The organism is Pseudomonas sp. IPO3774 (assembly GCF_013386835.1).
Classification (GTDB): Bacteria; Pseudomonadota; Gammaproteobacteria; order Pseudomonadales; family Pseudomonadaceae; genus Aquipseudomonas.
The window spans coordinates 1-54,529 of the sequence record NZ_JACAQY010000013.1 but is presented as its reverse complement, the minus strand read 5'-3'; the positions used below and the strand labels follow the sequence as shown (position 1 = coordinate 54,529).

General features: G+C 62.1%; 58 protein-coding genes (1 of these 58 cut by a window edge). 24 read left to right on the top strand and 34 right to left on the bottom strand.

The genetic code is table 11. From position 1 onward, the window contains the following. The 4 genes from HYE77_RS06225 to HYE77_RS06210 all read left to right on the top strand — a co-directional run. Positions 1–135 carry the final stretch of a putative 2-aminoethylphosphonate ABC transporter permease subunit gene (locus tag HYE77_RS06225; protein ID WP_003213812.1) on the top strand. It extends 1,590 nt beyond the left edge of the window, so only the last 135 of its 1,725 coding nucleotides appear in the window; its start codon lies beyond the left edge, outside the window; it ends in the stop codon at positions 133–135. 23 nt (positions 136–158) lie between these two features. Then, positions 159–1,175 carry a putative 2-aminoethylphosphonate ABC transporter substrate-binding protein gene (locus tag HYE77_RS06220; RefSeq protein ID WP_177068568.1) on the top strand — a complete coding sequence of 339 codons (1,017 nt, stop codon included), beginning with the start codon at positions 159–161 and terminating at the stop codon, positions 1,173–1,175. A gap of 125 nt (positions 1,176–1,300) precedes the next feature. Next, positions 1,301–2,425, top strand: coding sequence for a TIGR03364 family FAD-dependent oxidoreductase (locus HYE77_RS06215; RefSeq protein WP_177068567.1), 1,125 nt, complete (start codon positions 1,301–1,303; stop codon positions 2,423–2,425). After that, on the top strand, positions 2,425–2,979 hold the full coding sequence (locus HYE77_RS06210) for a phosphonate degradation HD-domain oxygenase (protein ID WP_177068566.1): 555 nt from the start codon (positions 2,425–2,427) through the stop codon (positions 2,977–2,979). The genes HYE77_RS06215 and HYE77_RS06210 overlap by 1 nt, the downstream gene beginning before the upstream one ends. Here HYE77_RS06210 and HYE77_RS06205 read toward each other — a convergent pair. After that, complete coding sequence (locus HYE77_RS06205; RefSeq protein ID WP_003213808.1) at positions 2,976–4,349, bottom strand: DUF3482 domain-containing protein; 1,374 nt, start codon at positions 4,347–4,349, stop codon at positions 2,976–2,978. The two genes, HYE77_RS06210 and HYE77_RS06205, sit on opposite strands and share 4 nt — an antisense overlap. Beyond that, positions 4,342–5,721, bottom strand: a complete 1,380-nt coding sequence (locus HYE77_RS06200) for a DUF2868 domain-containing protein (protein ID WP_177068565.1) — start codon at positions 5,719–5,721, stop codon at positions 4,342–4,344. Before HYE77_RS06200 ends, HYE77_RS06205 begins: the two co-directional genes overlap by 8 nt. A 90-nt stretch (positions 5,722–5,811) precedes the next feature. Here HYE77_RS06200 and HYE77_RS06195 point away from each other — a divergent pair, with 90 nt between their 5' ends. Continuing rightward, positions 5,812–6,324, top strand: a complete 513-nt coding sequence (locus HYE77_RS06195) for a dihydrofolate reductase (RefSeq protein ID WP_177054915.1) — start codon at positions 5,812–5,814, stop codon at positions 6,322–6,324. Positions 6,325–6,418: 94 nt separating this feature from the next. Here the strand turns inward: HYE77_RS06195 and HYE77_RS06190 are convergent, their stop codons facing one another. Continuing rightward, positions 6,419–7,810 carry an L-cystine transporter gene (locus HYE77_RS06190; protein ID WP_003213804.1) on the bottom strand — a complete coding sequence of 464 codons (1,392 nt, stop codon included), beginning with the start codon at positions 7,808–7,810 and terminating at the stop codon, positions 6,419–6,421. Between the two features lie 241 nt (positions 7,811–8,051). Between HYE77_RS06190 and HYE77_RS06185 the strand changes: the two genes are divergently transcribed. Then, positions 8,052–9,110: a phosphorylcholine phosphatase gene (locus HYE77_RS06185; protein ID WP_003213803.1), complete on the top strand. Its 1,059-nt coding sequence runs from the start codon at positions 8,052–8,054 to the stop codon at positions 9,108–9,110. A gap of 193 nt (positions 9,111–9,303) precedes the next feature. On the opposite strand, the gene ilvD is transcribed toward HYE77_RS06185, so the two are convergent. From ilvD to HYE77_RS06165, 4 genes are all read right to left on the bottom strand, one after another. Next, positions 9,304–11,145 carry a dihydroxy-acid dehydratase gene (ilvD, locus tag HYE77_RS06180; protein ID WP_003213802.1) on the bottom strand — a complete coding sequence of 614 codons (1,842 nt, stop codon included), beginning with the start codon at positions 11,143–11,145 and terminating at the stop codon, positions 9,304–9,306. Positions 11,146–11,475: 330 nt separating this feature from the next. Further along, positions 11,476–11,934, bottom strand: coding sequence for a transposase (locus tag HYE77_RS06175; protein ID WP_177068564.1), 459 nt, complete (start codon positions 11,932–11,934; stop codon positions 11,476–11,478). A gap of 212 nt (positions 11,935–12,146) precedes the next feature. Beyond that, on the bottom strand, positions 12,147–13,343 hold the full coding sequence (locus HYE77_RS06170) for an MFS transporter (RefSeq protein WP_003213800.1): 1,197 nt from the start codon (positions 13,341–13,343) through the stop codon (positions 12,147–12,149). A 232-nt stretch (positions 13,344–13,575) separates the two neighbouring features. After that, entirely contained in the window at positions 13,576–14,772 is a 1,197-nt protein-coding gene (locus tag HYE77_RS06165) for a class I SAM-dependent rRNA methyltransferase (RefSeq protein ID WP_003213799.1), read from the bottom strand. A 299-nt stretch (positions 14,773–15,071) separates the two neighbouring features. Between HYE77_RS06165 and HYE77_RS06160 the strand changes: the two genes are divergently transcribed. Continuing rightward, positions 15,072–15,884: an HDOD domain-containing protein gene (locus tag HYE77_RS06160; RefSeq protein WP_174717803.1), complete on the top strand. Its 813-nt coding sequence runs from the start codon at positions 15,072–15,074 to the stop codon at positions 15,882–15,884. Positions 15,885–15,905: 21 nt separating this feature from the next. Further along, positions 15,906–16,718 carry a bifunctional DNA-formamidopyrimidine glycosylase/DNA-(apurinic or apyrimidinic site) lyase gene (mutM, locus tag HYE77_RS06155; protein WP_008438968.1) on the top strand — a complete coding sequence of 271 codons (813 nt, stop codon included), beginning with the start codon at positions 15,906–15,908 and terminating at the stop codon, positions 16,716–16,718. A gap of 133 nt (positions 16,719–16,851) precedes the next feature. Here mutM and HYE77_RS06150 read toward each other — a convergent pair whose 3' ends face one another. From HYE77_RS06150 to HYE77_RS06130, 5 genes are all read right to left on the bottom strand, one after another. Next, the gene (locus HYE77_RS06150) at positions 16,852–17,103 is read right to left on the bottom strand and encodes a YfhL family 4Fe-4S dicluster ferredoxin (protein ID WP_003213796.1); all 252 of its coding nucleotides are present in this window, start codon (positions 17,101–17,103) and stop codon (positions 16,852–16,854) included. Positions 17,104–17,347: 244 nt separating this feature from the next. Next, positions 17,348–17,827, bottom strand: coding sequence for a pantetheine-phosphate adenylyltransferase (gene coaD / locus HYE77_RS06145; RefSeq protein WP_003176711.1), 480 nt, complete (start codon positions 17,825–17,827; stop codon positions 17,348–17,350). A 114-nt stretch (positions 17,828–17,941) separates the two neighbouring features. Beyond that, positions 17,942–19,537 (bottom strand): GMC family oxidoreductase, encoded by a 1,596-nt coding sequence (locus tag HYE77_RS06140; RefSeq protein WP_134327474.1) that lies wholly within the window; start codon positions 19,535–19,537, stop codon positions 17,942–17,944. Positions 19,538–19,570: 33 nt separating this feature from the next. After that, complete coding sequence (locus HYE77_RS06135) at positions 19,571–20,116, bottom strand: twin-arginine translocation pathway signal protein (protein WP_177009092.1); 546 nt, start codon at positions 20,114–20,116, stop codon at positions 19,571–19,573. A 28-nt stretch (positions 20,117–20,144) separates the two neighbouring features. After that, positions 20,145–21,572 (bottom strand): coniferyl aldehyde dehydrogenase, encoded by a 1,428-nt coding sequence (locus HYE77_RS06130; protein WP_134327473.1) that lies wholly within the window; start codon positions 21,570–21,572, stop codon positions 20,145–20,147. Between the two features lie 146 nt (positions 21,573–21,718). Between HYE77_RS06130 and HYE77_RS06125 the strand changes: the two genes are divergently transcribed. Both HYE77_RS06125 and HYE77_RS06120 read left to right on the top strand, forming a co-directional pair. After that, positions 21,719–22,390: a TetR/AcrR family transcriptional regulator gene (locus HYE77_RS06125; protein ID WP_003213791.1), complete on the top strand. Its 672-nt coding sequence runs from the start codon at positions 21,719–21,721 to the stop codon at positions 22,388–22,390. Positions 22,391–22,429: 39 nt separating this feature from the next. Beyond that, entirely contained in the window at positions 22,430–23,284 is an 855-nt protein-coding gene (locus HYE77_RS06120) for a sulfurtransferase (protein WP_087693253.1), read from the top strand. A gap of 47 nt (positions 23,285–23,331) precedes the next feature. Here HYE77_RS06120 and HYE77_RS06115 read toward each other — a convergent pair whose 3' ends face one another. The 4 genes from HYE77_RS06115 to HYE77_RS06100 all read right to left on the bottom strand — a co-directional run bounded on the left by HYE77_RS06115 (position 23,332) and on the right by HYE77_RS06100 (position 27,901). Then, entirely contained in the window at positions 23,332–24,327 is a 996-nt protein-coding gene (locus HYE77_RS06115) for a hydrolase (RefSeq protein ID WP_177068563.1), read from the bottom strand. A 130-nt stretch (positions 24,328–24,457) separates the two neighbouring features. Next, on the bottom strand, positions 24,458–25,063 hold the full coding sequence (gene rsmD / locus HYE77_RS06110; RefSeq protein ID WP_003213788.1) for a 16S rRNA (guanine(966)-N(2))-methyltransferase RsmD: 606 nt from the start codon (positions 25,061–25,063) through the stop codon (positions 24,458–24,460). After that, a complete protein-coding gene (locus HYE77_RS06105; RefSeq protein WP_003213787.1) occupies positions 25,063–26,553 on the bottom strand; it encodes a pitrilysin family protein in 1,491 nt (496 codons plus the stop codon). The genes rsmD and HYE77_RS06105 overlap by 1 nt, the downstream gene beginning before the upstream one ends. Further along, the gene (locus HYE77_RS06100; protein WP_003213786.1) at positions 26,546–27,901 is read right to left on the bottom strand and encodes a pitrilysin family protein; all 1,356 of its coding nucleotides are present in this window, start codon (positions 27,899–27,901) and stop codon (positions 26,546–26,548) included. Before HYE77_RS06100 ends, HYE77_RS06105 begins: the two co-directional genes overlap by 8 nt. Before the next feature lie 232 nt (positions 27,902–28,133). Here HYE77_RS06100 and ftsY point away from each other — a divergent pair, with 232 nt between their 5' ends. The 4 genes from ftsY to rpoH all read left to right on the top strand — a co-directional run bounded on the left by ftsY (position 28,134) and on the right by rpoH (position 32,214). After that, entirely contained in the window at positions 28,134–29,543 is a 1,410-nt protein-coding gene (ftsY, locus tag HYE77_RS06095; protein ID WP_003213785.1) for a signal recognition particle-docking protein FtsY, read from the top strand. Continuing rightward, a complete protein-coding gene (gene ftsE / locus HYE77_RS06090) occupies positions 29,540–30,211 on the top strand; it encodes a cell division ATP-binding protein FtsE (RefSeq protein ID WP_003213784.1) in 672 nt (223 codons plus the stop codon). The genes ftsY and ftsE overlap by 4 nt, the downstream gene beginning before the upstream one ends. Continuing rightward, a complete protein-coding gene (ftsX, locus tag HYE77_RS06085; protein WP_003213783.1) occupies positions 30,208–31,230 on the top strand; it encodes a permease-like cell division protein FtsX in 1,023 nt (340 codons plus the stop codon). The genes ftsE and ftsX overlap by 4 nt, the downstream gene beginning before the upstream one ends. Positions 31,231–31,359: 129 nt before the next feature. Further along, a complete protein-coding gene (gene rpoH, locus HYE77_RS06080) occupies positions 31,360–32,214 on the top strand; it encodes an RNA polymerase sigma factor RpoH (protein WP_003176698.1) in 855 nt (284 codons plus the stop codon). 135 nt (positions 32,215–32,349) lie between these two features. Here the strand turns inward: rpoH and mtgA are convergent, their stop codons facing one another. Then, a complete protein-coding gene (gene mtgA / locus HYE77_RS06075) occupies positions 32,350–33,072 on the bottom strand; it encodes a monofunctional biosynthetic peptidoglycan transglycosylase (RefSeq protein WP_102370102.1) in 723 nt (240 codons plus the stop codon). 74 nt (positions 33,073–33,146) lie between these two features. Between mtgA and HYE77_RS06070 the strand changes: the two genes are divergently transcribed. The 4 genes from HYE77_RS06070 (at position 33,147) to trmB (ending at position 35,391) form a co-directional block, all read left to right on the top strand. Then, positions 33,147–33,524 carry a DUF423 domain-containing protein gene (locus HYE77_RS06070; protein ID WP_003213781.1) on the top strand — a complete coding sequence of 126 codons (378 nt, stop codon included), beginning with the start codon at positions 33,147–33,149 and terminating at the stop codon, positions 33,522–33,524. Between the two features lie 71 nt (positions 33,525–33,595). Beyond that, complete coding sequence (gene thiS / locus HYE77_RS06065; RefSeq protein WP_177022332.1) at positions 33,596–33,796, top strand: sulfur carrier protein ThiS; 201 nt, start codon at positions 33,596–33,598, stop codon at positions 33,794–33,796. Between the two features lie 65 nt (positions 33,797–33,861). Continuing rightward, positions 33,862–34,656, top strand: a complete 795-nt coding sequence (locus HYE77_RS06060; protein WP_003213779.1) for a thiazole synthase — start codon at positions 33,862–33,864, stop codon at positions 34,654–34,656. Between the two features lie 9 nt (positions 34,657–34,665). Next, on the top strand, positions 34,666–35,391 hold the full coding sequence (gene trmB, locus HYE77_RS06055; RefSeq protein WP_003213778.1) for a tRNA (guanosine(46)-N7)-methyltransferase TrmB: 726 nt from the start codon (positions 34,666–34,668) through the stop codon (positions 35,389–35,391). A gap of 143 nt (positions 35,392–35,534) precedes the next feature. Here trmB and HYE77_RS06050 read toward each other — a convergent pair whose 3' ends face one another. The 9 genes from HYE77_RS06050 to HYE77_RS06010 all read right to left on the bottom strand — a co-directional run bounded on the left by HYE77_RS06050 (position 35,535) and on the right by HYE77_RS06010 (position 42,274). Beyond that, the gene (locus HYE77_RS06050) at positions 35,535–35,858 is read right to left on the bottom strand and encodes a DUF3392 domain-containing protein (RefSeq protein WP_003213776.1); all 324 of its coding nucleotides are present in this window, start codon (positions 35,856–35,858) and stop codon (positions 35,535–35,537) included. Between the two features lie 19 nt (positions 35,859–35,877). Further along, a complete protein-coding gene (gene hemW, locus HYE77_RS06045) occupies positions 35,878–37,080 on the bottom strand; it encodes a radical SAM family heme chaperone HemW (protein WP_256347123.1) in 1,203 nt (400 codons plus the stop codon). Next, positions 37,077–37,673, bottom strand: a complete 597-nt coding sequence (gene rdgB / locus HYE77_RS06040) for an RdgB/HAM1 family non-canonical purine NTP pyrophosphatase (RefSeq protein WP_008434161.1) — start codon at positions 37,671–37,673, stop codon at positions 37,077–37,079. The genes hemW and rdgB overlap by 4 nt, the downstream gene beginning before the upstream one ends. Next, the gene (locus HYE77_RS06035; RefSeq protein ID WP_003213770.1) at positions 37,670–38,104 is read right to left on the bottom strand and encodes a DUF4426 domain-containing protein; all 435 of its coding nucleotides are present in this window, start codon (positions 38,102–38,104) and stop codon (positions 37,670–37,672) included. The genes rdgB and HYE77_RS06035 overlap by 4 nt, the downstream gene beginning before the upstream one ends. Positions 38,105–38,125: 21 nt before the next feature. Next, the gene (metW, locus tag HYE77_RS06030; RefSeq protein ID WP_003213768.1) at positions 38,126–38,746 is read right to left on the bottom strand and encodes a methionine biosynthesis protein MetW; all 621 of its coding nucleotides are present in this window, start codon (positions 38,744–38,746) and stop codon (positions 38,126–38,128) included. Between the two features lie 7 nt (positions 38,747–38,753). Next, positions 38,754–39,893 (bottom strand): homoserine O-acetyltransferase, encoded by a 1,140-nt coding sequence (locus tag HYE77_RS06025; protein ID WP_008434158.1) that lies wholly within the window; start codon positions 39,891–39,893, stop codon positions 38,754–38,756. A gap of 230 nt (positions 39,894–40,123) precedes the next feature. Further along, positions 40,124–40,711 (bottom strand): YggT family protein, encoded by a 588-nt coding sequence (locus HYE77_RS06020; protein WP_003213764.1) that lies wholly within the window; start codon positions 40,709–40,711, stop codon positions 40,124–40,126. Positions 40,712–40,735: 24 nt separating this feature from the next. After that, a complete protein-coding gene (gene proC, locus HYE77_RS06015) occupies positions 40,736–41,554 on the bottom strand; it encodes a pyrroline-5-carboxylate reductase (protein WP_008434156.1) in 819 nt (272 codons plus the stop codon). 33 nt (positions 41,555–41,587) lie between these two features. Next, positions 41,588–42,274, bottom strand: coding sequence for a YggS family pyridoxal phosphate-dependent enzyme (locus HYE77_RS06010; protein ID WP_008434154.1), 687 nt, complete (start codon positions 42,272–42,274; stop codon positions 41,588–41,590). A 57-nt stretch (positions 42,275–42,331) separates the two neighbouring features. On the opposite strand from HYE77_RS06010, the gene HYE77_RS06005 reads away from it, so the two are divergent. Then, complete coding sequence (locus HYE77_RS06005; RefSeq protein WP_008434153.1) at positions 42,332–43,366, top strand: type IV pilus twitching motility protein PilT; 1,035 nt, start codon at positions 42,332–42,334, stop codon at positions 43,364–43,366. 141 nt (positions 43,367–43,507) lie between these two features. Here the strand turns inward: HYE77_RS06005 and HYE77_RS06000 are convergent, their stop codons facing one another. Next, the gene (locus tag HYE77_RS06000; RefSeq protein WP_023659314.1) at positions 43,508–44,143 is read right to left on the bottom strand and encodes a C40 family peptidase; all 636 of its coding nucleotides are present in this window, start codon (positions 44,141–44,143) and stop codon (positions 43,508–43,510) included. A gap of 250 nt (positions 44,144–44,393) precedes the next feature. Between HYE77_RS06000 and HYE77_RS05995 the strand changes: the two genes are divergently transcribed. Then, positions 44,394–44,822 (top strand): TM2 domain-containing protein, encoded by a 429-nt coding sequence (locus HYE77_RS05995; RefSeq protein WP_003213752.1) that lies wholly within the window; start codon positions 44,394–44,396, stop codon positions 44,820–44,822. Between the two features lie 134 nt (positions 44,823–44,956). Here the strand turns inward: HYE77_RS05995 and HYE77_RS05990 are convergent, their stop codons facing one another. The 7 genes from HYE77_RS05990 to gshB form a co-directional block, all read right to left on the bottom strand. After that, positions 44,957–46,228: a dihydroorotase gene (locus tag HYE77_RS05990; RefSeq protein WP_003213750.1), complete on the bottom strand. Its 1,272-nt coding sequence runs from the start codon at positions 46,226–46,228 to the stop codon at positions 44,957–44,959. Then, a complete protein-coding gene (locus HYE77_RS05985) occupies positions 46,225–47,229 on the bottom strand; it encodes an aspartate carbamoyltransferase catalytic subunit (RefSeq protein ID WP_003213748.1) in 1,005 nt (334 codons plus the stop codon). The genes HYE77_RS05990 and HYE77_RS05985 overlap by 4 nt, the downstream gene beginning before the upstream one ends. 24 nt (positions 47,230–47,253) lie before the next feature. Further along, the gene (gene pyrR / locus HYE77_RS05980) at positions 47,254–47,760 is read right to left on the bottom strand and encodes a bifunctional pyr operon transcriptional regulator/uracil phosphoribosyltransferase PyrR (RefSeq protein WP_003213746.1); all 507 of its coding nucleotides are present in this window, start codon (positions 47,758–47,760) and stop codon (positions 47,254–47,256) included. 72 nt (positions 47,761–47,832) lie between these two features. Beyond that, positions 47,833–48,270, bottom strand: coding sequence for a Holliday junction resolvase RuvX (ruvX, locus tag HYE77_RS05975; RefSeq protein WP_003213744.1), 438 nt, complete (start codon positions 48,268–48,270; stop codon positions 47,833–47,835). Next, entirely contained in the window at positions 48,270–48,839 is a 570-nt protein-coding gene (locus HYE77_RS05970; protein ID WP_003213742.1) for a YqgE/AlgH family protein, read from the bottom strand. The genes ruvX and HYE77_RS05970 overlap by 1 nt, the downstream gene beginning before the upstream one ends. Before the next feature lie 67 nt (positions 48,840–48,906). Next, positions 48,907–49,806 carry an energy transducer TonB gene (locus tag HYE77_RS05965; protein WP_177068562.1) on the bottom strand — a complete coding sequence of 300 codons (900 nt, stop codon included), beginning with the start codon at positions 49,804–49,806 and terminating at the stop codon, positions 48,907–48,909. 77 nt (positions 49,807–49,883) lie between these two features. Further along, a complete protein-coding gene (gene gshB / locus HYE77_RS05960; RefSeq protein ID WP_003213738.1) occupies positions 49,884–50,837 on the bottom strand; it encodes a glutathione synthase in 954 nt (317 codons plus the stop codon). Positions 50,838–51,076: 239 nt separating this feature from the next. Here gshB and pilG point away from each other — a divergent pair, with 239 nt between their 5' ends. From pilG to HYE77_RS05940, 4 genes are read left to right on the top strand one after another with little or no spacing between them, the layout of a single operon-like run. Beyond that, positions 51,077–51,484 carry a twitching motility response regulator PilG gene (gene pilG / locus HYE77_RS05955; RefSeq protein WP_003213736.1) on the top strand — a complete coding sequence of 136 codons (408 nt, stop codon included), beginning with the start codon at positions 51,077–51,079 and terminating at the stop codon, positions 51,482–51,484. A 47-nt stretch (positions 51,485–51,531) separates the two neighbouring features. Next, positions 51,532–51,897 (top strand): twitching motility response regulator PilH, encoded by a 366-nt coding sequence (gene pilH / locus HYE77_RS05950; RefSeq protein WP_003213734.1) that lies wholly within the window; start codon positions 51,532–51,534, stop codon positions 51,895–51,897. A 12-nt stretch (positions 51,898–51,909) separates the two neighbouring features. Beyond that, positions 51,910–52,434, top strand: a complete 525-nt coding sequence (locus tag HYE77_RS05945; protein ID WP_003213731.1) for a chemotaxis protein CheW — start codon at positions 51,910–51,912, stop codon at positions 52,432–52,434. Next, positions 52,431–54,482, top strand: a complete 2,052-nt coding sequence (locus tag HYE77_RS05940; RefSeq protein WP_008434142.1) for a methyl-accepting chemotaxis protein — start codon at positions 52,431–52,433, stop codon at positions 54,480–54,482. The genes HYE77_RS05945 and HYE77_RS05940 overlap by 4 nt, the downstream gene beginning before the upstream one ends. The last annotated feature ends 47 nt before the right edge of the window (positions 54,483–54,529 follow it).

Below are 54,529 nucleotides of genomic sequence, written 5' to 3'. Positions count from 1 at the left end.
AACGTCGGCGGTGCGGCGGCCATGTCGACCCTGATCCTGTTCACCTCGGCGGGCGTGTCCTTGCTGCTGGCGTGGGCCTCACGCGGCTTGTTGCGCCGCTCCCAGGCCTGGCGCCAAACCGCGCCCGGCCAATAATTCACCCATAAAGGAACTGCACCATGTTCAAGCCCCTGGCGTTAGCCGCTGCTGTGCTCACTGCGTTCAGCCTGAATGCCTTTGCCGCCAAGACCGAGTTGACCGTGTACACGGCCCTCGAAGCCGAGCAATTGAAGACCTACAAACAGGCCTTTGAAAAGGTTAACCCGGACATCGAGATCAAATGGGTGCGCGATTCCACCGGCATCATCACCGCCAAGCTGCTGGCCGAAAAAGCCCGCCCGCAGGCTGATGTGGTCTGGGGCCTGGCCGCTTCCAGCCTGGCGATTCTCGATCAGCAGGGCATGCTGCAAAACTACGCACCGGCAGATTTGAGCAAGATCGGTACGAACTACCGCGACGCCGCCAATCCGCCGGCCTGGGTCGGCATGGACGTGTGGGCTGCGACCATCTGCTTCAACACCGTCGAAGCCGAAAAGCAGGGCCTGAGCAAGCCGGTGAGCTGGCAGGACCTGACCAAGCCTGAGTACAAGGGCAAGATCGTGATGCCCAACCCGGCCTCGTCCGGCACGGGCTTCCTGGATGTGAGTGCCTGGTTGCAGACCTTCGGCGAGAAGCAGGGCTGGCAGTACATGGACGACCTGCACCAGAACATCGGCCAGTACGTTCACTCCGGTTCCAAGCCGTGCAAGCTGGCGGCCTCGGGTGAATTCCCGATCGGCATTTCCTTCGAATACCCGGCCGTTCAGCTGAAGCGCCAGGGCGCACCGCTGGACATCATCCTGCCGAAAGAAGGCCTGGGCTGGGATATCGAAGCCACTGCCGTGATCAAGGGCACTGCCCACGCAGACGCGGCACAGAAACTCGCCGACTTCTCCGCCAGCCCCGCGGCGATGGAGCTGTACAAGGAAAACTTCGCGGTACTGGCCCAGCCGGGCATCGCCAAGCCGCAGACCGAGTTGCCGGCGGACTACGAGCAGCGGTTGATCAAGAATGACTTTGCCTGGGCGTCGAAAAACCGCGACAGCATCCTGACCGAATGGCGCAAGCGCTATGACGGCAAGTCGGAAAAACAATAACCACCGATCGTTCCCACGCTCTGCGTGGGAACGCTGCTCTGGACGCTCTGCGTCCGCTTTTGTAGTCGTGACGCGGAGCGTCACAGGATGCATTCCCACGCGGAGCGTGGGAACGAGAGGTCTTCATGACACAACTGCTGATCATCGGCGCCGGCATCCTCGGCCTGTCCCATGCCTATGCCGCTGCCAAACGCGGCCTCAAGGTCAAGGTCTTCGAGCGCAGCGCCACCCCGCTGGGTGCTTCCGTGCGCAACTTCGGCCAGGCACTGGTCACCGGCCAGCCGCCCGGGCCGATGCTCGACCTGGCGCGGGAAAGCCGCGAGATCTGGGGCCAGTGGGCGCAACTCGCCGGCATCCAGCTCAAGCGCAACGGCTCTTATTTGTTCGCCCGCACCGAAGCCGAAGAGCACTTGCTTGAAGCCTTCTGCGCCGGTCGCGCGCAAGAACACGGTTATCGCGTCAAGTTGCTGCAAGGCGCCGCCCTGCACGAGCTGTACGGTGGCCAGTTCGCCCATCACCGCGCTGCGCTTCACGGCCTGGATGATCAACAACTGTATTCCCGCGAAGCCATCCCGGCGCTGATCAACTACCTGAGCCGCGAACTGAACGTGGAGTTTCATTTCTCTACCCTGGTCCGCGACATCGAGCCCGGCCAGGTACACACCACGGCCGGCTCCTTTCGCGGCGAGCAGATCATTGTCTGCTCCGGTCACGACTACCAGACGCTGCTGGCCGAGCAGATTGCCGAACTCAACCCGCAAATCTGCCGCCTGCAAATGCTGCGCGCCCGGCCAGTGGTGGAGTTGAACCTGCAACACGCGCTGCTGACCGGCCTCAGCTGCGTGCACTACGGCGCCTTCGCCGACTTGGCGGAAGCCGCGCCGGTACAGGCCGAAATTCTGCGGGATGTACCGCACCTGCATGAAAACGGTATTCACCTGCTGATTAGCCCGACACCCTATGGTGAACTGATCATCGGGGATTCCCACCATTACGGCAGCGATCCTTCACCGTTCAACGCCGAACAGGTGGACAACTGGATGATCGAACTGGCCGAACATACCCTGGGCTGCAAGATCCAGGTCGTGGAGCGCTGGCAGGGCGTCTATGGTTCCCGTGGGCCGGGGCCGTTCTCGTTCACGCGGGCGGCGCCGGGGGTGAGCGCGGCGTTGATGCACACCGGCGTGGGCATGAGCGTCGGGCCGGCGATGGCCGAGCGCAATATCACTGAGCTGTGGGGGAGTGCGTGATGAAAGCAGAGCAGGCAATCGCCGAGGTCTTCGGCCTGTACGAACAACACGGCACCGCCGATTACATCGGCGAGCCGGTCTCGCAGATCGAACACATGTCCCAGGCCGCGCAGTTGGCCATGGCTGAAGGCTTCGATGATGAAGTGGTGCTGGCGGCGTTCTTCCACGATATCGGGCATATCTGCGGCCAAGGTGGTGAGAATATGGGCGGCTATGGTGTGGTCAGCCATGAACGGCTGGGCGCCGATTATCTGCGCCGCGCAGGCTTCAGCGAGCGGATGGCAAAACTGGTGGAATACCACGTGCAGGCCAAGCGTTACCTGACCTTCAGCCAGCCGGATTATTACGCACGCTTGAGCGAGGCCAGCCGCCGCACCCTGGGTTACCAGGGCGGCGCGATGACCGCCGAGGAAGCCCGGGCGTTTGAGCAGGACCCGTTGTGTGCCGTCAGCCTGCGCATGCGTCACTGGGATGAACAAGCCAAGGAAATGCACGTGCCGGTGCTGGACCTTGAAGTGCTGAAGTCCAAGGCCCGGCAACTGTTGGCGGCTTAGGTCTCGTCCAGGCGCTGGGCCAGGGCTTCGATCTGTTCCTGGCGTTCGGCCTGGCTCAACCTGGGGTGCGGGTTGAGGGACGACCATTGCGGATGGGCGCGGGCCTTGTTCAGGGCTTCGGGCAATTTGCCTTCGCGCCAGGTCTTGTCCTGTGGCGTGTCGACCTTGATGCTGTGGATCGCCGCATGGCCCCGCAGGTTCAGGGCCTTGAGCAGTTGCCGCTGGCGCAGGGCCAACAGGCGCAGCACGCTGTCGTCGACGGTCAGCTCGCGCTGGCCCTTGATCTTGCCCAGCAGGCGGCTGCCATAGCTGCGAGCCGTTTGCAGGGCGCCACCGGCGATGGCACCGGCGAGTGCGGCGGCGCCGAGGGTCAGGCCGCCTACGAGTAGATCCACACCTGCGCCGGCCGCCGCGCCGGCTGCGATTCCGCCACCGACCCGCACGCCCAGTTGCTTGAGGGTCTCGGGGTTGAACAGGTCATCGCCCCAGCGCCCGTCCAGCAGCGGTAGATCGCTGGCGGCGGCGTCCTGCGGGCGGAAGCCGAACAACTTGAGCAAGGCCTCCACGCAACGCTGTTCGCGCTGGCGCACGGCTTTGCGCAGTTCGCTGATGGCTTGCTGTTCTACCTCGGCTTCGCTGACCACGCTGCGGCGGCAGGCGGCGCAGTCGATCAGCAGTTCGGCGATCAGCCGCGCGGCACTTTGCTGGCGGGCCTGGCGCTGGGCTTCCTGATCAAGGATCAGCCGTTCCAGTTGCCCACGGGAGTTTTCCAGCAGCAGGGCGAGGCTTTCATAGAGCCGGCGCTCGCCGTCTTCCGGCGGCGCCACGCTGTCGAAACGCACCAGCGCGTGCAGGCCGAGGCGGGCGAGGGCTTCGCGCCAGTCCGGCTCGCGGTGGTCGGCGCTGCTGACAAAATTGAGCACCGGCAGCAACGGCTTGCCACAGCTGGCCAGCACTTGCAGCTCATCGCGGTACTTGGCCAGCACCGGCTCCCGGGCGTCTATCACATACAGCCCGGCGTCGGAGGCGAGCAGTTGGCGCAGCACCTTGGCTTCCTGTTCGAAGCGTTGCCGGGCCTCGCTGCCTTCCAGAAAACGCGCCAGCCGTGCCGGGCCGTCGAGGCGTTCGCCGGGGCGGTCCAGGCGTTCGAGGTAATCGAGCAGGGCGATGGCATCTTCCAGGCCCGGCGTGTCGTACAGCTCCAGCAAGGCTTCGCCGTCCACCGACAAGCGCGCACCTTCGACATGCCGGGTGGTGCTGGGACGATGGGAGACTTCACCAAAGCCGACGTCTCGCGTGAGCGTGCGCAGCAACGAGGTCTTGCCGACGTTGGTGTGGCCGACCACCGCAAGTTTCAGGGGCTTAGTCATGACCGGTCTCCAGCCAGGTGAGCGGCGCGCAATCGGCGAACGGTATCTCCAGTTGTTGCAAGGCCGTGTGCCAATCACCCAGGCGCTCAGCATCCAGGGCTTGGCCGGCGGGCGCTTGCAGCAGCCAGACCCGAGTGGCGGTGGCGCTGCGGGCCAGTTCGGCAATCAGCGCAAGGCTGCCGCGATCCGGCGAGCGGCGTGGGTCGCAGGCGATGGCCAGGCGCGCGGGCGGGAAGCGGGTGAGTTGCTCCAGCAGCTTGTTGCGGGATTCACGGCTGTCGAGGATGCCGGCGTCCTTGACACTGGCCGGGAGCTTCGGCGGCCATGGGCGCTGGTCGTCCAGCTCGATGGCCAGCAGCAGGGCGCCGTTGCTTTCCAGTTCACTGACGCCGCCGGTCACGTGGTGCAATTGTTCGGGCGCCGCATCATTGACCCCAAGCCGTTCGCTGCTGGGCATCAGCCGTTCACGCAGTTGGCTGTAGCCGGGCAGGTTGAGGTCGAGGCTCAAGGCGGCGCGCCCACGTTTCCAACGCCACAGGCACAGCAACGCAAGGATCAGCCGCGGCAGGATGCCGTACACCAGCAGCACGCCCACCAGCCAGGCGGCCCAGGCCTGGCGGGCGCTTTCGATATTCAAGGCGGCATCGCCGCTGGCGCGGATCATCTCGACAGTGGGCACGTTGAAGCCGAGCAAGGCGGGCAGGGCGCCGAGGGTTTGGGTCACGGCGACAAAGGTGTCGGCGCGCAGGATGGTGGTTTCCCACACAAAGCCGTAGCGCCGGGTGGCCAACAGCGTCAGCAGGATCACCAGGGCGCTGAGCAGGGCCAGCAGCCACAGGCTGTTGACCAGCACACCGACGGCCCAGCGATTGAGCTTGCGCCGTTGCAGCAACAGCAGCAGGGCGGGCGCCAGTTGCGCGGCCTTGGCGTCGCGGGCGAGTTTTTCGCTGAGCCATAACCACAGGCGGCCAAGACTGGCGCCGTGTTCGCCGGCAAACAGCAGGCCCAGGGCCCAGCTCAACAACAGGATCAGGTTCAAACCCAGCAGGCTGCCCAGGGCCCAGAACACATTGACCGGCGCCAACCCGTTGCCCAGCGCGGCAAACGCCAGGCCGGCGCCGCTGATAATGGCGACTGCCACCAGCAGGATCAGCGCCAGGCGCGCGCCTTGCAGCCAGCGGGTCAGGGCGGCGGTCAGGCCATCGCGTTCGGCCAGCCACAGCGCGCGGTTTTGAATGCGCGTGGGCAAATCGCCGCCGGCGCTGCGGGCCAGGCGATTGGCTTCCTGGTCTTCCAGGGCGCCCGCGTGTTCCTCGCGCAGGCGCACGGTCTCGGTCAGCCAGAGTGTTTGCAGGGGGGTCAGAGCTGTCACGCGCCGTCCTGTTGAGCCAGTGAATCTGGAGCATAACCGCTGGAACGCCGGTTGGGGTATGCCGCGCGCGGCTCTGGTATTCTCGTCGCCATGAAAAAAACTCTCCCTTTAAGCCTGATCGCAGCCCTCGGTGAAAACCGTGTGATCGGCGTCGACAACAGCATGCCCTGGCATTTGCCGGGGGATTTCAAATATTTCAAGGCCACCACCTTGGGCAAGCCGATCATCATGGGGCGCAAGACCTGGGATTCCCTGGGGCGACCGTTGCCGGGCCGGTTGAACATTGTGGTCAGCCGTCAGACCGATCTGGCGCTGGAAGGTGCGGAAGTTTTTCCGTCACTGGACGCGGCCGTGGAGCGGGCTGAGGAATGGGCCAAGGCGCAGGGCGTGGATGAGCTGATGCTGATCGGCGGCGCGCAGTTGTATGCCCAGGGGCTGGAGCAGGCGGATCGCCTGTATTTGACGCGGGTGGCGTTGAGCCCAAAAGGCGATGCGTGGTTTCCCGAGTTTGATTTGAACCAGTGGAAGCTGGTGTCGAATGTCGAGAATGCGGCTGAGGGTGACAAGCCGGCGTATAACTTCGAAGTCTGGGAAAAAGCCTAAGAGCATCGCAGGCAAGCCAGCTCCCACAGTTGACCGAGTATTACTGAAAAAACCGGTTCAATGTGGGAGCTGGCTTGCCTGCGATAGCGGTCTGTCAGGCCTGCGCCAATTCCGCATGCTCATCCGCATTCAACAGCTCTTTATCCGTCTGCTGCATGATCTGGCTGGTAATCGCCCCCGCCGTCATCGAACCGTTCACGTTCAATGCCGTACGGCCCATGTCGATCAGCGGCTCAACCGAAATCAGCAGCGCCACCAGTGACACCGGCAAGCCCATCGCCGGCAGCACGATCAGCGCGGCAAACGTCGCACCGCCGCCCACGCCCGCCACACCGGCCGAACTCAAGGTCACAATCGCCACCAGGGTCGCGATCCACAGCGGGTCCAGCGGGTTGATACCCACGGTCGGCGCAACCATCACCGCCAGCATCGCCGGATAAAGGCCGGCACAACCGTTCTGGCCAATCGTCGCGCCAAACGAGGCGGCAAAGCCGGCGATGGACTGCGGGATCCCCAAACGACGGGTCTGCGCTTCAATGCTCAGCGGAATGCTCGCGGCGCTGGAGCGGCTGGTGAAGGCGAACGTCAGCACCGGCCAGACCTTGCGGAAGAACCGCAGCGGGTTGATCCCGGCCAGCGACAGCAGCAGGCCATGCACCACAAACATCAGGCCCAGGGCCAGGTACGACACCACCACAAAACTGCCGAGCTTGATGATGTCTTGCAGGTTGGAACTGGCGACCACTTTGGTCATCAGCGCCAATACGCCGTACGGGGTCAGCTTCATCACCAGGCGCACCAGGCGCATCACCCAGGCTTGCAGGGTGTCGATGGCGTTGAGGACTTTCTGGCCTTTTTCCACGTCATCCTTGAGCAGTTGCAGCGCGGCAACCCCAAGGAATGCAGCGAAGATCACCACACTGATGATCGACGTCGGCTTGGCCCGGGCCAGGTCGGCGAACGGGTTCTGCGGGATGAACGACAGCAGCAGTTGCGGGATATTCAGGTCGGCGACCTTGCCCGCGTAATCACTCTGGATCACTTGCAGGCGCGCCATTTCCTGGGTGCCGGCCACCAGGCCTTCGGCGGTGAGGCCGAACAGGTTGGTCAGGCCGATACCGATCAGCGCCGCAATCGCCGTGGTGAACAGCAGCGTGCCGATGGTCAGGAAGCTGATCTTGCCCAGGGACGAGGCGTTATGCAGACGGGCCACGGCGCTGAGGATCGAGGCGAACACCAGCGGGATCACGATCATTTGCAGCAACTGCACGTAACCGTTGCCGACCAGGTCGAACCAGCCGATCGAGGCCTTGAGCACCGGGTTGCCGGCACCGTAGATCGCGTGCAGCACCACACCGAAGATCACGCCGAGTACCAACGCAAACAAGACCTTCTTGGCGAGGCTCCAGTTGGTTCGACGGGTTTGTGCCAGGCCCAGCAGCAGGGCCACGAACACCAGTAAGTTGAGAATCAGGGGCAGATTCATTGAAGCTCCGTTGAGAAGGCAGCCAATCGCAGGAGCCTGCGATTGCGAACCGGCAAGCCTAACAGCTTGAAATATATTGATTTAATAACGTTATCGCATGGTGACTGTCGTTTTTGGAATAAGCGAATGACGCGCAGGCGTATGGCATTGGCGCGATCACGACGAAAGCGGTCGCGCTCGGGCGATAACTGTCATACAGATTTGTTAGCGTCGATGTCTTTCACTCAGGGAGAAAACGCACATGAAGCTAGCGCCGAAACTGTTTGCCGCCGCGCTGTGCCTGGGCCTTGCGAGCCAGGCCTTTGCCGCCACCGAGTTGAAACACTGGCCGGCGGCTGCCGCCAAGCAACTGGACACGATGATTGCCGCCAATGCCAACAAGGGCAACTTCGCGGTGTTCGACATGGACAACACCAGTTACCGCTACGACCTTGAAGAGTCGTTGCTGCCGTACCTGGAAAACAAGGGCCTGATCACCCGCGACACCATGGACCCTTCCCTGAAGCTGATCCCGTTCAAAGACACCGCTGACCACAAGGAAAGCCTCTTCAGTTACTACTACCGCCTCTGCGAAGTCGACGACATGGTCTGCTACCCGTGGGTCGCGCAGATTTTCTCCGGCTTCACCCTCAAGGAACTCAAGGGCTACGTCGACGAGATGATGGCGTCGGGCAAGCCGGTGCCGGTCACCTATTACGACGGTGACGTGGTCAAGAACATGGAAGTGCAGCCGCCGAAGGTCTTCACCGGCCAGGCTGAGCTGTTCAACAAGCTGATGGAAAACGGCATCGAGGTCTACGTGATGACCGCCGCGTCCGAGGAACTGGTGCGCATGGTCGCGGCCGATCCGAAGTACGGCTACAACGTCAAACCCGAGAACGTCATCGGCGTGAGCACCTTGCTCAAGGACCGCAAGACCGGCGAGCTGACCACCGCCCGCAAACAGATTGCCGCCGGCAAGTATGACGAGAAGGCCAACCTCGGCCTGGAGCTGACCCCGTACCTGTGGACCCCGGCCACCTGGATGGCCGGCAAGCACGCAGCGATCCTGACCTATATCGACGAGTGGAAAAAACCGGTGATCGTCGGTGGCGACACGCCGACCAGTGACGGCTACATGCTGTTCCATGACGTGGACGTGGCCAAGGGCGGCATCCACCTGTGGATCAACCGTAAAGACAAATACATGACCCAGCTCAACGGCATGATGGCCAAGCACGCTGCGGCCCAGGCCAAGGAAGGGTTGCCGGTGACGGCGGATAAAAACTGGGTGATCGTCAAGCCGGACGAGATTCAGTAATTACGGCTGGACTCGGTCAAAAATGTGGGAGCGGGCTTGCTCGCGAAGGCGGTGGATCAGCCAGCTTATTCAGTAACTGGCACACCGCAATTCGCGAGCAAGCCCGCTCCCACAGTTGATCTTCTTTGTTTGGGGAATTATCTCCAGACAAAAAAATGCCCCGCACATGGCGGGGCATTTTTATGGGCGAGGCTTACAGACCGTCAAGCATCGCCTTGTTACGCACAGCACCTTTGTCGGCACTGGTGGCCAGCAGGGCATAAGCCTTCAAGGCGGTGGTGACTTTGCGCGGACGCTTCTCCACCGGCTTCCAGCCTTTCTTGTCCTGCTCGACCCGGCGTGCCGCCAGTTCTTCATCGCTGATCAACAGGTTGATCGAGCGGTTCGGAATGTCGATCAGCACCTTGTCGCCATCCTGCACCAGGCCGATGGCGCCGCCCGCAGCAGCTTCCGGCGAAGCGTGGCCGATGGACAGGCCCGAGGTCCCGCCGGAGAAACGGCCGTCGGTCAGCAAGGCGCAGGCTTTGCCCAGGCCCTTGGATTTCAGGTACGACGTCGGGTACAGCATCTCTTGCATGCCCGGGCCGCCTTTCGGGCCTTCGTAACGGATGATGACGATGTCGCCTTCCTTCACTTCGTCAGCGAGGATGCCGCGTACCGAGCTGTCCTGGCTTTCGTAGATCTTGGCGCGGCCTTCGAACACGTGGATCGACTCGTCGACACCGGCAGTTTTCACCACGCAGCCATCCAGCGCGATGTTGCCGTACAGCACGGCCAGGCCGCCCTCTTTCGAATAGGCATGCTCGACACTGCGGATGCAGCCGTTTTCACGGTCGTCGTCGAGGGTTTCCCAACGGGTCGACTGGCTGAACGCGGTCTGCGTCGGGATGCCGGCCGGGCCGGCCTTGAAGAAGTGATGCACGGCTTCGTCAGTGGTTTGGGTGATGTCCCACTTGGCGATGCCTTCGGCGATGGATTTGCTGTGCACGGTCGGCAGGTCGGTGTGCAACAGGCCGCCACGGGCCAGGGAGCCGAGGATCGAGAAGATCCCGCCGGCGCGGTGCACGTCTTCCATGTGGTACTTCTGGATGTTCGGCGCGACTTTGCACAGTTGCGGCACGTGGCGCGACAGGCGGTCGATGTCCCGCAGGTCGAAGTCGATCTCGGCTTCTTGCGCGGCGGCCAGCAAGTGCAGGATGGTGTTGGTGGAACCGCCCATGGCGATGTCCAGGGTCATGGCGTTTTCGAACGCCTTGAAGTTGGCGATGTTGCGCGGCAACACCGACTCATCGTTCTCGGTGTAGTAGCGCTTGCACAGCTCGACGATGGTGCGGCCGGCCTGCAGGAACAGTTGCTCGCGGTCGCTGTGGGTGGCCAGTGTCGAGCCGTTGCCCGGCAAGGCGAGCCCTAAGGCTTCCACCAGGCAGTTCATCGAGTTGGCGGTGAACATGCCGGAGCACGAACCGCAGGTAGGGCAGGCGCTGCGCTCGTATTCCGCGACCTTCTCGTCAGAAGCGCTGGAATCGGCGGCGATGACCATGGCGTCCACCAGGTCGAGGCCGTGGGAGGCGAGCTTGGTCTTGCCGGCTTCCATCGGGCCGCCGGAGACGAAGATCACCGGGATGTTCAGGCGCAGGGCGGCCATCAGCATGCCGGGGGTGATCTTGTCGCAGTTGGAGATGCACACAATGGCGTCGGCGCAGTGGGCGTTGACCATGTACTCCACGGAGTCGGCGATGATCTCGCGGCTCGGCAGGGAATACAGCATGCCGTCATGGCCCATGGCGATGCCGTCATCCACGGCGATGGTGTTGAATTCTTTCGCTACACCGCCGGCGCGTTCGATCTCGCGGGCGACCAGTTGGCCCAGGTCCTTGAGGTGGACGTGGCCGGGTACGAACTGGGTGAACGAGTTGGCAATCGCGATGATCGGCTTCTTGAAGTCGTCATCTTTCATCCCCGTGGCGCGCCACAGTGCGCGGGCGCCGGCCATGTTGCGGCCGTGGGTGGATGTTTTCGAGCGGTAATCAGGCATTGGAGCACTCCGGGCGGCTAATCAAGTACTAAAGGGGAGTGAGCTTCTAATTGACGACTGGAACACCCGATAAATGGCCGTGTGTCCGGAAGTTGCCACTCGCGTCGCGGGATCGCCGCTTGCTTGGGCCTCGAGCTCATAAACCCGCCGGGGGATGACTGGCGATGAATAGGTCCGATTCTACACCGCTGGCGGCCGGAGGGAATGGCCGTCTACCTGTAGGAGCGAGCTTGCTCGCGAAAAACGTCAACGGTAACGCAGCGCTATCAGGTGGTCCGTGTCGTCTGTTGGTTTTTCGCGAGCAAGCTCGCTCCTACAGGGTTGCGTATTTCACAGCCACATGGCGTCCCAGAGCGGATAGTCGCCGATACGCTCAACCAGCCCTGCTCTTAATGGATTGGCGACGATGTATCGAGCTGTTGCTTTCAGGTCATCTTCCCGGCGTAGCGCCCGATCAAAGTAGCCCTTTTGCCAAAGTGTCCCGTGGCAACTCCTCGCTTTGTTAATGGCGTGGGCACTTCGCGACTTGGTAATCCGCATCAGTCTCGGCAAATCGCCGTTGTGCAATTCCACCAGCCAATGGAAATGGTCCGGCATCACGACCCAGGCCAGTGAGGTCGCCTCGCCGTCGTCCTGAGCCTTTCTGAATTCGCGAACAAGCAGGCGACCAATGCGCCAGTCCTGGAAGACCAGCTGTCGTTGATGGGTGACGGCGGTGAGCAGGTAAATGCGGCCGGATTCCGAATAGCGGCCTTTACGCAGCCGATGGGCGCTTTGCTGGGTGGACATTCCTTCGTCCTCTTCGTGTGGGTAGAAGAGAGACGGTAGGAGGCAACAGTGTCTATTGGCGTTTAAACACTGGTTCTGAATATGTCATGCCTTCTGTAGGAGCGAGCTTGCTCGCGAAGAACGTCAACGATAACGCAGCGCTATCAGGTGGCCCGTGTCGCCTATATGTTTTTCGCGAGCAAGCTCGCTCCTACAGTGGGAGTGGGAGAGCGTTAGCGTCCGACTCTGATGTTCGTCACTACGCCCCAAACGCTGAGCACGATGAAGCTGATGGCGATGGTCATCAGCAAGTTGTCTCCGGCTTGGGCGAGGGCGGCGCTGCTGACGGCGGCGGTGATGAACATGATGCTGTTGCCGGCGGACGCGGCGGTGCCGGCGCTGCTGGAGAACAGCAACATGGCCGCAGAAATCGCGGCGGGGCGTACCAGGGTCACGGCCAGGGCGCTGATCAGCATCGGGATCAGCAGGGTGATGGTGGTCATGGCCTCATAGCTGATCACCAGCGTCAGCAATACGCCTGCGATCCCCAGCAGGCCCAGCCCGAGGTTGATTTGTCGCGTGAGGGAGATATGTTTCTGCAGTGCAGTTGCTGCAACGCCGCCCAGCAGGTAGGCAACGCCATACACCATCAGCACTACCGCGTACTGGTATTCGGACAGCTTCAACTCATCCATGAAAATCAGCGGTGTCACGCTGATCAAGGCGAAGTAACACGCGAATACCAACGCGGCGATCCACCAGTAACGGATGAAGTCCCGGTTGCTTGCGATGGATTTCAGCGTGGCGATGATCGAAACAGGGGCTCTTTCAGGGCTGGCCGCCTTGGACGGCAATATCAGCCAGGCATGGATAAACATGCCTAGCGCCATCACCGCAAATCCATAAAAGCTGCCCTGCCAATCAAATGTGGTTTGCAGCCAGGAGCCGAGCAGCGGCGACAGCGCAACGAACGATCCGCTCAGGGTCATGTAGTAGATGCGGATGCGGGCGCGATCCTGCTCTTCGAAAAGGTCTTCAACCAGCGCATGGCCGAGCACAAAAAAGCCACAGCCGATGGCCTGGACGGCGCGAAACAGCAGGAAACTCGGGTAATTCGCCGCCAGTGCGCAGCCGATCGAGCCTAGGGTGGAAACCACGATGCACCCCAGCAGCACTTCCTTGCGCCCGAATTTATCTGAAAGCGGGCCGGCGATCAGTTGGGAAATCGCAAAAACCAGAGTGAACAGGCTGATGGATAAGGCGACCTCAGCAGTTGAGGTATCGAACTTCGCGGCCAGGGCTGGAAAGGAGGGCAGCAGGATATTGATCGGGAAGAAGCTGATCAGCGAGATGCAGGTGATGAGGATGAAGCGCGAGCGTTGTTGGCGTTTTACGTCGCCATGGGGTGGCGAATAAGAGGACTCAGACATTGTTTTTATTTTCCGGAGTAAAACCAGAAACCGATACTAGTCTGCGAAACGGGGAATTCAATCAAAAGTGTTGTGGGAGGCCAAGCCCATGATGGTGTGTGTTGCCGTTGTAGGAGCGAGCTTGCTCGCGAAGAACGTCAACGATAACGCAGCGCTATCAGGTAGCCCGTGTTGTCTATTCGTCTTTCGCGAGCAAGCTCGCTCCTACAGTTGATCCGGTTCCAATTGGGCGTTAGCTGTTCGGCAACAACCGGCAAGTAATGCTCTTGATATACCGGGTCTCGGCAATCGCCGGGTGCACCGGGTGGTCCGGGCCTTGGCCGCCGCGTTCCAGCATCTGGATGTTGCGATCCAGGTGACGGGCGCTGGTCAGCAGGATGTTTTGCAGGTCGTCTTCCGGCAAGTGCATCGAGCACGAAGCGCTGACCAGGATGCCGTCCTTGCTGAGCAGGCGCATGGCTTGCTCGTTCAGGCGGCGGTAGGCGCCTTCGCCGTTCTTCATGTCTTTCTTGCGCTTGATGAAGGCAGGCGGGTCGGCCACGATCACGTCGAAACGCTCTTCGCTGGCTTTCAGCTCTTTGAGGGCTTCGAACACGTCGCCTTCGATGCAGGTCATTTTCTCGGCAACGCCGTTCAGTGCCGCGTTGCGCTCCACGCCGTCGAGGGCGAAGGCGGAGGCGTCGACGCAGAACACTTCACTGGCACCGAAGGCGGCCGCTTGCACGCCCCAGCCGCCGATGTAGCTGTACAGGTCGAGTACGCGTTTGCCTTTGGCATACGGGGCCAGGCGAGCGCGGTTCATGCGGTGGTCGTAGAACCAGCCGGTCTTCTGGCCCTGGATCACCGGCGCTTCGAACTTCACGCCGTTTTCTTCGAGGGCAACCCACTCCGGCACCAGGCCGAATACGGTTTCGACGTAGCGGTTGAGGCCTTCGGCATCACGCGCGGCGGAGTCGTTCTTGAACAGGATGCCGCTTGGCTTGAGCACTTGGGTCAGTGCGGCGATCACGTCTTCCTTGTGGGCTTCCATGGTCGCCGAAGCGATCTGCACCACCAGGATGTCGCCGAAACGGTCGACCACCAGGCCCGGCAACAGGTCGGAATCGCCGTACACCAGGCGGTAGAACGGCTTGTCGAACAGGCGGTCACGCAGGGACAGGGCCACGTTGATGCGGTGCACCAGCAGCGATTTGTCCAGCGGCAGCTTGATGTCGCGGGACAGCAGGCGGGCGCAGATCAGGTTGTTCGGGCTCATGGCCACGATGCCGAGGGTCTTGCCGCCGGCTGCTTCCAGGATCGCCTGGTCGCCTGCCTGGAAGCCGTGAAGAGGTGTGGCGGCCACATCGATTTCGTTGCTGTAGACCCACAGGTGGCCGTTGCGCAAACGACGATCGGCGTTGGCTTTGAGACGCAGGCTTGGCAGGGACATGACGTCGCTCCGGAAAAAAGAGCGGGAGTATACCGTGTTGTGCGGTACTTGGCGGCGCCGCCGGACATGTGGGAGCGGGCTTGCTCGCGAAAGCGGAGGATCAGTAAACCCATTCGGTGGCTGACACACCGCTTTCGCGAGCAAGCCCGCTCCCACATTCGGTCCGGTTTCAGTTCGGGTTTTTGAGGTGTCAGCCTGGTTGCCATAAAGGTTAGAATCGCCGCCTAGTCCAGAGTGTGCCCCCTATGTCCCAAGAGCTATCCGCCGAACAGATCCAACAGAGCCTCCAAGGCATCAGTGTGCCGCCTCAACCGCAAATCATGGTGGATTTGCAGATGGAGCAGTACATGCCCGATCCGGACCTGGAAGTGATCGCCCGGTTGATCGCCCAGGACCCGGGCCTCTCCGGCTCGCTGCTGAAGATCGTCAATTCGCCGTATTACGGTCTGAGCAACAAGATCGTCTCGATCCAGCGCGCGGTGAACCTGCTGGGCAGCCGCTCCATCGTCAACCTGATCAACGCGCAGTCGATCAAGGGCGAGATGAGCGACGACACGATCGTCACCCTCAACCGTTTCTGGGACACCGCCCAGGACGTGGCCATGACCTGCCTGGCCCTGGCCAAGCGCACCGGCAGCCAGGCGGTCGATGAAGCCTACGCATTGGGGCTGTTCCACGATTGTGGCGTGCCGTTGATGCTCAAGCGTTTCCCGAACTACATGAGTGTGCTGGAAGAGGCCTATGCCAACGCCGGCCCGGAGTGCCGTGTGGTCGACACCGAGAACCAGGCGTTCAACACCAACCATGCCGTGGTGGGTTACTACACCGCCAAATCCTGGCGCCTGCCGGAACATGTGACCGATGCCATCGCCAATCACCACAATGCCCTGGCGATTTTCAGCGACGAGTCCAACCAGAAGCCGCAGCTGAAAAACCTGCTGGCGATCCTGAAGATGGCCGAGCACATTTGTGCGTCGTACCGCGTGCTGGGCAACCAGGTGGATGACCATGAGTGGAACGCCATCGGCCCGCTGGTGCTGGACCATATCGGCCTGTCGGACTACGACTTCGAGAGCTTGAAGTTGTCGATCCGCGAGCTGGGCGCGCACTAACCCTTTTTCCAAGAGGTACACATGCCCGAGTTACCGGAAGTCGAAACCACCCGGCGCGGAATTGCGCCGCACCTGGAAGGCCAGCGGGTCAGCCGTGTGGTGGTGCGTGAGCGGCGCCTGCGCTGGCCGATCCCGGAAGACCTGGATGTGCGGCTGTCCGGGCAACGGATCGTGCTGGTGGAACGGCGGGCCAAGTACCTGTTGATCAATGCCGAGGTCGGCACCCTGATCAGCCACTTGGGCATGTCGGGCAACCTGCGCCTGGTGGAGGCCGGCAGCCCGGCGGCCAAGCATGAGCATGTGGATATCGAGCTGGAGTCGGGCCTGGCCCTGCGCTACACCGACCCGCGACGCTTTGGCGCGATGCTCTGGAGCCTCGACCCGCTGAACCACGAGCTGCTGATCCGCCTGGGGCCGGAGCCGTTGACCGACCTGTTCGACGGCGAGCGGCTATTCCAGCTGTCCCGTGGACGCTCGATGGCGGTGAAGCCGTTCATCATGGACAACGCGGTGGTGGTGGGCGTGGGCAATATCTATGCGACGGAAGCGCTGTTTGCCGCCGGGATTGATCCGCGCCGGGAAGCCAAGGGCATTTCCCGTGGGCGTTACCTGAAGCTGGCGATCGAGATCAAACGCATCCTGGCGGCGGCCATCGAGCGCGGCGGCACCACGCTGCGGGACTTTATCGGTGGCGACGGACAGCCGGGGTATTTCCAGCAGGAATTGTTCGTCTATGGCCGTGGTGGCGAGGCGTGCAAGGTCTGTGGGACCGAATTGCGCAACGTGATGCTGGGGCAGCGGGCGAGTGTGTTTTGCCCGAAGTGTCAGAGCTGACAATTTGTGGTGCTGCTGATGGCCTCTTCGCGAGCAAGCCCGCTCCCACATTCGACCGAGTTCCACCTTTGGAATGCAGTGGAATGTGGGAGCGGGCTTGCTCGCGAAGGGGCTTAATGAAGCGCCAAGGGACTTAGGCCTTCCCGGTAATCAACCGGTACTTCTCCATCAGTTGCTCTTCCGTTTCCGGATGAGCCTCGTCCAGCGGAATGCAATCCACCGGGCAAACCTGCTGGCACTGGGGTTCGTCGTAGTGGCCGACACACTGGGTGCACAGGTTGGGGTCGATCACATAGATCTCTTCACCCTGGGAAATGGCAGCGTTCGGGCACTCGGGTTCGCAGACGTCGCAGTTGATGCAATCGTCGGTGATGATCAGGGACATGGAAACTCCTGCCAGGGCTGTCAGCCAAGGCATCTGAAAACTAATGCGCGCAATTGTGCCGCATTGGCGCCCCTGTGGCGAGGGGGCTTGTCCCCCGTTGGGGCGCGAAGCGGCCCCGAATCAGGCGAACGGGTTTTACCTGAAACTACGCGGCGTCTTTATTGGGGCTGCTTCGCAGCCCAACGGGGGACAAGTCCCCTCGCCACAGACAAGCCCCTCGCCACAATAAGCCCAAAGACCAGAATTACTTCTTGAAGCGCAACGTCAGCGCATCCGCCACAGCCGGGTGCACGAACTTGGTGATATCCCCGCCCAACGCCGCGATTTCCCGGACCAACGTCGAGGAAATGAACGAATAACGTTCCGAAGGCGTAAGAAACAGGCTTTCCACGTCCGGCGCCAGTTGGCGGTTCATGTTGGCCAGCTGGAATTCGTATTCGAAATCCGACACCGCCCGCAGGCCGCGCAGGAACACATTGGCGTTCTGTTCCTTGGCGAAGTGCGCCAGCAGCGTCGAGAAGCCGACCACTTCAACGTTGGGCAGATGCTTGGTGACCTCACGGGCCAGCTCCACGCGCTGTTCCAGGGGAAACAGCGGGTTTTTCTTGGGGCTGGCAGCGACCGCGATAATCACATGGTCGAACAAGCGCGAGGCGCGTTCGACCAGATCGCCATGGCCCTTGGTGATTGGGTCGAAGGTACCTGGGTACAACACTCGGTTCATCGCGTCGTCCTGGCGGAGTCCGTTGGGGAACCGGATGGTATCGCAGCCATCCCGGTCGGCCAAGTCAACTTATTCAGAAGAAAGCACTATAGACACCGCGAATACCCGGTTTTTTCAGGCCGTTTTCAGACGTTCGGCCAATGCCGTCGCCAGTTGCGCCGTCAATCCATACACCGATAACTGCGGGTTAGCGCCAATGCTGGTGGGGAATAGCGAGCCATCGTGGATCGACAAGTTGCGCAGTTGATGATGGCGCCCAAGGCTGTCGGCCACGGCGTTTTTCGGTTCTTCCCCCATCGCGCAACCGCCCATTACATGAGCGCTGCCGAGCCGGGTTCGGTGCAATTCGAGGTTCAACCCGTCGATCATGCTGCGGGCTTCAGCCAAGGTGTTCACGTAGCGCGCATCGCCGTGCAGCGGCATCACCGACTTGGCGCCGCCGGCAAACTGAATCTCCGCCATGCTGTGGAATGCCCGGCGCAGGCCGTCCCAGGCGTAGGGCGAAACCTGATAATCGAGCACCGGTGTGCCATCGCCGCGTAATTCGACTGTGCCACCCGGGCTGTCGGGGTGGAAGCCGTCCCGCAGCAGCGCCAGCATGGCGTGGGTTTTCGGCAGTTGACCCATGTCCAGCGCGTTCTGCGTGCCGTAGCCGCCGAGCAAGGTGCTGGCCAGGCCCGGATGCAGTGGCGGTACTTCGAGCTTGTAGGACATTTTGCCGGTAGTGCCGTCCTGCCATTGGAAGTGATCGGAATAAATCGACTGCGGCGCGCCGTAGAACGGGTTGATCACCTCGTCGAACAACCCGGCGGAAAAATTCACCAGGTGTAAAAAGGTTCGCTTGCCCAGGCGCGAGTGGGGATCGGGTGCGTCCGAGCGCAGCAGCAGCGCCGGGCTGTTGATGCCGCCGCCGGCCAGTACGTAATGCTTGGCTTTGACTGTGATCTTGCGGCCGGTGGGTGCCACGCAAAACTGATCCATGGCCACGCATTCGAGGCTGGTGATGGTGTCGCCGCTGAACTTCAGGCGTTCGGCGCGGGCCAGGTACAGCAGCTCGCCGCCTTTCTCCAGGGTGGACGGAATGGTGGTCACCAGCATTGATTGCTTGGCGTTGACCGGGCAACCCATGCCGCAATACCCCAGGTTGAAACAGCCGCGCACATTGCGCGGGATCACGTGCCAGCTGTAGCCAAGCTTTTCGCAGCCCTTGCGGATCACGTCATTGTTGGCATTCGGTGGCATGGCCCAAGGCGCGATGCCCAGGCGTTGTTCCATTTTTTCGAACCAGGGCGCCATCTCGGCGCTGCTGTGGCCCTTGACCGCGTATTCGCTGGCCCAGTGGGCGAGGGTCGGGTCCGGGGTGCGGAAGCTGGAGGTCCAGTTGATCAGCGTGGTGCCGCCGACCGCTCGGCCCTGCAGGATGGTGATGGCGCCGTCCTTGCTCATGCGCCCGATGCCTTCCTGATACAGGCTGGCGTAGGCCTCGTCCTCCAGCAGCTTGAAGTCGTTGCTGGTCTTCAACGGGCCTTCTTCGATCAACAGCACCTTGTAGCCGGCGGCGCTGAGGATTTCGGCGGTGGTGCCGCCGCCGGCACCGCTGCCGATGATTGCGACGTCAGCCTCCAGGGTCAGGTCCTGGTCGAGGGCGGCGCCATTGTGGGTCTTCCAGCCGCGGGCCATGCCATCGCGGAACAGATCAGGTACGGGCATCAGGGTCGTCTCTTGTTTTTATCGGGATGCAGATCAGATTTTCGGTGGGCCGGGGTAGCCGCAATGCGCCCAGGACTCGGGGCGGAAATACCAGGCCATGATCACCAGCTTGAGCAACGAGCCCTGGCCCATGCGCAGCAGGTTCAGGTAGCTGTTTTCCCAACGGTGCAGGAAGTTGCGGATCTGTTCGCCGCTGGCGTTTTCCCAGCTGCCCCACACCCCGGTCAGCGGCCCACGGGTCACGGCCATGCCCAATACGTCGAACAGTTGCTGGGTCAGCTTGAACATCTCGGGCGACAGGTGTTGCAGGCTGAAGTCGAGCTTTTTCAGGGTGTCGTCGATGCCGGCCACCACTATCTCGGCGCTGGCCACGCCCTCCAGCAGCACCGGAATCACTGCCCGCAAAAACGGCAGGTCACTGCTGCGCAACATCGCAAAGCCGCTGGCCGGGGTGCTGCTGGAGCAGCCGCTGAGGCTGGCGCCCAGCCCGGCGGTGGCCAGGAAAGCACTGGCGCACAGGCCGAGTTTCAAGACGCCGCGCCGTGACAGCGCGGGTGATTCAGTCAGGCTAGGGTTCATTCTTATTGTTATCCCGGTGATGGGTTTGTTAGCGGACGAACAGCTTCTGGATCAACTTCTGGATGGATTTGCCGTAGGGCGGGTAAATCAGCTTGGCCGCGTTCAGGCGTTGCTTGATCAGCACGCCCTTGGCCTTGCTGAAGGTCAGGAAACCTTCATGACCGTGGTAATGGCCCATGCCCGACGGGCCGATGCCGCCGAAGGGCATGTCGTCCTGGGCTACGTGCAGCAACGTGTCGTTCAGGCACACGCCGCCGGAATGGGTTTCGTGCAGTACGCGGTTCTGTTCCGCCTTGTCGTAGCCGAAGTAATACAGCGCCAGTGGGCGAGGGCGCTGATTGATGTAGGCGAAGGCTTGGTCGAGGCCGCGATACGGCACGATCGGCAGCACCGGGCCGAAGATTTCGTCCTGCATCACGGTCATCTCGTCGCTGACATTCAGCAGCAGGCTGTGGGCCATGCGGCGGTCCTGGCCCTGGTCGTACAGTGGGACCAGGGTGGCACCCTTGTCGGTGGCGTCTTTCACGTAGCCGTTGAGCCGGGCCAACTGTCGTTCGTTGATGATGGCGGTGTAGTCCGGGTTGTCGGCCAGGGTCGGATAGAACCCGCGGACCGCCTTGCTGTAGGCCTCGACGAAGCCGTCTACACGGTCTTCCGGCACCAGCACATAGTCCGGCGCCACGCAGGTTTGCCCGGCATTCAGCGCCTTGCCGAAGGCGATGCGTTCGGCGGCGTCCTTGAGCGGCACGTCGGCGGAAACAATCGCCGGTGATTTGCCGCCCAGTTCCAGGGTGACCGGCGTCAGGTGTTCGGCCGCCGCGCGCATCACGTGCTTGCCGATGCTGGTGGCGCCGGTGAACAGCAGGTGGTCGAAGCGCAGCTTGGAAAACGCCATGCCCACTTCAGCCTCGCCGAGCACCACGCACACCAGGTCCTCGGGGAAGATCTTCGCCAGCAGCGCCTTGAGCAACTGGCCGGTGGCGGGGGTGGATTCGCTGAGCTTGAGCATCACCCGGTTGCCGGCCGCCAATGCACCCACCAGCGGGCCGATGGCCAGGTACAACGGGTAGTTCCAGGGCACGATCACCCCGACCACACCCAGGGGTTGATAGATGACCTTGGCGGACGCGGGCTGGAAGGCAATGCCTACAGCGCGGCGGGAAGGTTTCATCCAGCCCTTGAGGTGTTTGCTGGCGTAGTGAATGCCATGCAGGCTGGGCATCAGTTCGGCGAACAGGGTTTCGTCGGCGCTGCGGTGGCTGAAATCACTGCTGATGGCGTTGATCAGCGCCTGGCGCTCGTCACTCAACAGCTCGCGCAAGGCCTTGAGCCATTGCTGGCGCTGGGCGGCCGGCGGCATCGGGTTGGCGGCGTAGGCTTGGCGCTGGGCGTCGAACAGTTCCTGGAGCTGGTCCAGCGCCTGGGAATCTTGCAGGTAGGCAACGTTGGCAGACATGGCGAAGTTCCCGATTGTTATTGGAATGCTTCAGTTTTTAGAGTCATTGCTCTAAATTGTCAAATAACATTGCACAACGTGCCGATTTATCCGGACAAGGATAGTCCGTAAGATGCCGCCATCACGGGTCTAGAAGTTGATTTCCCATGGCACCACGAGTAAAGACCAGCGAGCGCATTGTGCAAACCAGCCTGGAGCTGTTTAACCAGCAGGGCGAGCGCAGTGTCAGCACCAACCATATCGCTGCCCATATGGAAATTTCCCCGGGCAACCTGTACTACCACTTCCCCAACAAGCAGGCGATTATCGCAGTGCTGTTTCGTGAGTACGAAGCGTTGGTGGACAGCTTCCTGCGCCCGCCCCAGGGCCGTGCGGTGACCGTGGAAGACAAGCGCTTCTACCTGCAGGCGGTGCTGGCCGGCATGTGGCGCTACCGCTTCCTGCACCGCGACCTCGAACACCTGCTGGAAAGCGACCCGGAGCTGGCCACCGGCTACCGGCGGTTCTCCCAGCGTTGCCTGATCCAGGGCGCAGCCATCTACCAGGGGTTTGTCGATGCCGGCATCCTGAACATGGACCCGGTACAAACCGAAGCCCTGACCCTCAACGCCTGGATCATCCTCACCTCGTGGGTGCGCTTCCTGTGCACCACCAATGAAAAGTCCACGCACCTGAGCGCCGAGGCGATCAAGCGCGGGGTGTATCAGGTGCTGGTGCTGGAAGCCGGGTTTATCACCCCCAAGGCCAAGGACGCGGTGGATGCACTGTTTAAAGAGTTTTACGTGCCGTTGAATCAGGCGCTGGAAGAAGTGAAGTAGGATGTTTCCCGAACGCTAACCTAGCCACAGGAGTCAGTCATGCCGCTTGCCCAACTGATCAGCCCCCAGCAACTGGCCGAGCGCCAGAAGTCCGGCGGGCTGGTAATCCTCGATTGCCGCTTTGCCCTGGAAGACCCGGACTACGGCCTGTGCAGCTACGCCGAAGGGCATATCGAAGGGGCGCAGTATGCCGACCTGGAGCGCCACCTCAGCGGGCCGATAATCAAGGGCGTGACCGGTCGCCATCCGTTGCCGGCGCCGGATGCGTTTATCCGGCAACTGCGGGCATGGGGCGTTAACGCCGACAGCGATATCGTTTTGTATGACGACGGCCCCGGTGCCTATGCCGCCCGTGCCTGGTGGCTGCTGGCCTGGCTGGGCAAGCGCGACGGTGTGTTCATCCTCGATGGCGGCCTGAAAGCCTGGCACGCGGCGGGCTTCCCGTTGAGCCTGGATGCGCCGGTGATCGAGCCCGGCACCTTCAGCGGCACGCCGGACAACCACCTGCAATTGGACGCCGAACACCTGCAGAAACGCCTTGGCCAGCCCGGCCTGACCCTGATCGACGCCCGCGCCCAGCCGCGTTTTCGTGGTGAAGTAGAGCCGATCGACCCGGTTGCCGGGCATATCCCCGGCGCGCAATGTGCCGCATTCAATGAAAACCTGGGCAGCGACGGCCGTTTCCTGCCGGCGGACCAGCTCAAGCAACGCTTCGCCGCCAAGCTGCAAGACCGCTCGCCGGATGACCTGGTGGCCTACTGCGGGTCCGGCGTGACTGCCTGCCACAACCTGTTTGCGCTGTGCCTGGCGGGGTACCCGTTGGGCAAGTTGTACGCGGGATCGTGGAGCGAGTGGATCACTGATCCAAAGCGGGAAGTTGCAACAGGCGACTGAGGTCTACCTGACCCGGTCTGATCCAAAGTGTGGGAGCTCCCACATTTTTATCGGCGTTGTGTCAGTAGCCACTCCGGGATTCGCCGTTCCAGGTAGTAAGTTGGCTGCTTCAATGAGCCGTCCACAAACCCGACATGCCCGCCCTTGGCCAGCAGTTCGAACTCGGTGCAATCCGACAGTTCGCTGGCCTCGGGCAGGCTGTGGGCGAACACGAACGGGTCGTCCGCGGCCTGGATGATCAGGGTTGGTGTGCGAATGCCCCCGAGGTAGTAGCGGCTGGAGGCGCGGCGGTAGTAGTCCTCGGCACTGAGGAACCCGTGCAGCGGCGCGGTGACGCGGCCGTCAAAGTCCCAGAACGTGCGCATCTTTTCCAGCGAGCCCAGATCAGCCAGGGTTTTCAGGCCTGCTTCTTGGCCATCCTTTAGAAAACGGCTTTGTTTGACGCGAATATAGGCCAGCATTTCACGCATGAAATGCTTCTGATAAACCCGAGAAAAGCCCAGGCCAATGCGATCGGCGCACTGATCCAGGCGAAACGGTACCGACACGGCGGCCGCGCCTTGCAGCCCGCAGGCTTCACCGGTTTCACCCAAGTGCTTGAGCAGCACATTGCCGCCCAGTGAATACCCCACCGCATACAGCGGCGCCAACGGGCGCTTGGCCCGCAGGTGAGCGATGGTTTCGGCCAGGTCTTCACTGGCGCCGGAATGGTAGCTGCGGGCAAGCAGGTTGGGTTCGCCGGAGCAGCCACGCCAGTTCAGCGCGACGCTGGCCCAGCCTTGGGTTGCGAGGGCTTTTTGCAGGCCGGCTACATAGGGCGAGTTGGACGAGCCGGTCAGCCCGTGCAGTACCAGCACCAGCGGGGTGGTTGCGTCATGCGGCCCATGCCAGTCGAGGTCGAGAAAGTCGCCGTCTGCCAGCCACAGCCGTTCGCGCTGGCGTTCGATGTGCGTGGTTTTGCGCCACAGCGGTCCCCACAGCGTTTGCAGGTGCGGGTTGCCGAGGCCGAAGGCGGGGGAGAAGCGGTCGAGGGGCGGAGTCATGAAATTCTCGGTGCCGAATGGGCTTGCTCCAATCATTGTAGGAGCGAGCTTGCTCGCGAAAAACTCAAGATCACCGCGTTCCCCTGGTTTCCCGCGTCATCGTTAACGATCTTCGCGAGCAAGCTCGCTCCTACACGGTACGTTGCCACAACGCGTAATACACCCGCCCGGATTTCTGCTCGCGGTGCAGGCGCCACGTGCCCGGCAGGCCGAGTGTGGACGGTGCGGTTTCGCTTTCCGTGTAGATCCAGGCATCCGGCGCCAACCACTGACGCTCTTCCAGCAGCGCACATACAGTCGGCAGCAGGTTCTGGTTGAACGGCGGATCAAGAAACACCACGTCAAACTCACGGGCTTCCTGGGTTTCCAGGTAGCGCAACGCATCAGCCGTCTGCACTTGCCCTGTGGTGCAACGCAGCGTGCCCAGGTGTTCCTTGAGGCTGGCGACCGCCACATTGCTGGCATCCAGCGCCTGGCCCAGCGCCGCGCCACGGGACAGCGACTCCAGGAACAGCGCGCCGCTACCCGCGAACGGGTCCAGCACCTTGGCCCCGGCGATATACGGCGCGAGCCAGTTGAACAGGGTTTCACGCACGCGGTCTGGCGTCGGGCGCAGGCCCACGACATCAGGGAAGCTCAGCTTACGGCTGCCCCACTCTCCGCCGATGATGCGCAGTTGGCCCACACCGTTGTGAACGTTGTGGACAGGTTTTTTGGGACGGGATGGACGGGCCATTAATGCTCCGGAACCCCGAGCGGTTGCTCGGCGGGTTTATCAGTGGGGGGCGGTAGTGGCTTTTGCGCAATCGTCGGGCCGGCGGTCACGATGACCATCTTGTCGGCACTCAAATGTTTGTTCAAAGCAGCTTTGACCTGGTCAACGGTCAGCGCCTGGGATTGTTTCATGAAATCTTCCAGGTAGCTCAGCGGCAGGTTGTAGAAACCCATGGCGCCCAGCTGCCCGACGATATCGGCGTTGCTCGCGGTGGACAGCGGGAAGCTGCCGGCCAGTTCGCGCTTGGCGTCATCGAGTTCTTTCTGTGTCGGGCCGGTCTTGAGGTAGTCGGCGAGTACGTCCTGCACCAATCGCAGCGTGCCGGCGCTCATTTCGGCGCGGGTTTGCAGGTTGATCATGAACGGGCCGCGTACCTGCATCGGCGAGAAACCGGAGTATACGCCGTAGGTCAGGCCGCGTTTCTCGCGCACTTCGCTCATCAAACGGGTGCCGAAGCCACCGCCGCCGAGAATCTGGTTACCCAGGGACAGCGCGGCGTAATCCGGGTCGGCACGGTCGATTCCCAGTTGCGCCAGCAGCAGGGTTGTCTGCTTGGACGGGAACTCGATGTGGGTGGTGCCAGCCTTGGGCTCGACCGGTTGGGCGATTTTCGCCAGCGCCGGGCCTTTTGGCAGGGACGCGGAAACCTTGGCGGTCATGGCTTCGGCTTCGGCGCGGGTCAGATCGCCGACTACAGAAATCACTGCGTTGCCGGCGGCGTAGGCCTTGGCGTGGAAGTCCTTCAATTGCGCGAGAGTCACCTTCGGCACGCTCTCGGCGTTGCCTTCGCTCGGATGGGCGTAAGGGTGGTCGCCATAGAGCTGCTTGAACAGCTCGATGCTCGCCAGTTTGCCGGGGTTCTGTTTCTGGTATTCAAAGCCGGCCAGCAGCTGGTTCTTGATCCGCGCCAGAGAGTCTGCCGGGAAGGTCGGCTTGCCGATCACGTCGTCAAACAGTGACAGGGCGGCGTCACGCTTGTCGCTGGCGCTCAGGCTGCGCAGGGAAACCAGCGCCATGTCGCGGTAGGCGCCATTGCTGAAATCAGCACCCAGGCCGTCGAAACCGGCGGCAATCTGGCTGACGTCCTTGCCCGGCACGCCTTCGTTGAGCATTGCGTTGGTCAACAGCGCCAGGCCTGGTGTTGCGCCGTCCTGGCTGCTGCCGGCGGCGAACAGGATGCGCATGTCGAACATCGGCAGTTCATGGGCTTCGACGAACAGCACCTTGGCGCCTTCGGCGGTGGTCCAGGTTTGCACGTCGAGCTTGCGGTTGGTCGGCGCCTTGTCGTCCAGCTCGGCCAGGGATTGCAGCTTGTTGGCGGACTTGGCCTGCTCCAGCGCCTGGCTGGCGACGGATTCGCTGGGGCGCAGCAAATACACCGCGCAGGCAGCAGCCAAAGTCACCACGATCAGGCCGGGCAGCACCAGGCGGTTGTTTTTACGTTCACTCATGAGCGGTCTCCTCAGGCAAGACATGGGCGACGCTGAGACGTTCGCGGGTGAAATAGGTGCGTGCAGCTTTCTGGATATCTTCGGCGGTGACGCTTTGCAGCTCGGCCAGCTCGGTGTCCATGAGTTTCCAGGACAGGCCCACCGTCTCCAGGGAGCCGATGGCAGTGGCCTGGCTGGTAATCGAGTCGCGCTGGTAAACCACGCCGGCGATGACCTGGGCGCGGATACGCTCCAGTTCTTCAGCGCTCGGTGGCTTGGCCTTCAGCTCATCCAGCAGGCGCCAAAGGCCGGCTTCAGCCTGGGCCACGGTCTTTTTCTTTTGCAGGTTCGGTGTGGCAGTCAGGGTGAACAGGCTGTCACCGCGGGTGTAGGCGTCGTAGCTCGACGAGCCGCCGGACACCAGCTCTTCGCCGCGCTCCAGTTGTGTCGAGATGCGCGCGCTGTAGCCGCCGTCCAGCAGGGCCGAGATCAGGCGCAGGGCGTTGACCGAGCGTTTGTCTTCAGCGGTGGCCAGGCTCGGCACGTTGAAACCCAGGATCACGCTCGGCAGTTTGGTCTGTACATGCATAGTCAGCAGGCGTTCACCGGGCTCGGCCAGCTCCAGCGGGATTTTCGCCGGGGGGACGTCGCGTTTGGGGATCGGGCCGAAATAGCGCTGGGCCAGGGTTTTGACTTCATCCGGGGTTACGTCGCCCACCACTACCAGGGTGGCGTTGTTCGGCACGTACCAGGATTGGTACCAGTGGCGCAGCTCTTCAACCTTCATGCGGTCCAGGTCGGCCATCCAGCCGATGGTCGGCGTGTGGTAGCCGCTGGCCGGGTAGGCCATGGCCTTGAAGCGCTCATAGGCCTTGGACATAGGGTTGTCGTCGGTGCGCATCCGGCGCTCTTCCTTGATCACCTCGATCTCGCGGCTGAACTCGTCGGCCGGCAGGCGCAGGCTGGCCATGCGGTCGGCTTCCAGCTCGAAGGCGACACCCAGGCGGTCACGGGCGAGCACTTGGTAGTAGGCGGTGTAGTCATCACTGGTGAAGGCGTTTTCTTCGGCACCCAGGTCACGCAGGATCAACGAAGCCTCGCCGGGGCCGACCTTGGCGCTGCCTTTGAACATCATGTGTTCCAGGGCGTGGGACAAACCGGTCTGGCCCGGGGTTTCGTAGCTGGAGCCCACCTTGTACCAGACCTGGGAAACCACCACCGGGGCGCGATGGTCTTCGCGCACGACGACCTTGAGGCCGTTGTCCAGGGTGAATTCGTGGGTGGGTTGTGGGTCGGCAGCCAAAGCTGAAAGGGGCAGACAAACTGTGCTGAGCAGCAGGCCTGCGGCGCGGCGGGCTAGAGCATTCATTCGTTTTTAAACCTGTTGGGCTGCCCGCTTGGTCTTAGCGTCGGCGGGCGAGGAGGTGCTAGGATACTGGTCCGACCTAGGGACGGCCACTATGGCTGTCTTGTTAAGGCTCTATTTAGGCCTTACAAAATGTTGCGCATGAACGAGCTGGCTAAAAAACAGTCTGTTACGCATCGAATTTTATTTACCGGCACGCCCCCTGGCGCGTCGCTACCTTGAGATAGCCGTCTCCATGTTTGGTTCCAACGACGACAAGAAGACCCCAGCTGCGGCTGGCGAGAAAAAAGGCCTGTTCGGATGGCTGCGCAAAAAGCCGCAGGAAACCGTCGTCGAACAGCCGCAGGTTCAAGCTGAACCGATCCCCGAATCCATAGTAGAAGCCGAACCGGTTGCCGAAACACCGGCCCCGGTGGTGTTGCCGATGGCCGAGCCGGTGTTGCAGCCGGTGGTTGAGCCAGAACCTGCGCCAGAGCCAGAGCACAAGCCATGGCTGGTGTTGCCGGTGGCAGAAGAGCCTGTAGCACTGGTTGAAGACGAGCTGGCCGAGCATGTGGCGCCGCCGATTCCGGCCCTCGTGGAGCCTGCGCCCGTTGTGGTCCAGGCGCCGCCAGTGGTTGAGGTGCCTGCACCGATGGTTGCCGAACCTGTTCCGGTCGCCGTCGCCGCGCCAGCAGTCATCGAAGAGCCTGCTGTTCCTGCCGAAACCGGCAAGACCGGTTTCTTCGCCCGCCTCAAGCAAGGCCTGAGCAAGACCAGCGCCAGCATCGGCGAAGGCATGGCCAGCCTGTTCCTCGGCAAAAAGACCATCGATGACGAGCTGCTGGAGGACATCGAAACCCGCCTGCTGACGGCCGACGTGGGCGTCGAAGCCACCGCCGTGATCATCCAGAGCCTGACCCAGAAGGTCGCGCGCAAGCAGCTGACCGACGCCGATGCGCTCTACAAGTCGCTGCAGGCCGAGCTGGCCAACATGCTCAAGCCGGTGGAAGCGCCGCTGATCATCGATACGCAGAAAAAGCCGTTTGTGATCCTGGTGGTTGGCGTCAACGGCGCCGGCAAGACCACCACCATCGGCAAGCTGGCGAAGAAGCTGCAACTGGAAGGCAAGAAAGTCATGCTCGCCGCCGGTGACACCTTCCGTGCCGCCGCCGTGGAGCAATTGCAGGTCTGGGGCGAGCGCAACAAGATCCCGGTCATCGCCCAGCACACCGGCGCCGATTCGGCCTCGGTGATCTTCGATGCGGTGCAGGCCGCCAAGGCGCGCAACATCGATGTGCTGATCGCCGATACCGCCGGTCGCTTGCACACCAAAGACAACCTGATGGAAGAGCTGAAGAAAGTTCGCCGCGTGATCGGCAAGCTCGACGCCGACGCGCCCCACGAGGTGTTGCTGGTGCTGGACGCCGGTACCGGCCAGAACGCCATCAGCCAGGCCAAACAATTCCACCAGACGGTCCAGCTGACCGGCCTGGCATTGACTAAGCTCGACGGCACGGCCAAGGGCGGTGTGATCTTCGCCCTGGCGAAGCAGTTCGGGTTGCCGATTCGTTACATCGGCGTCGGTGAAGGCATCGACGACCTGCGCACTTTTGAAGCCGAACCCTTTGTACAGGCACTGTTTGCCGAGCGGGAGCGTTCATGATTCGTTTCGAACAGGTCGGTAAACGCTACGCCAACGGGCATGTCGGCTTGCATGAGCTGAGTTTCCGGGTGCGTCGCGGCGAATTCTTGTTTGTGACCGGCCATTCGGGTGCCGGTAAAAGTACCTTGTTGCGCCTGCTGCTGGCCATGGAGCGCCCAACCACCGGCAAACTGCTGCTGGCGGGCCAGGACCTGGCAACCATCAGCAACGCACAGATTCCATTCCTGCGCCGGCAGATCGGCGTGGTGTTCCAGAACCACCAGTTGCTGTTCGATCGCACGGTGTTCAACAACATCGCCTTGCCGTTGCAGATTCTCGGTCTGTCCAAGGCCGAAATCGTCAAGCGCGTGGATTCGGCCCTGGAACGCGTGGCGCTGTCGGACAAGACCGACCTGTACCCAGGCGACCTGTCCACCGGCCAGCAACAGCGCGTCGGCATCGCCCGCGCCATCGTCCATCGCCCGGCCTTGCTGCTGGCGGACGAACCCACCGGTAACCTCGACCCGCGCCTGGCCGCAGAAATCATGGGCGTGTTCGAAGACATCAACCGCCTGGGCACCAGCGTGCTGATCGCCAGTCACGACCTGGCGCTGATCGCCCGCATGCGCCACCGCATGCTGACCCTGCAACGCGGCCGCCTGATCGGTGACGGGGAGGCTGGGGTATGAGTGCAACACGCAGCCCGAAGGTTTCCGAGCGCGTCGCGCCAAAGGCGGCCGACCCGCAGCCACAGAAGAAAAAACGCGACGAAGACGATGGCCCGGATTTCGGCACCCTGGTGCATGCCTGGATCGAAAGCCACCGTGCCAGCCTGGTAGACAGCCTGCGCCGCCTCGGCAAGCAGCCGATCGGCAGCTTTTTTACCTGCCTGGTCATGGCCGTGGCCTTGAGCCTGCCCATGGGCTTGTCATTGCTGCTGAACAATGTCGAGCGCCTTGGCGGTTCGTGGCAGCGGGCGGCGCAGATTTCCCTGTACCTGAACCTGGATGCCAGCGCCCAGGACGGTGAGTCCCTGCGCGACCAGATCAAGGGCATTCCGGGTGTGGCCGAGGCTGAGTACATCAGCCGCGATCAAGCCCTGGAAGAGTTCCAGCAACAGTCCGGCCTGGGCGAGGCGCTCAAGGAGTTGCCGCAAAACCCGCTGCCGGGCGTGGTGCTGGTCACCCCGAACGAGGTCGACAAGACCACCCTGGAAGCCCTGCGACAAAAACTCGCAGAGCTGCCGAAGGTCCAACAGGCACAACTTGATCTAGTCTGGGTAGAGCGGTTGGCCGCGATTCTCAAGCTGGGCGACCGGTTTGTGTTCGGCCTGACGGTGTTGCTGGTGTCTGCATTACTTTTGGTGATAGGCAATACCATTCGTCTTCATATTGAAAACCGCCGCACCGAGATAGAAGTGATTAAACTCGTCGGCGGCACTGACAGCTATGTGCGTCGGCCTTTTCTGTACATGGGCGCGCTGTATGGCTTCGGTGCGGGAATTTTGTCCTGGGGCGTACTGGCTTTTGGCCTGAACTGGCTGAACGACGCGGTGGTGGGGCTTGCCGGTTTGTACGGCAGCGATTTTGCCCTGGCCGGCGTGCCGGCAGCCGATGGTCTGTCATTGTTGCTTGGGGCAGTGCTCTTGGGGTATATCGGTGCTTGGATTGCGGTCGCACGGCATTTACGTGAGCTGGCACCGAAGTAGTTAATGTCAGGGTAATGTGGTTTCGTTTGTATTGACCGTATCAGTGGTTTAGGGAACTTGTCCTACGGTTCCCGGTCAATTTTCGCAGTGCTGAACTGCACGAGTTATGTGAGTCGGAGGTTTTTTCGTATGACCACTTCTTTGCAACCTGCTTATGCTCTGGTCCCGGGTGCGAACCTGGAGGCCTATGTGCACACGGTCAACAGCATTCCATTGCTGACGCCCGAGCAGGAGCGTGAACTGGCCGAGAGTCTCTACTATGAGCAGGATTTGGGGGCGGCTCGGCAGATGGTGCTCGCCCACCTGCGTTTTGTCGTACATATCGCCCGTAGCTATAGCGGCTACGGCCTGGCCCAGGCTGACCTGATTCAGGAAGGCAACGTTGGCCTGATGAAAGCCGTGAAGCGCTTCAACCCGGAAATGGGTGTGCGCCTGGTGTCGTTTGCTGTGCACTGGATCAAGGCGGAAATTCACGAATTCATCCTGCGCAACTGGCGCATCGTGAAAGTCGCGACCACCAAGGCCCAGCGCAAACTGTTCTTCAACCTGCGCAGCCAGAAGAAACGCCTGGCGTGGCTGAACAACGAAGAAGTGCATCGCGTGGCCGAAAGCCTTGGCGTAGAGCCACGTGAAGTGCGCGAGATGGAAAGTCGCCTGACCGGCCATGACATGGCCTTCGACCCGGCCGCCGAAGCGGACGACGACAGCGCCTTCCAATCGCCGGCCAACTATCTGGAAGACCACCGGTACGACCCGGCGCGTCAGCTGGAAGATGCCGACTGGAGCGACAACTCCAATCACAACCTGCACGAAGCGCTGGAAGTGCTGGACGACCGCAGCCGTGACATTCTCTACCAGCGCTGGTTGGCAGAAGAAAAAGCCACGCTGCACGACCTGGCGCAGAAGTACAACGTGTCGGCCGAGCGGATTCGTCAGCTCGAGAAGAGTGCGATGAACAAGCTGAAACTGTCGATCGCCGCCTGACACAGGTAGCTAGGACAGCGCGATCGAAATGTGGGAGCGGGCTTGCTCGCGAAAGCGGTGGATCAGTCACCTAAGGTATTGACTGGCACACCGCTTTCGCGAGCAAGCCCGCTCCCACATTTGTTTTGTGGGGTGTCAGTCAGCCCAAGGCGCCTTGCGCGAGTTGTTCAGCTCATTCAAATAGCTGTCGCCACCCAACTGACTCATCTGCTGCCGAATCCACGCCGCCCGTCGCGCGACATACGACGTTGGATGGCTGGCACTCCACACCCGCGGATTAGGCAGCACCGCCGCCAGGTAGCTGGCCTGCTGGCGGGTCAGCGCCTTGGCGCTCACGCCAAAGTGATGCCGGGCCGCCGCTTCGGCGCCGAACACGCCTTCATCCCACTCCACGCTGTTGAGGTACACCTCAAGAATTCGCTGCTTGGGCCAGAGAATCTCGATCAGCCCGGTAAACCAGGCTTCCAGGCCCTTGCGGAAATAGCTGCGGCCGGTCCACAAAAACAGATTCTTCGACACCTGCTGGCTCAAGGTGCTGGCGCCGCGAATCGAACCGCCGCGCTCGTTATGCAGCAACGCCGCCTGGATCGCGTCGAAATCAAAACCCCAATGTTGCGGGAAGCGCTGGTCTTCGCCGGCCATCACCGCCACTTTCAGTTCGTCGGAGATCTGATCCCACGGCACCCACGTGCGCTGTACGTCAATCGGCTCGCCGTCGACCCAGGACTCGACCTTGCGCTCAACCATCAGCGCAGTGCCCGGTGGTGGCACGAAACGGAACAGCAGCACCAGCAGCACGCTGCCGATGGCAAACCACTTGAGGGCTTTGAGAAAACGCTTGAAGAGGAGACGCAGCATAGAGATGGCTTGGCCGAACCCGTTGAGCGGGCCATTATACAGACCCTGCCCCCTGAGTCTGACTGGAGTTCCTCATGTTGCGTGGCTTTCTGATGCTGGCTGCCTTTTTCGGTTTCACCGGCGTCGCCCTGGGTGCGTTTGCCGCCCACGGCCTGAAAAACCGCCTGAGCGCCGAGTACCTGGCGATTTTCCACACCGGCGTGACCTACCAGTTGGTGCACACCCTGGCGCTGTTCGGCGTGGCACTGCTGGCGGCGCACATCCCGGGCAGGCTGGTGACGTGGGCGGGGGTGTCCTTTGCCGTGGGCATCCTGCTTTTCTCCGGCAGCCTGTATGTGCTGACCATGACCGGCATCAGCAAGCTCGGCATCATCACCCCGTTTGGTGGCCTGGCGTTCCTGCTGGGCTGGTTCTTCCTCGGTTTGGCGGCGTGGCGTCTACAGGCTGCCTGACCAAGGGGCTTGGGCCAGCAACGTCAATCACGCTAGAATGCTGGCCCCTAAAAACGATGGCGGCCCGTGGCATGCGCATTCAGTTGAACGGCGAACCCTTTGAACTGCCCGACGGTGAAACCGTTGCGGCCCTGCTGACCCGTCTGGACTTGACCGGACGCCGCGTCGCAGTGGAGCTCAATCTGGATATCGTCCCGCGTAGCCAGCACGTCGAGACCGCGCTCACCGAGGGTGACCAGGTCGAAGTGGTCCACGCCATCGGCGGCGGCTAGCCGTCCGGCGCTCCAGGGCGCCAACCCGCATTCTGCAGAACCTCACCCCAACTCGAGGATTTCCCATGAGCATCGTTCGTAGCGACAAGCCTTTCGTCCTGGCCGGTCGTACCTTCCAGTCGCGTCTGCTGGTCGGCACCGGCAAGTACCGCGACATGGAAGAAACCCGCCTGGCCATCGAAGCCTCGGGTGCCGAGATCGTTACTTTCGCCGTGCGCCGCACCAACCTTGGCCAGATCGAGGGCGAGCCGAACCTGCTCGAAGTGCTGTCGCCGGATCGCTACACCTTCCTGCCGAACACCGCCGGTTGCTACGACGCCATCGAAGCCGTGCGCACCTGCCGCCTGGCCCGTGAGCTGCTCGACGGCCACAACCTGGTGAAGCTGGAAGTGCTGGCCGACCAGAAAACCCTGTTCCCCAACGTGATCGAAACCCTCAAGGCTGCCGAAACCCTGGTCAAGGAAGGCTTCGACGTGATGGTCTACACCAGTGATGACCCGATCATTGCCCGTCAATTGGCGGAAATCGGCTGCATCGCGGTGATGCCGCTGGCCGGCCTGATCGGTTCCGGCCTGGGCATCTGCAATCCGTACAACCTGCAGATCATCCTTGAAGAAGCCAGGATCCCGGTGCTGGTGGATGCGGGCGTGGGCACTGCCTCCGACGCCACCATCGCCATGGAACTGGGTTGCGATGCGGTGCTGATGAACTCGGCCATCGCCCATGCCCAGCAGCCGATCATGATGGCCGAAGCCATGCAACACGCAATTGTCGCCGGCCGCCTGGCGTACCTCGCCGGGCGCATGCCGAAAAAACTTTACGCCAGCGCCTCCTCGCCGCTGGATGGTCTGATCAAGTAAGAGCCATTGATGACTGAATCAAACGAAACGCCGAACACCCTGGAAGAAGGCGACGAGTCCAAGCACCGCCGCATCAAGAGTTTTGTGATGCGCGCCGGTCGCATGACCGAGGGCCAGCAAAAGGGCCTGGAGCAGGGCACGCCGCTGTTCGTCCTGCCGCTGGCAGACGCGCCGGTGGATTACGACCAGGTGTTTGGCCGCTCGGCACCACGCTCCCTGGAGATTGGCTTCGGCATGGGCCATTCCCTGCTGGAAATGGCCGCGGCTTCGCCGGAGCAGGATTTTATCGGGGTTGAAGTACACCGTCCGGGTGTTGGTGCGCTGCTTAACGGCGTGCTGACTCAGGGCCTGACCAACCTGCGGGTCTACGACTGCGACGCGATCGAAGTGCTCAACCGCTGCATCGCCGACAACAGCCTCGACCGCCTGATGCTGTTCTTCCCGGACCCATGGCACAAGAGCCGCCACCACAAGCGCCGCATCGTCCAGGCTTCCTTCGCGGAACTGGTGCGCAGCAAGCTCAAAGTGGGCGGCATCCTGCACATGGCCACCGACTGGGAACCGTATGCCGAGTACATGCTGGAAGTGATGAACGTCGCCCCTGGCTACCGCAACCTGGCGGAAGACGGCAAATGCGTCCCGCGCCCGGCCGAGCGGCCGATCACCAAGTTCGAACGTCGCGGCGAGCGACTCGGGCATGGGGTTTGGGATTTGAAGTTTGAGAAAGTGGACTGATAAGTCCCAGGCTTGAAATGCAGTAAAAAATGTGGGAGCGGGCTTGCTCGCGAATGCGGTAGATCAGTCGACATTTACGCTGACTGACACACCGCATTCGCGAGCAAGCCCGCTCCCACATTTGTTTTGTGCCGCGCTTAAGGTCAGCGGCGATCCGCCACCACCCCAATCAACACCAGCACCACCAACAACACCGGCGCCAGGCTGTAGTTGTTGAACTGGCTCAACCCGCGAACAATCCACGGCGTGGCATAGATCAGCGCAGCGCCGCTGCCGATCATGCACACCAGCGCCATCAGCGGCACGCGCAGCGCACCCGCGATGCTGCCCAGCCGTGCTTCGACCCAGCCCTTGATGTCGGCGCCAAACAGCACCAGCAGGCAGCCTACCAACGCCAGGGAGATTTCCGACAGGTTGCTACGGCTCCAGCGGGATACGGTGGCGAGCAGGTCGAGTACCAGATCCATTTGATTTCCTTAAGAGCAATCAGCTCAAAAACTTCTGCAGCAGGTCATTGAGAAAGAGTTGCCCGCGGTCGGTGGCCGCCAGGCGTGACGGTTCGACCTGCATCAGGCCACTTTGTTCTGCCTCGCGGCGAGCTTCATCGAGGCTGGCCAGGTCGAGGCCGGTACGCTCGGCGTAAAGCCTGGCTTCGACGCCGTCAGTGAGGCGCAGGGCGTTCATCAGGAACTCGAACGGTAACTCTTCGTTGGTCAGTTCTTTCGCGCCGGCCTGGTAGTTTTTCGCCGGGTTGAGGTAGTCCTTCGGCGCCCGGGTTTTCCAGGTGCGCACGATGCGCCCATCCGGATGGCTGAGCTTGCCGTGGGCGCCGGCACCGATGCCGATAAAATCGCCAAAGCTCCAGTAGTTCAGGTTATGCCGCGCCGGCCGTCCCGGTTGGGCGTAGGCCGAGACTTCGTACTGGGCGTAACCGTGTTCGGCGAGCAACGCCTGGCCGGCTTCCTGGATGTCCCACAGGGTGTCGTCTTCCGGCAGCACGGGCGGCTGGTTCCAGAACACGGTGTTGGGTTCCAGGGTCAGTTGATACCAGGACAGATGCGTGGGCTTTAGGGCAATGGCCTGGCGCAGGTCGCCCAGGGCGTCCTTCAGGGACTGATCGGGCAAACCGTGCATCAAGTCCAGGTTGAAGTTGTCGAACCCGGCCTGGCGCGCCATGCCGGCGGCACGCACGGCTTCGTCACCGTTGTGGATGCGGCCCAGGGCTTCGAGTTTTTCCTGCTGGAAACTCTGGATGCCAATCGACAGCCGATTGATCCCCAGCTTGCGGTACGCCACGAACTTCTCTTGCTCGAAGGTACCGGGGTTGGCTTCCAGGGTGATTTCGATATCGCCGGCAAACGGGATGCGCGCTTCCACGCCCTTGAGCAACCGGCCCAGGGCAACGGCGCTGAACAGGCTCGGGGTGCCGCCGCCGAAAAAGATCGAACTCAGCTCACGGCCGTACACTGCATGCAGGTCCTGATCGAGGTCGGCCAGCAACGCGTCGACGTACTCTTCCTCCGGCAGCACCTTGCTGGCGGTGTGGGAGTTGAAGTCGCAATAGGGGCATTTGCGCACGCACCACGGGATGTGGATATACAGCGCCAGGGGCGGCAGGTGAGACAGGGCCGCCCGAGGTGTTTGCGCGCCACCGAGAATCAGTGGCTGCGCGGAGGTGTTCTGAGTCATTTCAGGCCCAGGCGCTGGCGCAGCAAATCCATTGCGCGGGCGCGGTGGCTGATCTGGTTCTTGTCGGCCGGGCTCAATTCGGCGCTGGAGACATTGCGCTCCGGCACCCAGAACAGCGGGTCGTAGCCAAACCCGTGCTCGCCGCTGGCCGCGTGCAGGATGCGCCCGTGCCACAGGCCTTCACAGAGGATCGGTAATGGATCATCAGCGTGACGGACCAGGGCCAGCACGCAGACGAACTGTGCGCCGCGCATCGCGTCGGGCACGTCCTTGAGGGCGTCGAGCAGCTTGGCGTTGTTGGCCGCGTCGCCTTTACCGTCGGCGTAACGTGCCGAGTAGATGCCAGGCGCGCCGCCCAGGAAGTCCACGGCCAGGCCCGAATCGTCAGCCAGTGCCGGCAGGCCGGAAATACGCGCGGCGTTGCGGGCCTTGAGGATGGCGTTCTCGACAAACGACAGGCCGGTCTCTTCCGGCTCTACCTGGCTGAACTCGCCAATCGAGCGCAGTTGCACCGAGTCGCCGAGCATGGCCTGGAGTTCTTTGAGCTTGCCGGCGTTATGGCTGGCCAGTACGAGTTGAGTAAGGTTCATCATTGCGCCGGAAACAGTTCCTGGTTGAAACTGAAACCGTGGGCTTTGCCACCGGTTTCAACGTTGATGGTGAAAATCTTGGTTTCCTGCTGCGGCACCGGGTACTGGGCGACGTAAAGCGTAGAACCTTTCTGGGTGATTTTCTTGAACGTCAGCATCTCGCTCTTGCCGCCCAGATCCTTGATTGTGCCGGTAACGGTGGCGTCTATCGATTCGACGCCCTTGTTTACGAACACATTGATCATGCCCAGCTCTTTGCTGCGTACGATCCCGGCTTCCTGAGCCATTTCCGGCGTCAGGAAGCTGGTGGTCAGGGTGTTGTAGTGCACCGTGATATCGCCGAATTCTTTCTGACGATTACCATCGATAACATCCGCCGCCATAGCGCTGACGCTCAGGCACGCGGTGAGTAGAAAAACAGCCAGGCGACTCATGATCGTCCTCCTTGAAAATGGTTAGACGGCAATCTGGTGGTCCGTCAGGCCCGGGCTGCTGACCCGGTAGATCCCGATCTCACCCAGCAGGTTGGGCCATAGCTTACTCGCCCAGCCGTGACGATGCTGTTGATCGACGGCAAGGCGGTTGATGACTTTGGCTTCGCGCTCGCCGCACAGCGCTTCGAAGTCTTCAAAGGTGCAGAAGTGGATGTTGGGCGTGTTGTACCAGGTGTACGGCAGGAAGTCCGACACCGGCATGCGGCCCTTGGTGGCCAGGTACCAGCGGCAGCGCCAGTGGCCGAAATTGGGGAAAGTAATGATGCACTGGCGGCCGACGCGCAACATTTCGTCGAGGATCCGGTCCGGGTAGTGCACGGCTTGCAGGGCCTGGGTCATGACCACGATGTCGAAGCTGTTGCTGGCAAAGTTGCCGAGGCCCTTGTCCAGGTCCTGCTCGATCACGTTGATGCCCTTGGCCACGCACTGGGCGATGTTGTCCGGGTCGTTTTCCAGGCCATAGCCGGTGACTTGCTTGTTGTCGCGCAGCCAGCTCAGCAGTTCGCCATCGCCGCAACCCAAGTCGAGCACGCGGCTGCCGGCGGGGATCCAGTCTTGGATGATTTCCAGGTCGGCTCTCATGGCGTTCTCACAGTGCTATTCGGTTCATGTAGTTGCTGAAGGCCTGCAGGTAGCGCGGGATCGGGATCAGGAAGGCGTCGTGGCCTTGCGGTGCGTCGATCTCCAAGTAGCAGACGTCTTTCTTGGCGGCCATCAGCGCATCCACCAATTCCCGCGAGCGGGCCGGGGAAAAGCGCCAGTCGGTGGTGAACGACATCACGCAGAACTTGGCGGTGGCCGCCTCGAAGGTGCGCGCCAGGTCATCGTCGAAATTCGCCGCCGGGTCGAAGTAGTCCAGGGCCTTGGTCATCAGCAGGTAGGTGTTGGCGTCGAAACGCCCGGAAAACTCCTCGCCTTGATAACGCAGGTAGCTCTCGACCTGGAATTCGACGCTGTGGAAGTCGTAGTTGAGCTTCTCGCTCTTGAGGCCACGGCCGAATTTCTCGCCCATGGAGTCATCCGACAGGTAGGTGATGTGCCCGACCATGCGCGCGAGCATCAGCCCGCGCTTGGGGATCACGCCCGCTTCCTGGAACGAACCGCCGTGGAACTCCGGGTCGGTGAGGATCGCCTGGCGCGCCACTTCGTTGAAGGCGATGTTCTGCGCCGACAGCTTGGGGGCCGAGGCGATGGCCAGGCAATGGCGCACGCGGTCCGGGTAGGTGATGGTCCATTGCAGGGCCTGCATGCCGCCCAGGCTGCCGCCGATCACGGCGGCCCATTGGGCGATGCCCAGAACGTCGGCCAGGCGCGCCTGGCTGTGCACCCAGTCTTCCACGGTCAGTACCGGGAAATCGGCGCCAAACGGCTTGCCGGTTTCCGGGTTGAGGCTGCTGGGGCCGGTGGAGCCGTTGCAGCCGCCGAGGTTGTTCAGGCTGACCACGAAGAACTTGTTGGTGTCGATGGGCTTGCCGGGGCCGATGCAGCTGTCCCACCAGCCGGGCTTGCGCTCGTCCATGCTGTGGAAACCCGCAGCGTGGTGGTGGCCGGACAGGGCGTGGCAGATCAGCACGGCGTTGCTGGCCGTGGCGTTCAGTTGGCCGTAGGTTTCATAGATCAGGTCGTAGGCGGGCAGCGAACGGCCGCAGGCCAGGGCCAGCGGTTCGCTGAAGTGCGCCACTTGGGGCACGACCAGTCCAACAGAATCGGGGGGGAAGGCAGTTGGCATCGACCCTGCTCTCGTTTAAATGAGGCGTAAGTCTAAAGACCGCTGCACCCAGCGGCAAGCAAAGGCCTGCGGCTGGTGTTTTTAAGGCTTTTTGTGGCGAGGAAGCTTGCTCCCGCTGGAGCGCGAAGCGGTCCCGGTCCGGTTGCCGCGATTTTGCATATGCAACGCGGTCGGCCGTTTTGGGGCTGCTGCGCAGCCCAGCGGGAGCAAGCTCCCTCGCCACATTGTCGTCAGATCAGACCGAACAGTTCTTTGGGCATGAATGCGTAGAACGCCAAACGTGGAATCACCCAGCTTTGCAGCAACTGGATCGCGATAAACGCGAAGATCGGCGAGATATCCAGGCCACCCAGGTTAGGTACCAGGCGACGGAACGGTGCCAGCACCGGCTCAGTGATCTGTGCCACCAGTTCGGCACCTGGGCTGCGGCTGCCCGGAGCGACCCAGGACAGGATCACGCTGATGATCATCGACCAGAAAATGATCTTCAGGAACAGCGAGAAGATCCCGATCAAGGCCCACGGCAGCAACAGCAGCGTGGTGGCCTGATAGCCATTGAGCAGCAGGATGACCGCGAACAGCAGGATCTGCAGCAGCAGCGCCAATACCAGCGACGACATGTCCAGGCCGAACAGGCTCGGGATCACCCGGCGCAGAGGCTTGAGCAGCGGCTGCGTGGCCTTTACCACGAACTGGCACAGCGGGTTGTAGAAGTTCGCCCGCACCAGTTGCAGGATAAAACGCATCAGCACGATCAGCAGGTACAGGCTGCCCAGGGTCTGGATGATGAAAATGGCAGCGTCATTGATTCCGAGCATGTTTGATTCCTATGTGGGGGACGACTATTTGCCCAGCTGCTCGGCCATTTCGGCCGAACGATGTGCTGCGGCACCCAGTGCTTTTTCCACCAGGGCTTCAAAGCCCCCGGCCTGGAATGATTCGATTGCCGCCTGGGTCGTGCCGCCCGGCGAGGTCACGCGACGGCGCAACTCGGCCGCGTCGACATCGCTGGTCACGGCCATCTGCGCGGCGCCCAGTGCGGTCTGCTCGGCCAGTTGCTCGGCGACTTCCTGCGGCAGGCCGAGTTTCACGCCAGCGGCGGTCATGGCCTCGATCAGCAGGAAGAAATACGCCGGGCCACTGCCGGAGACGGCGGTGACGGCGTCCAGTTGCTGCTCTTGTTCCAGCCACACGGCGAGACCTACGGCGGACAGCAGCTCTTGTGCCTGGTCGCGCTGTTGGGCAGTGACTTCGGATGTGGCGTACAAGCCGCTCACGCCCTTGCGCAGCAGCGCCGGGGTGTTGGGCATGCAACGCACAATCGGCTGGGCGCCGAGCCAGTGGGTCATGCTGGCGCAAGTGATGCCGGCGGCGATGGACACCACCAGTTGATGGGGCTTGAGGCTTGGGCGCAGGCTTTCGCACACGGCTTTCATGGCTTGTGGCTTGACCGCCAGCACTACCACGTCCACGCCTTCAATCGCTTCTGCGTTGTCGGCGAAGGTGTCGATGCCGTGCTCGGCGCTGACGCGGGAGCGGGTGTCGGCGCCCGGGTCGCTGGCGCGAATCTGTTGTGCTTCCAGGCCCTTGGCCCGCAGGCCGCCGATCAGGCTGGCCGCCATGTTGCCGGCGCCGATAAAGGCAATACGCGTGTTGCTCATGACAGGTCCTTACTCAGATGGAAGTCAGCCATTTCACGGCTGGCCATAGTCGCGGGCACCAAACAGGGCGGTACCGATCCGCACCCAGGTGGCCCCTTGGGCGATGGCCGACTCAAGGTCATGGCTCATGCCCATGGAAAGTGTGTCGAGCCCCAGGTCGAGGCTCGCTTGCAGGTCGCGCACGGTGGCGAAGGCTGCGTCTTGCTCTGCACGGTCGTCGGTCGGCTCGGGAATCGCCATCAGGCCGCGCAGCTTCAGGCGCGGCAGGGCGCTGATGGCTTCGGCCAGGGCGGGCAGGTCGGCGGGTGTACAGCCGGACTTGCTGGCTTCGCCACTGACATTGACCTGGATGCAGATATTCAGCGGCGGCAGGTCAGCCGGGCGTTGCTCGGACAGGCGTTGTGCGATTTTCAGGCGGTCCACGGAATGCACCCAGGCGAAATTCTCGGCGATCGCACGAGTCTTGTTCGATTGAATGGGGCCGATGAAGTGCCAACTCAAGGGCAGGTCGGTTAATTCGGCCTGTTTGCCCAGGGCTTCCTGCAGATAGTTCTCGCCAAAGTCACGCATCCCGGCGGCATAGGCTTCGCGCACGGCCTGTGCGGGTTTGGTCTTGCTCACGGCCAGCAGGTGCACGCTGCCTGCGTCGCGCTGCGCGGCCTCGGCGGCTGCCCGGATCCGCTCGGAAACCAGGCCGATGTTGTCTGCTATGGTCGACATTCAAGTTGCGCCCGTGGATATGGAGTCCGCGGCATTCTACTGGAAATGGAAAGCCCTATGGATATCACTGAACTGCTGGCCGCCGGCGTACGCCTGCGGGCCTCCGACCTGCATCTGTCGGCGGGGTTGGCGCCGATGCTGCGAGTGGATGGCGAGGTCTGGCCACTCGATTGGCCTGTACTTGCGCCGGTGCAAGTGGCGGCGTTGCTCAGCCCTTTGCTGAACAATCACCAGCAAAAGGATTTCGAAACATCTCTTGAAACGGATTTTGCCTTCGAGTTGCCCGAGGTGGCGCGGTTTCGGGTGAATGTGTTCCAGCAGCACCGGGGCATGGGCGCGGTGTTTCGTACCATCCCCTCAACGGTGCAGAGCCTGGAACACCTGGGGTTGGGCGAGGTGTTCCGGCGCATCGCAGACTTGCCCCGGGGGCTGGTGCTGGTCACCGGGCCGACCGGTTCCGGCAAGTCCACCACCCTGGCAGCGATGATCGACTACCTCAACACCCATCGTCGCCAGCACATCCTCACCCTTGAAGACCCGATCGAGTTTATCCACCAACCGAAAAATGCCCTGATCAACCAGCGACAGGTGCATCGCGATACCCACAGTTTCTCGGCGGCCCTGCGTTCGGCATTGCGGGAGGACCCGGATGTGATCCTGGTTGGCGAATTGCGAGACCTGGAAACCATTCGGCTCGCGCTGACGGCGGCGGAAACCGGGCACCTGGTGTTTGGCACGTTGCACACCACGTCGGCGGCTAAAACCGTGGACCGGGTGGTGGATGTGTTTCCGGCGGGGGAAAAGACCATGGTCCGCTCGATGCTCTCGGAGTCATTGCAGGCGGTGGTGTCCCAGGTGCTGGTGAAGAAGGTCGGCGGCGGGCGGGTGGCGGCTCACGAAATCATGCTCGGCACACCGGCGATTCGTAATTTGATCCGCGAGGACAAGGTGGCGCAGATGTATTCGGCGATTCAGACCGGCGGGGCGTTGGGGATGACGACGCTGGACATGAGTTTGAAGGCGTTGGTCAGCCAGGGGCTGATCAGCCGGGAACATGCCCGGGAGAAGGCGAGGGTGCCTGGGGATATTTAAGATCGCCTGGGCGATGAAAAACTAATGTGGGAGCGGGCTTGCTCGCGAATGCGGTGTATCAGTCAAGCATGTATCGACTGACACTCCGCATTCGCGAGCAAGCCCGCTCCCACACAAGCCTGCTCTCACATCAGCCTGATATCAGCGCTGCACAATCCGCAGGTTGTTCTGTTCTTTAGGCAGGACACGCTTGGCAATCACGTAGTTCTTGTCCCAGAACGGCTTCTTCAGCGTATCGATGCTCACGGACTTGCCACGACGCGGTGCGTGGATGAAACGGTCGTTGCCCAGGTAGATGGCAACGTGGTTCACCTGGCGGCTCTTCAGTTTGAAGAACAGCAGGTCACCCGGTTTCAAATCCTTGCGCTCAACTTTCAGCCCGTGGCCGGCGGCCATGGCGTTGGAAGTGCGCGGCAAATCCACGGCTTTTACGTCGTTAAACGCATATTTCACCAAGCCGCTGCAGTCGAACCCTTTACTTGGGCTGCTGCCGCCCCAACGATAAGGAGTACCGAGCACGTTGACGGCACGGCTGAGGACGTTGCTGCTTTGCTTGGTGTTGACGGCCATCAGCCCTGGCGCCGCATTACCGTGGGCCTTGCTCAGTTGAGTCGGGCGCTTCACGGTCAGCTTTACCGATTTGGCGGAGCTGGTGGTGGCGTGAACTTTAGGGGTGAAACCGTTAACGTTGGGAAGTCGTTGCTCACGATTGGTGGCGTGGGCGGCCAGTGGCATTAATAGGCAAATGGTTAGCCATGTCTTGAAAAATGGTCGCATTAGGCGTGGCTCTTTTTGGTTTGCGCGCAACTTTATAACAGCTTTTTGTGTCGTGCTAAGGCCGTTTGTCGACTGAACCCTGGGGTCAAATTCAGGAAAACCGTGACGAATTGCCGCGATTGTCCTACACAAGTCAGGCGGTATAAGGCTTTGAGGGAAGCGAAGATACCATTTGCCGCATGTCGGGCGCCCGTAAAAAAGTCACAAAGAAACCAGAAATATTTATCTATCGAGGCTAAAGAGGTACTCCATGAACACCTATCGACAGGATGTTTCGCAACAAGACACCCACAGCAAGGTGATCGGCTACCTGCTTTGGATTTTCGGTTTTACCGGTGCTCACCGCTTTTATTACGGCAAGCCGGTGACCGGGACGATCTGGTTTTTCACCTTCGGTTTGTTCGGGATTGGCTGGTTGATCGACTTGTTCCTGATTCCGGCAATGGACCGCGAAGCGGACCTGCGATTTACCGCCGGGCCGATCGAGTACAACGTGGCCTGGATTCTGTTGGCGTTCCTGGGTGTGTTCGGTTTGCACCGCATGTATCAGGGCAAATGGATCAGCGGGATCATTTACCTGCTGACCGGGGGCTTGTTCCTGATCGGGGTGCTGTATGACTTCTGGACGCTGAATACGCAGATTTCGATCCGCAATGCCGAGCGCAACGGCGGCCGATAAGATGTGTGAAGATCCAAATGTGGGAGCGGGCTTGCTCGCGAATGCGATGTGTCAGTCGACATCTCTATTGACTGACCCACCGCTTTCGCGAGCAAGCCCGCTCCCACATTTACTGTGCCCACTCCGGATTGGATTTAAGCCTGGTAGCTGATCCGCCCATCCACCAAGGTGTACCGCACAGTCGCCGGCAGGCTATGGCCGATGAATGGGCAGTTTTCACCCTTGGACAGCCAGTGTTCCCCGGCAATCGTGGAGCTGGCCGGATCAAACAGCACCAGGTCCGCCGCCGAGCCCACCGCCAGCTTGCCCGCCGGCAGGCGCAGCGCCTCGGCAGGGCCCGCACTGAGACGCGCCAGCAGGGTCGGCAGGTCCAGCAAACCATCTTCCACCAACGTCATTGCCAGCGGCAGCAACAGCTCGACGCTGCTGATGCCTGGCTCCGTCGCGCCGAACGGCGCCAGCTTGGCATCCCGCTCGTGGGGTTGGTGATGGCTGGAAATCGCCGAAACCACCCCGGACTTCACCGCCGCCCGCAAACCGTCACGGTCAGCGCGGGTACGCAGTGGCGGCTGCACGTGATACAGGCTGGAGAAGTCGATCAGCGCCTCATCCGTCAGAATCAGCTGATACAGCGCCACATCCGCCGTCACCGGCAATCCGCGGGCTTGGGCCTGAGCGATCAGGGCCACGCCGCGAGCGCTGGTCAGCTGGCTGAAGTGCGCGCGTACGCCGCTTTGTTCCACCAGCAGCAGGTCGCGGGCCAGGGCCACGGTCTCGGCGGTTTCCGGGATGCCCGGCAGGCCGAGGAAGCTCGCGGTGGCGCCTTCGTGGGCCAGGCCGCCTTCGGCCAGGTCACGGTCCTGGGAGTGGAAAATCACGGTCAGGTCGAAAGTCGCCGCATATTCCAGCGCACGGCACAGGGTGCGGGTGCTGCGAAAGCTCTCCAGGCCGTTGCCGAAGGCCACGCAGCCTGCGTCGCGCAGGGCGATCAGCTCGGCCAGTTGTTCGCCGTCCAGGCCTTTGCTCAGGGCGCCGATGGGGAACACTTTGCAGTTGCCGGCTTCGCGGGCGCGGTCGAGGATCAGTTCGGTCACCGCCGAGGTGTCCAGCACCGGTTTGGTGTGGGGCGGGCAGCACAGGCTGGTCACGCCACCGGCAGCGGCGGCGCGGGTTTCGCTGGTGATGTTGCCCTTGCGGCTGTAGCCCGGCTCACGCAGGGCGACGTTCAGGTCAACCAGGCCAGGCGCGGCGATCAGGCCTTTGGCGTCGATAGTTTCGCTGGCGCTGAAGCCTGCGGGTGCGGCGCCGATGGCAATGATCTTGCCGGCTTCCAGGTGCAGATCGGTGACTTGATCCAGCCCGCTGGCCGGATCGATGACTCGGGCGCCGAGAATGCTGAGCTTCACTGGGCGTTCTCCTGCTCGAATTGACGTTGCGCGGTTTGCCCGCTCATGGCCATGGACAACACCGCCATGCGGATGGCGATGCCGTACGTGACCTGGTTGAGAATCACCGACTGCGCGCCATCGGCCACCGCCGACTCAATCTCCACGCCACGGTTGATTGGCCCCGGGTGCATCACGATGGCGTCCGGCTTGGCGCCGGCCAGGCGTGCGGTGGTCAGGCCGAACAGGCGATAGAACTCGCCTTCGCTCGGCAGCAGGCCGCCCGCCATACGCTCGCGCTGCAGGCGCAGCATGATCACCACGTCCACATCCTTCAGGCCTTCGGCCATGTCGGTGTAGACCTTCACGCCGTACTGCTCGATACCGATCGGCAGCAGGGTCTTGGGGGCGATCACGCGGATGTCCGGGCAACCCAGGGTTTTCAGGGCCAGCATGTTCGAGCGTGCAACCCGCGAGTGCAGGATGTCGCCGACAATGGCCACCGAGAGGTTTTCAAAGCTGCCCTTGTGCCGCCGGATGGTCAGCATGTCGAGCATGCCCTGGGTCGGGTGGGCGTGACGGCCGTCGCCGCCGTTGATGATCGCCACATTCGGGCACACGTGCTCGGCGATGAAGTGCGCAGCACCGGAATCGCCGTGGCGCACCACGAACATGTCGGCGGCCATGGCTTCCAGGTTGCGCAGGGTGTCGAGCAGGGTTTCGCCCTTGCTCGCCGACGAGGTGGACACGTTCAGGGTGATCACGTCAGCCGACAGGCGTTGGGCCGCCAGTTCAAAGGTGGTGCGGGTGCGGGTCGAGTTCTCGAAGAACACGTTGCAGATGGTCTTGCCGCGCAGCAACGGGACTTTCTTCACCGCCCGGCCGCCGACTTCGAGAAACGAGTCGGCCGTGTCGAGGATTTCGGTGAGCAGTTCGCGGGGCAAGCCGTCGAGGGACAGGAAGTGTTGCAGCTGGCCCTGAGCATTGAGCTGCAGCGGGCGCTTGGCATCTAGAGGCGTCATCGCGGGGACTCTTTACAAGGCGGTTTAAAGGGCAAGGTCTTGCAGTTCGAGTTCGAGCGGCGTGGGACCGGACAATTTTACCCGCTGGTGGGCTTCCAGGGACAGGGTGGCGCCGACCACGTCCGGGCTGATCGGCAATTCTCCGGCGTCCAGGTCCAGCAGGCAGACCAGGGTCACGCTGGCCGGGCGGCCGTAGTCGAACAGTTCGTTCATCGCGGCGCGGATGGTGCGACCGCTCATCAGCACGTCATCGATCAGCACCAGGTGCTGGCCTTCGATCTCGAAGGGCAGGGCCGAGGGGCGCACTTGCGGGTGCAGGCCGTTCTGGCTGAAGTCGTCACGGTAGAAAGACACGTCCAGGGTGCCCAGGGGCGAGTCGCTGCCCAGTTCTTCCAGCAGCGCCTGGGCCACCCAGACGCCGCCGGTGCGGATGCCGATAAAGCGTGGCTCGCTGATGGCACGGTGTTCCAGGTGCGCCTTGAGGCGGATCGCCATCTGGCTGATCAGGTCGGCGGGATTGGGCAGGCTCATGGGTGCTCCTTCTAGGCCTCGCGCAGGCAAGGTCCGGGCTCAAACGTAAGAAGACGCGGCAAGCCGCGTCAGTCAGGATTCAAATAAAGCGGTGTTTTCATCCAGCCAGCCCTGCAACAGCAGGGCCGCGGCGATGGCATCCACCGGGTTGTCGCGGTAACTGCCTTTCTGCCCGCCACGGTCACGGCGCTCGCCCTTGGCTTCGAACGTGGTCAGGCGTTCGTCGTGGGTATAGAAGGGCAGGTTGTAGCGGCCGTTCAGGCGGCGGGCGAACTTTTCGGCCCGCAGGCACATCTCGCTCGGGGTGCCGTCCATGTTCAGCGGCAGGCCGACCACCACGGCGTCGGGCTTCCACTCCTTGATCAGGGCTTCGACCTGGTTCCAGTCCGGCACGCCGTTCTGGGCCTTCAGGGTGCACAGCTCGCGGGCCTGGCCGGTAATCACCTGGCCGACGGCGACGCCGATCTGTTTGGTGCCGTAGTCGAAACCGAGGATCAGACGCAAGGCCATCAGGCGTGCCCCGCCTGGCTGGTCAGCAGGCTGAGGTTGATCCGCAGCTTGGCGGCGGCCGCTTCCAGGCGCAGTTCGCTGGGGGTGTTGAACAGGATGTCGGCATCGAACGGGCAGGTCAGCCAGGCATTGCTCGCCAGCTCCGCCTCCAGTTGCCCGGCTTCCCAGCCGGCGTAGCCGAGGGTGATCACACTTTGATCAGGCCCCACGCCGTCGGCAATCGCGAACAGGACGTCCTGGGACGTGGACAGGGACAACCCTTCAAGGTCCACGGTCGCCTGGAATTTCGGCCCGGTGGGGTGCAGCACAAAACCCCGGTCCGTCTGCACCGGCCCGCCGATGTAGATCGGTACGTGCTGGCAGCTGGCGGGTGGGTCGATGTCCGGGCGCAGTTGCTCGAGGATATCGGCCAGGTTGAGGTCTTGCGGGCGGTTGACCACCAACCCCATCGCACCATTGGCGGTGTGCTCGACGATGTAGGTCAAGGTCTGCGCAAAGTTCGGGTCGGCCATATGGGGCATGGCGATCAGGAATTGGTGCTTGAGGTAGGTCGGGCTGACATTTTTCATGTCCGCTAGTGTGGCGTTGGAGGGGCGAACTGACAAGCTGAGGATGCGCAGGAAATCACCGCCAGCATCAATTGCTCGACAGCCGATCACCCTTGGCAAAGCGCCAGGTGCGAATGATTTCCAGGCGGTCGATGTCGTTCAGGTCCCCGGTAAACGGCGCAAAAGGCGCCGCCAGGCGCACGATGCGTTGCGCTGCCTGGTCCAGCAGCGGTTGGCCGGAGGACTCCAGCACCTGCACCTCGTACAAGGTGCCGTCGCGGTTGATCGACACCAGCAGTCGCAAATTGCCGTAGATCTGCTGGCGACGGGCTTCGTCCGGGTAGTTCAGGTTGCCGATGCGCTCGACCTTCTTGCGCCACTCATCCTTATACCAGGCGCCTTTGTCGCGCATGGTGGAGGCGGCGTTGAGGCGGTAGATCCGCGGGCGCTTGGCGTACAGCTGTTGTTCGTGGGCCAGTTCGGCTTCCAGGCTGGAGATCTCACTGGAGAGTTGCGAGCTGTCAAAAGTCGGGGCCGGCGGGGCCGGCGTGGGTTCGGTCTTGGCCTTTTCGCGCTGGGTCGGGGCTTTTTGCGGCTTGGGCGCCACGGTGGTGACCGCCGCCTTGGGTGCGGCCTGTTTCACCTCCGGCTTGGGCGCCGGCGGTGGCGTGACCTTATTGACCTTGTTGTCCTGGAATGGCGCGACTTCAGTGGTCTTGGGCACGGCCTTCTTGTCGAGGGTGCCGCTGCCTTGCTGGTTGTCCTGGGCGAGAAAGTCGGCTTTTTCGGGCTTTTTTTCGCTTTTGAACGTGGCGAGGGTGATTTCCAGGGGCTTGGTGATCTGCTTGGGTTCGGCAAAGGTGAAGCCCAGGCCGAGGATCAGCGCCAGGTGAATCAACGCCGCCAGAAACAGGGTAAATCCGAGCCGATCAGCCGGGCGCACGCCGCTGTGGGAGAGTTCGGGGGGCAGATCGGACGGGAGCGTCATGACAAGAAAACCAACATCGCGCGTTTCACAGGTGGCGCATGATAACGCAATGTTGGTTTGTGTCCGGCTGTTCTATGTCACTTGGCTTGTAGCTTGGCGGCAATCGCAGCCATCAGCATTTCGCCGATGTTCGTGCCAAATGCGTTGTCGATCTCGCGAATACAGGTCGGGCTGGTGACGTTGATTTCGGTGAGGTTCTCGCCGATTACGTCCAGGCCTACGAACAGCAGGCCTTTTTCGCGCAGGGTCGGGCCGACTTGGGCTGCAATCCAGCGATCCTTGTCCGTCAGCGGGCGGGCTTCACCCCGGCCACCGGCGGCCAGGTTGCCGCGGGTCTCGCCGGCGGCCGGAATGCGCGCCAGGCAGTAAGGCACCGGCTCGCCGTCGATCATCAGGATGCGCTTGTCGCCGTCCTTGATCGCCGGAATGTAGGCCTGGCCCATGATCTGCTGGGTGCCCAGCGCAGTCAGGGTCTCCAGGATCACCGACAGGTTCGGGTCGCCGGCGCGGTGGCGGAAGATCGAGGTACCGCCCATGCCGTCCAGCGGCTTGAGGATCACATCGCCGTGCTTGGCGGCGAATTCGCGCAGCACATCGGCGCGGCGGCTGACCACGGTCGGCGGCGTGCACTGCGGGAACAGCGTGGCGAACAGCTTTTCATTGCAGTCGCGCAGGCTCTGGGGCTTGTTGACGATCAGCACGCCCGCGCGCTCGGCCTGCTCCAGCAGGTAGGTGGAGTAGACGAACTCCATGTCGAACGGCGGATCCTTGCGCATCAGGATCACGTCGAGGTCGCTCAGGGGGCTGTCGATTTCGTCTTGCAGCTCGAACCACTTCTCGGGGTTGGCAAACACCTGCAGGGGACGCATCCGCGCCCGCGCTTCACCGTCGCCCTGGTAAAGGTCCGGCTGCTCCATATAGAACAGGCTCCAGCCGCGGGCCTGGGCGGCCAGCAGCATGGCCAGCGAGCTGTCCTTTTTATAGGAAATGCTGGCGATAGGGTCCATGACAATGCCGACGCGAACGCTCATGGGGGATTTCCTCTAGCAAATAAGGGCGCATAAAAGTGGCGTCAGAGTGGCGCTGCGGCTGTTGTGGGTCAAGGAAAAACCACCACGCGGGTCGGCCGATAGATTGCGTTCTGAGACTGTGCTAAAAAGGCTGCCATGGCACATCAGCCCTTGAATTCCGAGGCTTTTGGCGCTCGTCCTGTGCAACATCAGGCAGTACACACCGAAAACCTATTCGCTGTGGCGATGGTAGAGCAGATATGGAACAGCATTCCAACGCCTTGAAAGTGATGGTGATCGACGATTCGAAAACGATTCGCCGCACGGCCGAAACACTGTTGAAGAACGTAGGGTGCGACGTCATCACGGCCATCGACGGTTTCGATGCCCTGGCCAAGATTGTTGACCATCATCCACACATTATCTTTGTCGACATCATGATGCCGCGCCTAGATGGCTATCAGACCTGCGCGCTGGTGAAGAACAACCCGGCGTTCAAGTCGATCCCGGTAATCATGCTGTCCTCCAAGGATGGTCTGTTCGACAAGGCCAAGGGGCGCATCGTCGGCTCTGATCAGTTTTTGACCAAGCCTTTCAGCAAGGAAGAACTGCTGAGCGCGATCAAGGCCTATGTACCGGGCTTCGCCGCAGTAGAACAAGCACACTGACGGGGGCCCCACGAGGGCTTGCGTCTACTAGATAAGTGGGGAAAACCATGGCACGTGTTCTGATCGTCGACGATTCGCCGACTGAAATGTACAAACTGACCGAAATGCTCGAAAAGCACGGTCACACCGTCCTCAAGGCCCAGAACGGCGGCGATGGCGTTGCGCTGGCCCGTCAGGAAAAGCCGGATGCGGTGCTGATGGATATCGTGATGCCGGGCCTCAATGGCTTCCAGGCCACCCGTCAGTTGACCAAAGATGCCGAGACCAGCCACATCCCGGTGATCATCATCACCACCAAGGATCAGGAAACCGACAAGATCTGGGGCGAGCGCCAGGGCGCCAAGGATTACCTGACCAAGCCGGTAGACGAAGAAACCCTGATCGCCACCCTGAACAAGGTGCTGGCCGGCTGACGGCACGTTCCCATGACCGAGTCGCAAACCGCCTTCGAGCTGCTGCTGGACATCGACCGCCGCTGCCGCTTGCTGGCTGCCGACCTGCCGTCCCAGGAAACCCGGCTGCTCAGCTGGAGTGGGATCGGGTTTCGCCTGGGCGAACACTGGTACGTTGCGCCCATGGGCGAGGTGGCGGAAGTGCTGCACGAACCGCGCTGTACCTTGATGCCCGGGGTCAAGCCGTGGATCAAGGGCGTGGCCAACCTGCGCGGGCGCTTGCTGCCGGTGATGGACCTGGGCGGTTTCCTTGGCCTTGAGCTGTCGGTGGCGCGCAAACAACGGCGGGTGCTGGTGGTGGAGTATCAGGACGTGTTTGTCGGCCTGTTGGTGGACGAGGTGGTGGGCATGCAGCATTTCGCACAAGACGCGTTGTCGACGAGCACCGCAGGCGGCGCGCCGTTTATCCAGGGCCAGTTCGACGGCGACCAGCTGTGGCAGGTCTTCAGCCCCTTCGCCCTGGCCCAGGCTCCAGGTTTCATGGATGTCGCCGCATGAGTACCGTCACCCCGGTCAAACCCCAGGAAGCCTCCCGCAGCCGCTCGCAGATCATCGTGCTGTTTATCGCGCTGATCGTGTTCATCATGCTGCTGTTCGCCAACTTCGCGTACCTCAACACCCAGTCCACCTACGACAAACAGTACATCGGCCACGCCGGTGAGCTGCGGGTGCTGTCCCAGCGCATCGCCAAGAACGCCACCGAGGCTGCCGCCGGCAAGGCGGCGGCGTTCAAGCTGCTGGGGGATGCGCGCAACGATTTTGCCCAGCGCTGGGGTTACCTGAAAAAAGGCGACCCGGCCACCGGCCTGCCCGCTGCACCCACCGCCGTGCGTGCCGAAATGCGCGCCGTGCAGACCGACTGGGAAGCGCTGCTGAAAAACGCCGATGCGATTCTGGCCAGCGAGCAAACGGTGCTGTCGCTGCATCAAGTGGCCGCGACCCTGGCGGAAACCGTTCCGCAGTTGCAGATGGAGTCGGAAAAGGTTGTCGATATTCTGCTGCAACGCGGCGCTCCGGCCAGCCAGGTAGCGTTGGCCCAGCGCCAGTCGTTGCTGGCCGAACGCATCCTGGGGGCGGTGAACACCGTGCTGGCGGGAGACGAGACTGCCGTGCAGGCCGCCGATGCCTTTGGCCGCGATGCCAACCGTTTCGGCGTGGTGCTCAGTGGCATGCTCAACGGCAATCCCGGGCTGCGCATCACCCAGGTTGAGGACCACGACGCCCGCGCCCGGTTGGCGGAGATTTCCGAGCTGTTCGAATTCGTCTCCGGTTCCGTGGACGAAATCCTCGAAACCTCGCCGCAGCTGTTCCAGGTGCGCGCCTCGGCGAGCAATATCTTCAACCTGTCGCAAACCCTGCTGGACGAAGCCTCGCACCTGGCCACCGGCTTTGAAAACCTGGCGGACGGGCGCACTTTCGACACCATCGGCGGCTACGTGCTGGGCTTGCTGGCGCTGGCCTCGATCATCCTGATCGGCCTGGTGATGGTCCGCGAGACCAACCGCCAGTTGCGGGAAACCGCCGAGAAGAACGAGCGCAACCAGAACGCGATCATGCGCCTGCTGGATGAGATTGAAGACTTGGCCGACGGCGACCTGACCGTCACCGCCTCGGTCACCGAAGACTTCACCGGCACCATCGCCGACTCCATCAACTATTCCGTGGACCAACTGCGCGACCTGGTGGCCACCATCAACCTCACTGCCGGCCAGGTGGCTGGTGCGGTGCAGGACACCCAGGCCACCGCCATGCACCTGGCCCAAGCGTCGGAGCATCAGGCACAGCAGATTGCCGAAGCGTCCACGGCGATCAACCAGATGGCCCAGTCCATCGACCAGGTGTCGGCCAACGCCGCCGAATCTTCGGCAGTGGCCGAGCGTTCGGTAGAGATTGCCAACAAGGGCAACGAGGTGGTGCACAACACCATCCACGGCATGGACAACATTCGCGAACAGATCCAGGACACCGCCAAGCGCATCAAGCGCCTGGGGGAATCGTCCCAGGAAATTGGCGACATCGTCAGCCTGATCGATGACATCGCCGAGCAGACCAACATCCTCGCGCTCAACGCCGCGATCCAGGCGAGCATGGCCGGTGATGCCGGGCGTGGTTTTGCGGTAGTAGCCGATGAAGTACAGCGCCTGGCCGAGCGTTCTTCGGCGGCGACGCGGCAGATCGAAACCCTGGTGCGGGCGATCCAGACGGATACCAACGAAGCCGTGATTTCCATGGAGCAGACCACCACCGAAGTGGTGCGCGGTGCGCGGCTGGCCCAGGACGCCGGGGTGGCGCTGGAAGAGATCGAAGGCGTGTCGAAAACCCTGGCGGCGCTGATCCAGAGTATCTCCAACGCGGCGCAGCAGCAGACGTCGTCGGCGGGGCAGATTTCCCTGACGATGAACGTGATCCAGCAGATCACCACTCAGACTTCGTCGGGCTCTACGGCCACTGCCGAGAGCATCGGCAACCTGGCAAAAATGGCCAGTCAGTTGCGGCGGTCGGTGTCGGGGTTCACCTTGCCGGCGGCGAAGCGGGTGGATGAGTGAAATGCACCCTCGAAAACACCGAAAAGCAAATGTGGGAGATTCTATGG

Bases quoted from the DNA above. Each gene is read 5' to 3' on its own strand.
- HYE77_RS06220 (WP_177068568.1), top strand. From the start codon at position 159: ATGTTCAAGCCCCTGGCGTTAGCCGCTGCTGTGCTCACTGCGTTCAGC.
- HYE77_RS06215 (WP_177068567.1), top strand. From the start codon at position 1,301: ATGACACAACTGCTGATCATCGGCGCCGGCATCCTCGGCCTGTCCCAT.
- HYE77_RS06210 (WP_177068566.1), top strand. From the start codon at position 2,425: ATGAAAGCAGAGCAGGCAATCGCCGAGGTCTTCGGCCTGTACGAACAA.
- HYE77_RS06205 (WP_003213808.1), bottom strand. From the start codon at position 4,349: ATGACTAAGCCCCTGAAACTTGCGGTGGTCGGCCACACCAACGTCGGC.
- HYE77_RS06195 (WP_177054915.1), top strand. From the start codon at position 5,812: ATGAAAAAAACTCTCCCTTTAAGCCTGATCGCAGCCCTCGGTGAAAAC.
- HYE77_RS06190 (WP_003213804.1), bottom strand. From the start codon at position 7,810: ATGAATCTGCCCCTGATTCTCAACTTACTGGTGTTCGTGGCCCTGCTG.
- HYE77_RS06185 (WP_003213803.1), top strand. From the start codon at position 8,052: ATGAAGCTAGCGCCGAAACTGTTTGCCGCCGCGCTGTGCCTGGGCCTT.
- ilvD (WP_003213802.1), bottom strand. From the start codon at position 11,145: ATGCCTGATTACCGCTCGAAAACATCCACCCACGGCCGCAACATGGCC.
- HYE77_RS06175 (WP_177068564.1), bottom strand. From the start codon at position 11,934: ATGTCCACCCAGCAAAGCGCCCATCGGCTGCGTAAAGGCCGCTATTCG.
- HYE77_RS06170 (WP_003213800.1), bottom strand. From the start codon at position 13,343: ATGTCTGAGTCCTCTTATTCGCCACCCCATGGCGACGTAAAACGCCAA.
- HYE77_RS06165 (WP_003213799.1), bottom strand. From the start codon at position 14,772: ATGTCCCTGCCAAGCCTGCGTCTCAAAGCCAACGCCGATCGTCGTTTG.
- mutM (WP_008438968.1), top strand. From the start codon at position 15,906: ATGCCCGAGTTACCGGAAGTCGAAACCACCCGGCGCGGAATTGCGCCG.
- HYE77_RS06150 (WP_003213796.1), bottom strand. From the start codon at position 17,103: ATGTCCCTGATCATCACCGACGATTGCATCAACTGCGACGTCTGCGAA.
- coaD (WP_003176711.1), bottom strand. From the start codon at position 17,827: ATGAACCGAGTGTTGTACCCAGGTACCTTCGACCCAATCACCAAGGGC.
- HYE77_RS06140 (WP_134327474.1), bottom strand. From the start codon at position 19,537: ATGCCCGTACCTGATCTGTTCCGCGATGGCATGGCCCGCGGCTGGAAG.
- HYE77_RS06135 (WP_177009092.1), bottom strand. From the start codon at position 20,116: ATGAACCCTAGCCTGACTGAATCACCCGCGCTGTCACGGCGCGGCGTC.
- HYE77_RS06130 (WP_134327473.1), bottom strand. From the start codon at position 21,572: ATGTCTGCCAACGTTGCCTACCTGCAAGATTCCCAGGCGCTGGACCAG.
- HYE77_RS06125 (WP_003213791.1), top strand. From the start codon at position 21,719: ATGGCACCACGAGTAAAGACCAGCGAGCGCATTGTGCAAACCAGCCTG.
- HYE77_RS06120 (WP_087693253.1), top strand. From the start codon at position 22,430: ATGCCGCTTGCCCAACTGATCAGCCCCCAGCAACTGGCCGAGCGCCAG.
- HYE77_RS06115 (WP_177068563.1), bottom strand. From the start codon at position 24,327: ATGACTCCGCCCCTCGACCGCTTCTCCCCCGCCTTCGGCCTCGGCAAC.
- rsmD (WP_003213788.1), bottom strand. From the start codon at position 25,063: ATGGCCCGTCCATCCCGTCCCAAAAAACCTGTCCACAACGTTCACAAC.
- HYE77_RS06105 (WP_003213787.1), bottom strand. From the start codon at position 26,553: ATGAGTGAACGTAAAAACAACCGCCTGGTGCTGCCCGGCCTGATCGTG.
- HYE77_RS06100 (WP_003213786.1), bottom strand. From the start codon at position 27,901: ATGAATGCTCTAGCCCGCCGCGCCGCAGGCCTGCTGCTCAGCACAGTT.
- ftsY (WP_003213785.1), top strand. From the start codon at position 28,134: ATGTTTGGTTCCAACGACGACAAGAAGACCCCAGCTGCGGCTGGCGAG.
- ftsE (WP_003213784.1), top strand. From the start codon at position 29,540: ATGATTCGTTTCGAACAGGTCGGTAAACGCTACGCCAACGGGCATGTC.
- ftsX (WP_003213783.1), top strand. From the start codon at position 30,208: ATGAGTGCAACACGCAGCCCGAAGGTTTCCGAGCGCGTCGCGCCAAAG.
- rpoH (WP_003176698.1), top strand. From the start codon at position 31,360: ATGACCACTTCTTTGCAACCTGCTTATGCTCTGGTCCCGGGTGCGAAC.
- mtgA (WP_102370102.1), bottom strand. From the start codon at position 33,072: ATGCTGCGTCTCCTCTTCAAGCGTTTTCTCAAAGCCCTCAAGTGGTTT.
- HYE77_RS06070 (WP_003213781.1), top strand. From the start codon at position 33,147: ATGTTGCGTGGCTTTCTGATGCTGGCTGCCTTTTTCGGTTTCACCGGC.
- thiS (WP_177022332.1), top strand. From the start codon at position 33,596: ATGCGCATTCAGTTGAACGGCGAACCCTTTGAACTGCCCGACGGTGAA.
- HYE77_RS06060 (WP_003213779.1), top strand. From the start codon at position 33,862: ATGAGCATCGTTCGTAGCGACAAGCCTTTCGTCCTGGCCGGTCGTACC.
- trmB (WP_003213778.1), top strand. From the start codon at position 34,666: ATGACTGAATCAAACGAAACGCCGAACACCCTGGAAGAAGGCGACGAG.
- HYE77_RS06050 (WP_003213776.1), bottom strand. From the start codon at position 35,858: ATGGATCTGGTACTCGACCTGCTCGCCACCGTATCCCGCTGGAGCCGT.
- hemW (WP_256347123.1), bottom strand. From the start codon at position 37,080: ATGACTCAGAACACCTCCGCGCAGCCACTGATTCTCGGTGGCGCGCAA.
- rdgB (WP_008434161.1), bottom strand. From the start codon at position 37,673: ATGATGAACCTTACTCAACTCGTACTGGCCAGCCATAACGCCGGCAAG.
- HYE77_RS06035 (WP_003213770.1), bottom strand. From the start codon at position 38,104: ATGAGTCGCCTGGCTGTTTTTCTACTCACCGCGTGCCTGAGCGTCAGC.
- metW (WP_003213768.1), bottom strand. From the start codon at position 38,746: ATGAGAGCCGACCTGGAAATCATCCAAGACTGGATCCCCGCCGGCAGC.
- HYE77_RS06025 (WP_008434158.1), bottom strand. From the start codon at position 39,893: ATGCCAACTGCCTTCCCCCCCGATTCTGTTGGACTGGTCGTGCCCCAA.
- HYE77_RS06020 (WP_003213764.1), bottom strand. From the start codon at position 40,711: ATGCTCGGAATCAATGACGCTGCCATTTTCATCATCCAGACCCTGGGC.
- proC (WP_008434156.1), bottom strand. From the start codon at position 41,554: ATGAGCAACACGCGTATTGCCTTTATCGGCGCCGGCAACATGGCGGCC.
- HYE77_RS06010 (WP_008434154.1), bottom strand. From the start codon at position 42,274: ATGTCGACCATAGCAGACAACATCGGCCTGGTTTCCGAGCGGATCCGG.
- HYE77_RS06005 (WP_008434153.1), top strand. From the start codon at position 42,332: ATGGATATCACTGAACTGCTGGCCGCCGGCGTACGCCTGCGGGCCTCC.
- HYE77_RS06000 (WP_023659314.1), bottom strand. From the start codon at position 44,143: ATGCGACCATTTTTCAAGACATGGCTAACCATTTGCCTATTAATGCCA.
- HYE77_RS05995 (WP_003213752.1), top strand. From the start codon at position 44,394: ATGAACACCTATCGACAGGATGTTTCGCAACAAGACACCCACAGCAAG.
- HYE77_RS05985 (WP_003213748.1), bottom strand. From the start codon at position 47,229: ATGACGCCTCTAGATGCCAAGCGCCCGCTGCAGCTCAATGCTCAGGGC.
- pyrR (WP_003213746.1), bottom strand. From the start codon at position 47,760: ATGAGCCTGCCCAATCCCGCCGACCTGATCAGCCAGATGGCGATCCGC.
- ruvX (WP_003213744.1), bottom strand. From the start codon at position 48,270: ATGGCCTTGCGTCTGATCCTCGGTTTCGACTACGGCACCAAACAGATC.
- HYE77_RS05970 (WP_003213742.1), bottom strand. From the start codon at position 48,839: ATGAAAAATGTCAGCCCGACCTACCTCAAGCACCAATTCCTGATCGCC.
- HYE77_RS05965 (WP_177068562.1), bottom strand. From the start codon at position 49,806: ATGACGCTCCCGTCCGATCTGCCCCCCGAACTCTCCCACAGCGGCGTG.
- gshB (WP_003213738.1), bottom strand. From the start codon at position 50,837: ATGAGCGTTCGCGTCGGCATTGTCATGGACCCTATCGCCAGCATTTCC.
- pilG (WP_003213736.1), top strand. From the start codon at position 51,077: ATGGAACAGCATTCCAACGCCTTGAAAGTGATGGTGATCGACGATTCG.
- pilH (WP_003213734.1), top strand. From the start codon at position 51,532: ATGGCACGTGTTCTGATCGTCGACGATTCGCCGACTGAAATGTACAAA.
- HYE77_RS05945 (WP_003213731.1), top strand. From the start codon at position 51,910: ATGACCGAGTCGCAAACCGCCTTCGAGCTGCTGCTGGACATCGACCGC.
- HYE77_RS05940 (WP_008434142.1), top strand. From the start codon at position 52,431: ATGAGTACCGTCACCCCGGTCAAACCCCAGGAAGCCTCCCGCAGCCGC.